Annotated in this window: 48 protein-coding genes and 1 tRNA gene; 36 read left to right on the top strand and 13 right to left on the bottom strand. The window is 71.2% G+C overall.

The window, feature by feature from the left end; all coding sequences use genetic code 11:
• Positions 1-638 precede the first annotated feature (638 nt).
• The 3 genes from QSK30_RS32055 to QSK30_RS32045 are packed head-to-tail and all read right to left on the bottom strand — an operon-like array spanning position 639 to position 3,998.
• Positions 639-1,358: an ABC transporter ATP-binding protein gene (locus QSK30_RS32055; protein ID WP_285508683.1), complete on the bottom strand. Its 720-nt coding sequence runs from the start codon at positions 1,356-1,358 to the stop codon at positions 639-641.
• Complete coding sequence (locus QSK30_RS32050) at positions 1,355-3,139, bottom strand: branched-chain amino acid ABC transporter ATP-binding protein/permease (RefSeq protein WP_285508681.1); 1,785 nt, start codon at positions 3,137-3,139, stop codon at positions 1,355-1,357. Before QSK30_RS32050 ends, QSK30_RS32055 begins: the two co-directional genes overlap by 4 nt.
• Before the next feature lies 1 nt (position 3,140).
• Positions 3,141-3,998: a branched-chain amino acid ABC transporter permease gene (locus QSK30_RS32045; protein WP_285508679.1), complete on the bottom strand. Its 858-nt coding sequence runs from the start codon at positions 3,996-3,998 to the stop codon at positions 3,141-3,143.
• Positions 3,999-4,194: 196 nt separating this feature from the next.
• Between QSK30_RS32045 and QSK30_RS32040 the strand changes: the two genes are divergently transcribed.
• The 8 genes from QSK30_RS32040 (at position 4,195) to QSK30_RS32005 (ending at position 11,233) form a co-directional block, all read left to right on the top strand.
• On the top strand, positions 4,195-5,124 hold the full coding sequence (locus QSK30_RS32040; protein ID WP_285508678.1) for an XRE family transcriptional regulator: 930 nt from the start codon (positions 4,195-4,197) through the stop codon (positions 5,122-5,124).
• A 259-nt stretch (positions 5,125-5,383) separates the two neighbouring features.
• A complete protein-coding gene (locus tag QSK30_RS32035) occupies positions 5,384-7,576 on the top strand; it encodes a hypothetical protein (protein ID WP_285508676.1) in 2,193 nt (730 codons plus the stop codon).
• 305 nt (positions 7,577-7,881) lie between these two features.
• Positions 7,882-8,904, top strand: coding sequence for a phosphotransferase family protein (locus QSK30_RS32030; protein WP_285508674.1), 1,023 nt, complete (start codon positions 7,882-7,884; stop codon positions 8,902-8,904).
• Positions 8,905-9,135: 231 nt separating this feature from the next.
• The gene (locus QSK30_RS32025; RefSeq protein ID WP_285508672.1) at positions 9,136-9,456 is read left to right on the top strand and encodes a hypothetical protein; all 321 of its coding nucleotides are present in this window, start codon (positions 9,136-9,138) and stop codon (positions 9,454-9,456) included.
• A 153-nt stretch (positions 9,457-9,609) separates the two neighbouring features.
• Positions 9,610-9,984 carry a hypothetical protein gene (locus tag QSK30_RS32020; protein WP_285508671.1) on the top strand — a complete coding sequence of 125 codons (375 nt, stop codon included), beginning with the start codon at positions 9,610-9,612 and terminating at the stop codon, positions 9,982-9,984.
• Positions 9,985-10,026: 42 nt separating this feature from the next.
• The gene (locus QSK30_RS32015; RefSeq protein WP_285508670.1) at positions 10,027-10,230 is read left to right on the top strand and encodes a hypothetical protein; all 204 of its coding nucleotides are present in this window, start codon (positions 10,027-10,029) and stop codon (positions 10,228-10,230) included.
• Between the two features lie 184 nt (positions 10,231-10,414).
• Positions 10,415-10,924, top strand: coding sequence for a hypothetical protein (locus tag QSK30_RS32010; RefSeq protein ID WP_285508669.1), 510 nt, complete (start codon positions 10,415-10,417; stop codon positions 10,922-10,924).
• A 27-nt stretch (positions 10,925-10,951) separates the two neighbouring features.
• Entirely contained in the window at positions 10,952-11,233 is a 282-nt protein-coding gene (locus tag QSK30_RS32005) for a hypothetical protein (RefSeq protein WP_285508668.1), read from the top strand.
• Between the two features lie 169 nt (positions 11,234-11,402).
• On the opposite strand, the gene QSK30_RS32000 is transcribed toward QSK30_RS32005, so the two are convergent.
• From QSK30_RS32000 to QSK30_RS31985, 4 genes are all read right to left on the bottom strand, one after another.
• A complete protein-coding gene (locus QSK30_RS32000; protein WP_502871919.1) occupies positions 11,403-12,467 on the bottom strand; it encodes an NsdA family TPR-like regulatory protein in 1,065 nt (354 codons plus the stop codon).
• A gap of 40 nt (positions 12,468-12,507) precedes the next feature.
• On the bottom strand, positions 12,508-13,932 hold the full coding sequence (locus QSK30_RS31995; protein WP_285508666.1) for a helix-turn-helix domain-containing protein: 1,425 nt from the start codon (positions 13,930-13,932) through the stop codon (positions 12,508-12,510).
• 79 nt (positions 13,933-14,011) lie between these two features.
• Positions 14,012-14,608: a hypothetical protein gene (locus QSK30_RS31990; RefSeq protein WP_285508665.1), complete on the bottom strand. Its 597-nt coding sequence runs from the start codon at positions 14,606-14,608 to the stop codon at positions 14,012-14,014.
• A 109-nt stretch (positions 14,609-14,717) separates the two neighbouring features.
• Positions 14,718-15,473: an enoyl-CoA hydratase/isomerase family protein gene (locus QSK30_RS31985; protein WP_285508664.1), complete on the bottom strand. Its 756-nt coding sequence runs from the start codon at positions 15,471-15,473 to the stop codon at positions 14,718-14,720.
• A 92-nt stretch (positions 15,474-15,565) separates the two neighbouring features.
• Here QSK30_RS31985 and QSK30_RS31980 point away from each other — a divergent pair, with 92 nt between their 5' ends.
• The 15 genes from QSK30_RS31980 (at position 15,566) to QSK30_RS31910 (ending at position 28,662) form a co-directional block, all read left to right on the top strand.
• On the top strand, positions 15,566-16,417 hold the full coding sequence (locus QSK30_RS31980; RefSeq protein ID WP_285508663.1) for a CoA transferase subunit A: 852 nt from the start codon (positions 15,566-15,568) through the stop codon (positions 16,415-16,417).
• On the top strand, positions 16,414-17,175 hold the full coding sequence (locus QSK30_RS31975; RefSeq protein ID WP_285508661.1) for a CoA-transferase subunit beta: 762 nt from the start codon (positions 16,414-16,416) through the stop codon (positions 17,173-17,175). The genes QSK30_RS31980 and QSK30_RS31975 overlap by 4 nt, the downstream gene beginning before the upstream one ends.
• 5 nt (positions 17,176-17,180) lie before the next feature.
• Positions 17,181-18,242: an NAD(P)H-dependent flavin oxidoreductase gene (locus QSK30_RS31970; protein ID WP_502871918.1), complete on the top strand. Its 1,062-nt coding sequence runs from the start codon at positions 17,181-17,183 to the stop codon at positions 18,240-18,242.
• Position 18,243: 1 nt separating this feature from the next.
• Positions 18,244-19,119 carry an SDR family oxidoreductase gene (locus QSK30_RS31965; protein WP_285508658.1) on the top strand — a complete coding sequence of 292 codons (876 nt, stop codon included), beginning with the start codon at positions 18,244-18,246 and terminating at the stop codon, positions 19,117-19,119.
• A complete protein-coding gene (locus QSK30_RS31960) occupies positions 19,112-19,891 on the top strand; it encodes an SDR family oxidoreductase (RefSeq protein WP_285508657.1) in 780 nt (259 codons plus the stop codon). The genes QSK30_RS31965 and QSK30_RS31960 overlap by 8 nt, the downstream gene beginning before the upstream one ends.
• 11 nt (positions 19,892-19,902) lie before the next feature.
• Positions 19,903-20,343: an FAS1-like dehydratase domain-containing protein gene (locus tag QSK30_RS31955; RefSeq protein ID WP_285508655.1), complete on the top strand. Its 441-nt coding sequence runs from the start codon at positions 19,903-19,905 to the stop codon at positions 20,341-20,343.
• The gene (locus QSK30_RS31950; RefSeq protein ID WP_285508653.1) at positions 20,340-20,744 is read left to right on the top strand and encodes a MaoC/PaaZ C-terminal domain-containing protein; all 405 of its coding nucleotides are present in this window, start codon (positions 20,340-20,342) and stop codon (positions 20,742-20,744) included. The genes QSK30_RS31955 and QSK30_RS31950 overlap by 4 nt, the downstream gene beginning before the upstream one ends.
• Entirely contained in the window at positions 20,734-21,507 is a 774-nt protein-coding gene (locus QSK30_RS31945; RefSeq protein WP_285508651.1) for an enoyl-CoA hydratase family protein, read from the top strand. Before QSK30_RS31950 ends, QSK30_RS31945 begins: the two co-directional genes overlap by 11 nt.
• Positions 21,504-22,451, top strand: coding sequence for an NADPH:quinone oxidoreductase family protein (locus QSK30_RS31940; protein ID WP_285508649.1), 948 nt, complete (start codon positions 21,504-21,506; stop codon positions 22,449-22,451). The genes QSK30_RS31945 and QSK30_RS31940 overlap by 4 nt, the downstream gene beginning before the upstream one ends.
• A 2-nt stretch (positions 22,452-22,453) precedes the next feature.
• Positions 22,454-23,653 (top strand): acyl-CoA dehydrogenase family protein, encoded by a 1,200-nt coding sequence (locus QSK30_RS31935; RefSeq protein ID WP_285508647.1) that lies wholly within the window; start codon positions 22,454-22,456, stop codon positions 23,651-23,653.
• A gap of 1 nt (position 23,654) precedes the next feature.
• Complete coding sequence (locus QSK30_RS31930) at positions 23,655-24,788, top strand: acyl-CoA dehydrogenase family protein (RefSeq protein WP_285508645.1); 1,134 nt, start codon at positions 23,655-23,657, stop codon at positions 24,786-24,788.
• A gap of 4 nt (positions 24,789-24,792) precedes the next feature.
• Positions 24,793-25,770, top strand: a complete 978-nt coding sequence (locus QSK30_RS31925) for an acyl-CoA dehydrogenase family protein (RefSeq protein ID WP_285508643.1) — start codon at positions 24,793-24,795, stop codon at positions 25,768-25,770.
• A 1-nt stretch (position 25,771) separates the two neighbouring features.
• Positions 25,772-26,611: an enoyl-CoA hydratase gene (locus QSK30_RS31920; RefSeq protein WP_285508641.1), complete on the top strand. Its 840-nt coding sequence runs from the start codon at positions 25,772-25,774 to the stop codon at positions 26,609-26,611.
• A 181-nt stretch (positions 26,612-26,792) separates the two neighbouring features.
• Positions 26,793-27,056, top strand: coding sequence for a hypothetical protein (locus tag QSK30_RS31915; protein ID WP_285508639.1), 264 nt, complete (start codon positions 26,793-26,795; stop codon positions 27,054-27,056).
• Positions 27,057-27,618: 562 nt separating this feature from the next.
• The gene (locus tag QSK30_RS31910) at positions 27,619-28,662 is read left to right on the top strand and encodes a fatty acid desaturase family protein (RefSeq protein WP_285508637.1); all 1,044 of its coding nucleotides are present in this window, start codon (positions 27,619-27,621) and stop codon (positions 28,660-28,662) included.
• A 469-nt stretch (positions 28,663-29,131) separates the two neighbouring features.
• Here the strand turns inward: QSK30_RS31910 and QSK30_RS31905 are convergent, their stop codons facing one another.
• Positions 29,132-30,463, bottom strand: coding sequence for a hypothetical protein (locus tag QSK30_RS31905; RefSeq protein ID WP_285508635.1), 1,332 nt, complete (start codon positions 30,461-30,463; stop codon positions 29,132-29,134).
• Positions 30,464-30,857: 394 nt separating this feature from the next.
• Between QSK30_RS31905 and QSK30_RS31900 the strand changes: the two genes are divergently transcribed.
• Both QSK30_RS31900 and QSK30_RS31895 read left to right on the top strand, forming a co-directional pair.
• Positions 30,858-31,514, top strand: coding sequence for a class I SAM-dependent methyltransferase (locus tag QSK30_RS31900; protein WP_285508633.1), 657 nt, complete (start codon positions 30,858-30,860; stop codon positions 31,512-31,514).
• 46 nt (positions 31,515-31,560) lie between these two features.
• Positions 31,561-32,442, top strand: a complete 882-nt coding sequence (locus QSK30_RS31895; protein ID WP_285508631.1) for an alpha/beta hydrolase — start codon at positions 31,561-31,563, stop codon at positions 32,440-32,442.
• 323 nt (positions 32,443-32,765) lie between these two features.
• Here QSK30_RS31895 and QSK30_RS31890 read toward each other — a convergent pair whose 3' ends face one another.
• Positions 32,766-33,347 (bottom strand): helix-turn-helix domain-containing protein, encoded by a 582-nt coding sequence (locus tag QSK30_RS31890; RefSeq protein ID WP_285508629.1) that lies wholly within the window; start codon positions 33,345-33,347, stop codon positions 32,766-32,768.
• A 77-nt stretch (positions 33,348-33,424) separates the two neighbouring features.
• On the opposite strand from QSK30_RS31890, the gene QSK30_RS31885 reads away from it, so the two are divergent.
• Positions 33,425-34,414 carry a class I SAM-dependent methyltransferase gene (locus QSK30_RS31885; protein WP_285508627.1) on the top strand — a complete coding sequence of 330 codons (990 nt, stop codon included), beginning with the start codon at positions 33,425-33,427 and terminating at the stop codon, positions 34,412-34,414.
• Between the two features lie 13 nt (positions 34,415-34,427).
• Positions 34,428-35,810, top strand: a complete 1,383-nt coding sequence (locus tag QSK30_RS31880; RefSeq protein WP_285508626.1) for an MFS transporter — start codon at positions 34,428-34,430, stop codon at positions 35,808-35,810.
• Between the two features lie 147 nt (positions 35,811-35,957).
• Here QSK30_RS31880 and QSK30_RS31875 read toward each other — a convergent pair whose 3' ends face one another.
• Complete coding sequence (locus QSK30_RS31875; RefSeq protein WP_285508624.1) at positions 35,958-36,287, bottom strand: hypothetical protein; 330 nt, start codon at positions 36,285-36,287, stop codon at positions 35,958-35,960.
• A gap of 257 nt (positions 36,288-36,544) precedes the next feature.
• Here QSK30_RS31875 and QSK30_RS31870 point away from each other — a divergent pair, with 257 nt between their 5' ends.
• Positions 36,545-38,560 carry an AfsR/SARP family transcriptional regulator gene (locus tag QSK30_RS31870; RefSeq protein WP_285508622.1) on the top strand — a complete coding sequence of 672 codons (2,016 nt, stop codon included), beginning with the start codon at positions 36,545-36,547 and terminating at the stop codon, positions 38,558-38,560.
• On the opposite strand, the gene QSK30_RS31865 is transcribed toward QSK30_RS31870, so the two are convergent.
• Both QSK30_RS31865 and selD read right to left on the bottom strand, forming a co-directional pair.
• Positions 38,461-39,852, bottom strand: a complete 1,392-nt coding sequence (locus QSK30_RS31865) for a hypothetical protein (RefSeq protein ID WP_285508620.1) — start codon at positions 39,850-39,852, stop codon at positions 38,461-38,463. The genes QSK30_RS31870 and QSK30_RS31865 overlap by 100 nt on opposite strands.
• Positions 39,853-39,986: 134 nt before the next feature.
• Positions 39,987-40,967 (bottom strand): selenide, water dikinase SelD, encoded by a 981-nt coding sequence (gene selD, locus QSK30_RS31860; RefSeq protein WP_285508618.1) that lies wholly within the window; start codon positions 40,965-40,967, stop codon positions 39,987-39,989.
• Between the two features lie 35 nt (positions 40,968-41,002).
• Between selD and QSK30_RS31855 the strand changes: the two genes are divergently transcribed.
• The 8 genes from QSK30_RS31855 to QSK30_RS31820 all read left to right on the top strand — a co-directional run bounded on the left by QSK30_RS31855 (position 41,003) and on the right by QSK30_RS31820 (position 46,529).
• A tRNA-Sec gene (locus QSK30_RS31855) sits at positions 41,003-41,097 on the top strand.
• Positions 41,098-41,112: 15 nt separating this feature from the next.
• Entirely contained in the window at positions 41,113-42,387 is a 1,275-nt protein-coding gene (gene selA, locus QSK30_RS31850) for an L-seryl-tRNA(Sec) selenium transferase (protein ID WP_285508615.1), read from the top strand.
• Positions 42,378-43,979, top strand: a complete 1,602-nt coding sequence (gene selB, locus QSK30_RS31845; RefSeq protein WP_285508613.1) for a selenocysteine-specific translation elongation factor — start codon at positions 42,378-42,380, stop codon at positions 43,977-43,979. The genes selA and selB overlap by 10 nt, the downstream gene beginning before the upstream one ends.
• A 121-nt stretch (positions 43,980-44,100) precedes the next feature.
• Positions 44,101-44,823, top strand: a complete 723-nt coding sequence (locus QSK30_RS31840) for a hypothetical protein (protein WP_285508611.1) — start codon at positions 44,101-44,103, stop codon at positions 44,821-44,823.
• Positions 44,824-44,828: 5 nt separating this feature from the next.
• Positions 44,829-45,290 (top strand): hypothetical protein, encoded by a 462-nt coding sequence (locus QSK30_RS31835; protein ID WP_285508609.1) that lies wholly within the window; start codon positions 44,829-44,831, stop codon positions 45,288-45,290.
• On the top strand, positions 45,262-45,837 hold the full coding sequence (locus tag QSK30_RS31830) for a hypothetical protein (RefSeq protein ID WP_285508607.1): 576 nt from the start codon (positions 45,262-45,264) through the stop codon (positions 45,835-45,837). The genes QSK30_RS31835 and QSK30_RS31830 overlap by 29 nt, the downstream gene beginning before the upstream one ends.
• Positions 45,834-45,959: a hypothetical protein gene (locus QSK30_RS31825; protein WP_285508604.1), complete on the top strand. Its 126-nt coding sequence runs from the start codon at positions 45,834-45,836 to the stop codon at positions 45,957-45,959. Before QSK30_RS31830 ends, QSK30_RS31825 begins: the two co-directional genes overlap by 4 nt.
• Before the next feature lie 18 nt (positions 45,960-45,977).
• A complete protein-coding gene (locus tag QSK30_RS31820; RefSeq protein WP_285508602.1) occupies positions 45,978-46,529 on the top strand; it encodes a hypothetical protein in 552 nt (183 codons plus the stop codon).
• A gap of 1 nt (position 46,530) precedes the next feature.
• Here QSK30_RS31820 and QSK30_RS31815 read toward each other — a convergent pair whose 3' ends face one another.
• Positions 46,531-49,701: a S8 family peptidase gene (locus QSK30_RS31815; RefSeq protein ID WP_285508600.1), complete on the bottom strand. Its 3,171-nt coding sequence runs from the start codon at positions 49,699-49,701 to the stop codon at positions 46,531-46,533.
• Positions 49,702-50,653: the final 952 nt, after the last annotated feature.

Below are 50,653 nucleotides of genomic sequence, written 5' to 3'. Positions count from 1 at the left end.
CACCGCGGTGGTGAAAAAAGGGCGGGTGAAGGGCATTCCCCACCACCGGCAAGTTTAGCGGTGCTCTCCCCCCACACGAAGCGAGTCCACTAGATCGAGCATCCGTAGCGGGGCCGGCGGAACCAGCCGGGTCGGCCTTCACTCACCTTCCAGCGGGGAGATGCAAAGAAGGGAATTGGTGCCCGGCTACCCGCCTCTGGGTAGCCTGGCGCTGCGGCTGCGGCTGCGGCTGCGGCTGCCGCCTGCCTGGCCTGCCCTGCATGGGTTTGCTGTGCATTCGAACCTCCAAAGTCCGCCCGCCCACTCGCCTGCTGGATTGGGTGAACTCGCTTTGTCTGGGGAGAAAAGAGGCGCTAGCCTGGCCCAGGCGGTGGGTATCCCTTTCCCACCCGCTTTACCCACGGCGCCTCTTTTCTTAGGGGCCCCAGACAAAGCGAGTTCACCCAATCCAGCCCCCCACCAAACCCGGCTCCCCCCAACGAACCTGCCGCAACCAGCAAGCCCGGCCCACGCCAAACCTGCCGCGACCAGCCCCGCCGCCGCCACCACCACCAAATCCCGCCGCGACCAGCACACCCGCCAGCGAGCCCGGCTCACCAGCAAAGCCCCCGGCCAGCAAAGCCCCGGCCAGCCCCCCGCTACCGAGTCCCGAAGTAGGCCGCCGTCAACGCCTCCGCCCCCTCCACCTCTGCCGCCGGCCGGTCCAGTACGACTCGTCCGACGTCCAGCACCACGACCCGGTCAGCCACCTCAAGCGCCGCCGCTGCCGCTTGTTCCACCAGCAGCACCCCGATGCCGGTGCTCTTCAGCGCTGCCACCTTCCCCATCACTTCCGCCACGATCGCGGGGGCCAGGCCGCCGGACGGCTCGTCGAGCATCAGCAGTGCCGGCTTGGCCATCAGCGCCTGTCCGATCGCCAACATCTGCTGCTGCCCGCCTGACAACTGTCCGGACACCACGTGCTTGCGGTCGGCCAGGATGGGGAACATCTCGTAGACCGGTTCCAGCTCGGCCGTCAGCTTGCGCTTGCCCAAGCCCCTGGAATAACCGCCCAGCAGCAGGTTCTCCTCGATGGTGCGCCGTCGGAAGATCCGCTTGCCCTCCTGGACGAACGCGATCCCCTCGGTCACCCTTCGCTGCGCGGGCATTCCGGTGATGTCCCTGTCCCGGTAGACCACTGTCCCGGAGTCCACTTTGTTCAGTCCGGCGATCGCGCGCAGTGTTGTCGTCTTGCCCGCGCCGTTTCGTCCCAACAGGACTGTGAGTTCGCCCTCGGCGACGCTCAGGGTGGCATCCCAGACCGCGCGGATGTCGCCGTAGCCGGTGGCCAGGCCCTCGACCCGCAGCAGCTCGCTCATGCCTTGGCCTCCTGGCTGACGCCCAGGTACTCGGCGAGCACCCGGGGGTGGGTCTGGATCTCGGCGGGGGTGCCGGTGGCGACGAGTTCGCCCTGAGCCAGCACGTAGATCGTGTCGGCTAGGGAGAGCACCAGGCCGAAGTTGTGCTCCACCAGGATCACCGCCGTGCCGGCGTCCCGGATGGCGCGCACCAGGTCGGCCAAGCGTTCGATCTCGTCGGTGTCCAGGCCGGAGGCCACCTCGTCGAGCAGCAGCACCTTCGGCCGGGACACCAGGGCGCGGGCCACCTCCAGCATCCGCCGGGTGCCCAGCGGCAGCGACGCCGCCTCGGTGTCGGCCAGGTGCGTCACGCCGACCAGTCGCAGCACGGCGTCGACGTCGGCGCGGTCGGCCGCCGCGGCGCGCCGGTAGTTCGGCAGTCGCAAGATGGACGACGGCATCCCGACGTAGTGCGGCATGTACACCCCCGCCGCGACGGCCTCGCGGACGGTGATGTGTTCGGGGAACAGCGGTGTCTGGAACGTCCGCGCCACACCGGTTCGCGCGACCTTGTGCGTGGCGGCGCCGGTGATGTCCTGCTCGCCGACCCGGATCGTGCCCGCGTCGGTGCGGTAGTAGCCGCAGATCATGTTGAGCAGCGTGGTCTTGCCCGATCCGTTCGGGCCGATCAGCGCGGTGATCCGCCCCGGTTCCGCGGTCAGGCTGACCCCGCCGAGCGCCCGCAGGCCGCCGAAGCTCTTCTGGACGTCGGAGACCTCCAGCCGCGCGCCGGTCAGCGGTGGCAGTTCGCCCGGGTCGGTGCTGCGCGGGATCTCCTCGGGCGGCGCGTAGCGGGCGCGGAGCCTGCGGATGGCCTGGTTGGCCAGCCCGGCGAGCCCGTTGGCCACCAGGGTGCCCGCGATGATCAGGAAGATGCCGTAGACGATCTGCGCGTACTGCTCGAAGTCGGTCGAGCGCAGCGGCCCGTACTGCATGACGGCCGCGCCGACCAGCGGGCCGTAGACGCTCTTCGCACCGCCCAGGATGCTCGCCGCCAACACTGTCACGGCCATCGTGAAGCCGAACGAGTGCGGCGAGAGGTACTTGTCCACGTAGGCGAACAGCCCGCCCGCGATCCCCGCCGGGATGGCGCCGACGGCGTAGGCGGTCAGCTTCATCCGGTACACCGAGATGCCCAGCGACGAGGCCAGCACCGGGCTCTCGCGCAGCACCTGGAAGGCCACCCCGTGCCGGGAGGTGATCAGGTTCCGGATCAGCGCGAACCAGGCCACGGTCAGCACCGCGACCACCACGTAGAAGCCCAGCGGGCCGAGCCGGGAGCCGAACAGCTCCGGCGCCGGGATGCCGACCAGGCCGACCGCGCCACCGGTGAACCGCTCCAGCAGGTCGAGGAACTGCGGCACCAGCAGCACCAGGAAGAACGAGGTCATCGCCAGTGACCAGCCGCCCAGCCGCAGGCCGGGCACGCCGGAGACCAGGCCGACCAGCAGCGCGGCCACCGCCGCGACCAGGATCAGCAGGGCCAGGTCGTTGACCCAGTTGATCGCCAGGTACCCGGTCAGGTAGGCGCCGGTGGCGTACATCGCGGTCTGGCCCAAGGCCAGCTCGCCGGTGTAGCCGAAGCTGAGGTTGAGCCCGCTGGCCACCAGGGCCAGCACGCAGGTCAGCAGCAGCAGCCGCCGGGTGCCCGCGCTGATGCCCAGCCACGGCGCGGCGATCAGCAGCGCCCCGAGCACCAGCGGCAGCAGCCAGGACGGGATCCGCAGGATGCGTGCGAGCACGTCAGACCACCCTCTCCCGGGTCGTGCCGAACAGGCCGGCGGGTTTGAGCAGCAGGATCAGCACCAGCACGGCGAACACCGCGATCGTCGGGAACTGGCTGCCCAGCCAGCGCCCGGTCAGCGACTCCACCAGCCCGACCACGAACCCGCCGATGAGCGCGCCGTGCAGGCTGCCGAAGCCGCCGATCGCCACCGCGACGAAACCCTTGAGCGCCAACGCCGCGCCGAGCGTGGCCACCGCGAACGTCTTGGGCCCCACCAGCGGGCCGGTGGCCCCGGCGAGCACACCCGCGAAGACGAACACCCCCAGGGCGAGCCGTTTCACATCGATCCCGCGCAGCAGCGCGGCGTCGCGGTCCTCGGCCATGGCGAGCATGGCCAGCCCGGTGAGCGACCGTCTGCTGTAGACGGTCAGGGCGGCGGTGACCGCGATGACGCACGCGATCAGCCCGACCTCGACCACGCTGACCCGACCGCCCAGGACGGTCCAGGTCGCGTCGGGCACCGCGGGCGGCACCTTGAGCACCTGGTCGCCCCAGATGAGCCGGGTGACCCCGTCGAGCAGGGTCGCCATGCCCAGCGTGGTGACCAGGTGGGCGTGGATGCCCTTGACCGGCCGGATCGCGATGAGCTCCTCGACCAGCGCGACCAGTCCGACCACCACGGCCGCGATGAGCAGCACCAGCAGGACCGGGAGCTCGGCGACCACCAGGCCCCAGTAGGTCACGAAGACGCCGAACATCATGAGCTGCGCGTGCGCGAAGTTGAAGGTCGTGTACGCGATGAAGACCAAGTTGTAGCCGATGCCGACCAGCGCGTACACCGCGCCGATCGCCAAACCGGACCAGATTGAGGTCACCTGCGCCCTACCTCCTCGCTGCGCGACGCCTGTGTCGTAGGACGCACTGTAACCGACCAACCAAGCGCTTGGTACATCTGTCGATCGGGATTTTTCGGACGAAGATCGACCTGCCCCGGACCCGTGGCGGGGGCTGGACAAACGTGAGCGCGGTGCAGATAGTGGTGCGCACGCCCGCCGTCCGGGAGGTTCGCGGATGTCATCGCCATCGGACGGCCGCCCAGCCGCACAGCCCGCTCGCGGTACCGCGCACTCGCGGGAGCTGACCAGGGCGCTGCGCTCGGGCACCTTCGCCGAGGCCCTCGACGCCGCCATCGCGTCGAGCGGCCTGACCCTCGACCGGGTGCGCCACCGGCTCGCTGAACAGGGCGTCGACGTCAGCCTGGCCACGCTGAGCTACTGGCGGCGCAACGTCCGGCGGCCGGAGCGGCCCGAGTCGCTGCGCGCCGTGCGCTCGCTCGAGCGGGTCCTCGGCCTGCCCGTCACCTCCCTGATCACCCTGCTCGGCCCGCCGCGCCCGCGTGGCCGCTGGCTCAACCGCCCGGCGCCGGCGACCAGCCCGGTGTTCTCCTCCCCGTTCGACGACCCCGACGACGGCACCTTCGTGCTGGCCAACGCGCACGACCTGTTCACCGTGGACGAGGACCGGGCGGGCCACGGCGTGCGCTCCCGGCTGGTGCTGCGCGGCGAGACCGGCACCGTGACCAAGTGCGTGCTCAAGTACCAGGGGCACGCGCCCGTGGTGCTGCCCGTGCTGACCGACGTCCGCTTCTGCCGGGTCGGCCGGACGGCCGCCGAGCCGGAGATCGGGCGCATCTCCATGGAACTGCTGCTGGACCGGCCGCTGCACGCCGGTGACCACGCGGTGATCGAGTACGAGGTCATGGAGACCCCCGGCCACCGGATCGACTACTGCTACCGGCAGTTCTTCCGCCGGGCCGCCGGGTACAGCCAGCAGGTGGAGTTCGCCGGGAAGCCGCCCGCGCGGTGCCACAGCTACCGGCAGGCCGACCTCAGCGCGCCCGAGACCATCGCGGGCTCGCTGCCGCTGGGCCCCTCGCGGACCACGCTGCAGTTCGGCCGCGACGTGCCGCCGGGCATCGTGGGCACGCGCTGGCACTGGTGAGCTACGCCACGTGCTCGCGGGCTTTTCACAGTTTCCACAGTCTGGGCGGTGTTCGGTGACCGGGCAGCGGCGTGCGTACCGCGTTGAATTGCCCCCCAAACGGCGGAACGGACATCCCTCGACGGTCGAGGATTTCACGGAATATGACGGACAGTAATTTCATCGGGCCGTGACATTGCCCTCAGCCACGAGCGGTGGTCATTCTTTCGGGCGTCCCCCTGTGGTGACGGCGGTCTCGCCGTCCGAAAGGTGCCCTGCGATGAAACCCATGATCCCCGCGCTGCTCTCCGCCGCGCTGGTCGCGGCGGGCGCGACCGCCCTGCTCGTGCAGAACACGGCCGCGGCCGCGAACACCGTCCAGTGCTCGCTCCAGCTCCCCTCCTCCAGCGACGCCGAGGCGCAGCCCAGCTGCGTCGCCGCCGACGTCGCCATCGACCGGCTCCCCGCGGTGGGCGAGTCGGCGACCGTCACCGTCACCATCCGCTCCCAGGTGGAGGTGAACCAGGCCAGGCTCGCCGTCCGGCTGCCCGACAACCTGCGGCTGGCCGCGGGCTCGTCCGGCCTCTCGGCCGCGCGCACCGTCGGCCTCTCCCAGGTCGCCGACCAGCGGTTCAAGCTCACCACCGGCGGCCGCACGGTCAAGTTCGGCGTCACCGCGCTCGCCGCGGGCCCGACCAACATCGAAGCCGACGTGACCAACCCCGACGCCCCCGCGCCGGACCGGTCCGCGCACGGCTCCGCCACCCTCACCATCGGTGACAAGCCGGGCACCTCGCACGCCGGCATCACCGAGACCGCGGCCACCGCGGTCGAGCGCCCCGGCGGCTCCGCACCCCTCGCGGGCCGCGCGGCGCTCGCGGGTCAGATCTGCGCCACCGGCAGCTTCACCTACACCAACGCCGCGGGCTCCTGGCTGCCCGGCCGCCGGGTGAAGGCCCAGGTCCTGGGCAAGACCACGTCCTCGGCCGCCACCGCCACCTACGCGACCGGTTACACCTCCACCTCCGACGGCAGCTACTCGCTCTGCTTCAACTCGACCGTCACCTCGATGTACCAGGTGTGGGTCCAGTTCAGCGCCGACTCGGGGCTGTGGCGGGTGACCAACAACGCGGGCAGCACGGTCTACACCGTCACCACCGCGGCCAAGACCAACGTCGCGGGCGGCACCACCGCCGCGTTCGGCGCCTCGTCGCCGACCAGCACCTACATGCGCGGCTGGCACGCCTTCGACACCGTCAACAAGCTGTGGGACGCGCACGGTCCGAGCACCTGCTGGAGCGCCCGCGACACCACCTGCCGCGTCATCACGCTGCACTGGCAGCCGGGCAGCACCGCGGGCCCGTTCTTCGACAACACCGTGGCCCTGGCGAACCGGTACGTGGCGCTGCGCGACACCGACCCGGACTCCGAGCACCTGGTGCTGCACGAGTCGGGCCACGCCCTGATGGACAACATGTACGGCGGCTGGTGGCCTGCCGACGACTGCCCGAGCCCGCACTACCTCAGCGGCAAGTCCGGCACGAACTGCGCCTGGACCGAGGGCTTCGCCGACGCGGTGGCCGGCTACCTCATGGGTGACGGCCGGTACTACTGGCCGGACGGTTCTTACATCGACATGATGACCACCACCTGGTTCAACGCCAACCAGCCCAGCTCGAACACCAACGTGGAGAACGGTGACCAGGTCGAGTGCCGCGTCGCCGGCGCCACGATCGACCTGTGGCGCAAGGTGGACGGCGGGCCGCTGAAGACCTTCCAGCAGATGGCCTCGACCACCTCCAGCAGCTACCGGGAGTGGTTCCTGATCGACCGGTCCGCGGCAGGCATGGACAGCTCCACCACGTCGAAGAACCTCGTGTACACCCACACGATCGACTACCGCACCGGCACGACCTCGCCGCCGACCAACCCGCCCACCACCACGACCCCGCCGACGACCACGACCACCCCGCCGACGACCACGACTCCGCCGACGACCACCACCCCGCCCACCACGGGCAACCTCGTGACCAACGGCGGGTTCGAGAGCGGTAACACCGGCTGGACCGTCACCGGCAACGCCATCGGCACCTGGGCGGACTACCCGGCCCAGTCCGGCACCTACTACACCTGGCTCGGCGGCACCGGCGCGGCCAACACCGACGCCATCAGCCAGTCGATCACCATCCCGTCGACCGCGAGCACCGCCACCCTGGCGTACTACCTGCGGATCGGCACGAAGGAGACCGGCACCGTCGCCTACGACACGATGAAGGTCCAGATCACCAGCGCGGGCACCACGACCACGCTGAAGACCTACAGCAACGTCGACGCGAACACCGCCTACACCCAGCGCACGCTCGATCTGAGCAGCTACCGGGGCAAGACCGTGACGCTGCGGTTCGTCGGGGTCGAGGACTCCAACCTGGCGTCCGACTTCTTGATCGACAACGTGGCCGTCACCACCTCCTGACCGATCGCGGGTGGCCGGGTTCGACAGACCCCGCCCGGCCACCCGCCCGGTTCGGCGGGCGGTAACCGTAGGCAGGCGGAGCCGCGCGGTGGAGGCCATCCAGGGAGGTGATACCCGGGATCACGGGCGCGACGGCGTACGCGATCCGTCGACGGACCAGCCAGGTGCGGGCAGGGAACCGGCCTTCGGGACGGCAGGCTGCACGGGCTGGTCCGTCGACTTTGGCGTTCTCGGGCTCGCCCCGGTACCAAAACAAGCAAGCGCTTGGTAGTGTCCGTCCGGGAAACCGCGGACGGAGGTCGTCGATGGACCCGCTCGGACTCACCCCGGCGGTGTCGGACTGGCTGGCTACCGCGCTGCCCGCCGCCCGTCCGCCGTTCACGTTCACCCGCATCACCGGCGGCCGCTCCAACCTGACCTACCTGGTCGCCGACGCTTCGGGTGTCCGTCGGGTGTTGCGCAGACCGCCCCTCGGCGAGCACCCCGCCAACGCCCACGACGTCCTCCGCGAGGCCCGCCTGCTCACCGCCCTGCGCGGCGCGGTCCCGGTACCCGAGGTGCTCGCGATCTGCTCCGACGTCGAGGTGACCGGCGCCCCCTTCGTGATGCTGGAGTACCTGGACGGCCTGGTTTTGCGCGATCCCTCGTCTGTCCAATCCGGACTATCCGTTGTGGACTGTGCGGTGGTGGGACCCGCGGTGGTCGACGCGCTCGCCGCGCTGCACTCGGTCGACCCGGCCCGCGCGGGCCTGGGCACCCTGGCCGACCGGCGCGACTACCTGCCGAGGCAACTGCGCCGGTGGCACGACAACTGGACCCGCACGGCGACCCGGCCACTGCCAGACCTCGCCCGCGCCCACGACCGCCTCGTGGAGCTGGCGCCGGAGCAACTGCGCACCGGCATCGTGCACGGCGACTTCCGCCTGGACAACTGCCTGCTCGACCGCACCGGGACCGTGCTCGGAGTGCTGGACTGGGAACTGACCACCGTCGGCGACCCACTGGCCGATCTCGGTCAATTCCTCGTCTACTGGGCCGAACCCGGCGATTCGTACACCGCATTGCACAATCCACCAACGGTGGTCCCCGGTTTCGCCACCCGCGCCGAACTGGCCGCCCGCTATTTCACCCAGCTGGACCTTGCGCCGGTTTCGGTCGACTACTACCTGGCCTTCAACTGGTGGAAAACGGCGTGCATCGTGGAAAACGTGTACACCCGGATGGCCGCGGGCGCGATGGGCACGACCGAACGCAGACCGGCTTCCTTCGCAGCCCAAGCCTCCGCACTGGCCACGCAAGCCTGGCGCAGCGCCGCTGACCTCGGCTGAGTAAACGGCAAGAAAAGGGCAGATCAAAAACCCGCCTGTTGTGTGCCGGCGCACATCGACTCCGTGGGCGATTTGGCGCGATTTCGTCGGTATCGAACGATCGACTACCGCGATTGGCTGCGGTGAGACGAGCGCAGGCAACACCGTGGACACCCTCGTCTACACTGATCCCTTGAACAGGGTCAGAGTCGTGGTGGACATCGCGACGAGGAATGTGGTCACGATAATCGGATGATGGACGAATCGGGCGACTCCAGGCGGCGTGCGGCACGGCAGTACGACCTGATGCGGGATCGGCTCGACGGCTTCCGGAAAGGTGTGGTCGGACTTGGTCGCCTCATCTCCGATCTTGAGGCATTGGCGGACCAGGTGGAGACCGCCGACAAGTCATGGAACGATGACTTCCGCGCTCGGGTCGGAGACCTGGAGATGATCTACGCGGTCACTTTCGGGGCACCGGGGCCTGCTCTGCCGCCTGTCCGCACTACCGACCTCGCCCGGCACGTGGGGGACCTGGAAAAGATGCTCATCGATCCGCCCACCAACCGGTGAGGTGGGCGAGCGGACCGGGCCCGGTCGCGGCCTGTTCATCCGCGACCAGGTCGACAGGGGGGTGCGTCAGTCACCCGAGTTCGTTCGCTATCGCGCTGCGCAGATCGCCGGTGCTCAGGAGTTCTGTCTGGAGCGGAAGTTGGCCTCTGGCTGGTGGTTCGACTGACCGGATTCGGTGTCACCCTGACCGGTCCCCTGATGCGGTGCTGCTTCTGTGGCAAGAACCCCGAGCTTCCTGACTATCTCGACATGGCACTGCGCGCCCGTGACGAGAGTCCGGCACGGCAGTATCTCGGTGCCCACCCGAGCTGCCTGCGGTCAGTCTTGGCGCCCGGCTTCGACGTCGCCGGGGACGAGCGATCACGTGGTTGCTGCATCCACAGCAGTCACCCGGTGCTGACCGACCGCATCGACATCGCCCTGCGCACGCGCGAGGAGAGTGCGGCGGCGCAGTACGTCGGGGCGCACGTCGGCTGTCTGCAGTCGGTGCTGGCGCGGGGCTTCACAGTGGAGATCCACGAGATGTGAGATGGTCCTTCAAGTGCAGGTTGCGGATGAGCGGGAGTGCGCATGACAGCGGTCGCGACGGGAACGTCCGGTACCGTGTTCCAGTGCTGTATCTGCGGTGCCAACCCCGAGCCGCCGGACTACATCGCGATCAGGCTGACGGTGCCGGAGTCCGATGTGTACTTCCAGGACCTGGGGGCGCACCCGGACTGCCTGCAATCGGTGGTCGCGGTAGGTGTCCCCATCGAGATCCACAAGGTGCTGTGACCACGGCTTCGGTTGCGTGATAAGGAGTTCGCGGAAACCACCGCGCGGGAGGCTGTGGTGGTCCACCCCGAAGCGGCGGACCTCATCCGCCAGGCCTCGGCCGTCTTCACGGCCCGCGAAGGATGTCTCCTGGTGGACCGCGCTCGGGCTGTGGTCACCCTGGTTGTCCGAGGGGGTGAACTGGATGCGGTGCACTGACGCGATGCGGGTCCTGCTCGGCACCGTCGACCTAGCGAGCGTCGGGCTGTCTGATGTCCCACCGGGCTGGATGGCGGACGCCGTGCGGCAGGGTTGGACCGTTGAACCGGACGGCGCGGTCGTCGCCACCGCACTGCGTGCCTCTTACGCCGGACATCGGTCGGCTTTTAGCGACCGCACCGACTACGAGGCCGCGGTCAACGGCCGGGGGATGGTCGACTACGACATCCCCCTCGACCACCAGGATCGGCGGACGATCGTGGTCCGCCGATCCTGGGCCTACCTCACCTCGATGCTGGCCCCGGCCCATGGCACCGCGCTGGTCACCGGCCAGGTCAGTATCGGGTTGTCCCGGACCGAGAATCCGTTCTGGGAAGCCCACGTCACCTTCTGGACCGACCGCGACGACGAACCGCCCTACTACAACCTGGACACTGTGCCCCAGGAAGACGCCGTGCTGCAGATGAGGGCCGACGATCCACTCGTCCGCGCTTGACACCTGCTGGCGCGATACTCTCCGCTGATGAGTCAAGGTGTTGATATCCCGGTCGCCGACCTGCGCCGAGTCTTGGACCTGCTGCTCGCGAACGCGCCTCAGTCGGTGCCCCTTGACCGTGACTACTTCTGGGAAGTCCCGCCCGACGCCCGCTACGACCCGACGCGAACGCCCGTGGAGTTGACCGTGGGGCAACTGAGCGAGTCCTGGGCACACCTGTCGGACATGCTGACCGACCCGGACCGGGTGGTCGGGTACGGGCTCGTCTGGGCGGCCGACGTCCTGCGCGCGATGGGTCACCGCGGCTGATGGAATACGACCGGCTTCGGTGTTGCATCTGTGGTGAGGACACTGCGGATGCCGCTGACTACGTCCAGATCGCAGTGCGGCGTTCGCCTGAGGGGCCTGAGGTCCAGTACTTCGGTGCGCACCCCGAGCACCTGCAATCCGTGCTGGCCAAGGGTTTCGACGTCTGGGACTAGCGGGCGATGAGCTTCTGGTGGCGCAGGCCGTTGGTCAGTTCGCGGATGGCGGGGGTGTCGGCCCAGGGCTGTAGGTGGTCGAGGATGTCCTGGAGTCGTTCGCCCATGCGGGGAGTGGGGAGCTGGGTGATGCGTGGGGTGGCGTCGGTGATGATGCGGACAGCTTCCTCGACTTCGCCCTCGATGGCGCGGGCTTTGCTGAGTTCCAGTTCGCTGATGAGGAGGTTGCGGGCGGTGCCGACCTGGGTCTTGTCGGTGCGTTCCAGCGTTTTGTACATGGCGAGCGAGTTGGTGATGATGGGAACGGCCTCGCTGGTGCGCCCGAGGCTGAGCAGCGCTTGACCGCGTCGGGCGGTGTGGATCGCGTGGCTGTAGTTGTAGTACGGCACCGGGGTCGCGTTGGGCAGGTCGTCAAGGTGTTTGCCGGTGGCGTCGAATTGCCGCAACGCGTCTGAGCCGTTGCCCGCCGCCGCGTGGGAGACCGCTGTCATGTCGGAGACGAATGCCTTCAACGTGGGGTTGCCGCCGCGGGCCACCCAGTAGTCGGCGGCGAGGCTGTGGTCGACCGCTGTTCGTGGTTGCTTCGCCCAGATTGCCAGGATGGCGTGGTCGGCGAGGGTGAACGCGGCGAGGTCTGGATCGCCGGCCTGGTGAGCCAGCCGGCGGGCTCGCTCGTAGTAGCTCGCCGCAGACGGTTTGTCGCCGGCGTTGAAGCTCAGCCAGCCGCAGATCCGCACCGCGTTGCCGAGGACCGAGAGCAGTCGCGGTCGCAGGGTTTGGGGGCACGAGTCGACCATGGCGTGCAACAGGTCGGACTGGGCGCGGACCGTCGCCAGCGCGATCTCGGGGCCGAACCGCGTGTCCGCGACGTAGGCGTCGAACACCAGGGCATCGATGTGGTCGATGACCTGCGCGTCTACTCGTTGGGGCGCCAGCACCGCACGGGCCAGCCGTTCGTGGTCGTCGGTGTTCGGGGAGTCGAGCCAGGGCGGGACCGCCGCGACGCCGAGGAGCTTCAACAGGTCGCGTCGGTCCATGCCGCTCACCCATTCTCGAAACATCGACTGCATCGACTCGGGGGTATCGCTCGGGTGCGTGGGACTAGTGGGTGATGAGCTTCTGGTGGCGCAAGCTGTCGGTCAGTTCGCGGATGGCGGGGGTGTTGGCCCAGGGCTGTAGGTGGTCGAGGATGTCCTGAAGTCTTTCACCCATGCGGGGAGTGGGGTTCTCAGTGATCCGGGGTATCGCGGCCGAGACGACTCGCACTGATTCGTCGACATCGCGGTTGATGGCGTGGGCTTTGCTGAGTTCCAGTTCGCTGGCGATGATGTTGCGCTTGATCCCGAGTTGGGTGGGGTCGGTGCGTTTGAGGGTCTCGTACAGGCCGAGTGATCGGGTGATGATGGGGATCGCCTCGCTGGTTCTGCCAAGTGTGAGCAAGGTTTGCCCACGGCGCGAGGTGTGGATGGCGTCGCTGTAGTAGTAGAAGTGCGACGGGGCGGCGTTGGGCAGGGCGTCGAGGTGTCGAGGAGTGGTGTCCAACTTGCGGAGCGAGTCCGCCGGGTTGTCTGCCGCGGCCAGGGACATCGCGGACATGTCCGCGATGAACGCCTTGAGTGGGGCGTTGTCGGTCCGGCTCGCCCAGTAGTCGGCGGCGAGGCTGTGGTCGACCGCGGTGCGCGGCCTCTTGGACCAGATGGCGAGCAGCGCGTGGTTGGCGAGGGTGAACGCGGCGAGGTCTGGGTCGCGGGCTTCGTGGGCGAACGTGCGCGCCTGTTCGTAGAAGCGTTCCGCGCCGTGGTTGTCGCCGGTGTTGAAGGTGAGCCACCCGCAAATCGCGAGTCCGTGGCCCAGGGTGGACAGGAGCCGGGGGCGCAGCGAGTCCGGGCACTGGTCGATCATCGCCCGCAGCAGGTGGGTCTGGGCCCGGGCGGTGTAGAGCGCGACCTCCGGGCCGAGTTGGGCGTCGGTGGCCTTGCTGCCGACCAGCAGCGACTCGATGTGCTCGAGCACGCGCTCATCGACTCGTCGTGGGGTGAGGGTGGCCTGGGCCAAGCGTTCGTGGTCGTCGGCGTTCAGCGGGCCGAGCCAGGACGGTGCCGCCGCGACGCCGAGGAGTCTCAGGAGGTCGCGGCGGTCCATGTTCGTCGCCGGTTCTCGGAACGTCGACTGCTCTGACTCCGGGTGCGGAGCTACGGGTGGGTTCGCGCGCCAGGTGTTGGCTTGGGTTCGGGCCTGGTCCAGGGCTACCCGGCGGGTCTCGGCCTCGCGGGCGGCTCGGGCGGATTCCAGCTGCTCGTACCGCGCCACCAGCACACCGCCAGCGTTGACCTGGGTGTCCGCTTTTGCCCACCACTGCGCGGTTGCGTTGCCGCGGCCGCGTTCGAGGTGGGCGATCATCGAGCGGTCCACGTACATCCGGTGGGCCAGGTTCGCCTGCGTAAGCCCCGCCGCCACCCGGAACACCGCGAGTCTGCCGCCGAGGTCGCGGCGGAGGTCGGTGATCGAGTCTGGTTCCCGCGCCATAGTCCGCCTGCTCCTCGCCGGCCGATCCGTGCCTGTGGTGCGTGTCTACCAATCTCCACCATAGCCGGCCTGTGACGGGTCATGTGAGCGCGGTAATCACAGTGCAGTCACCCAATCGGCGGGCGAGTTTGCTGGCCAGGGTCCACGCGATGACCGGGGACGAGAACGGGACGATCTCCCGATCCCGGGGCACCGGGCGCGGGAACGCGGGGGAGTACGGCAGGCCGTCGACGCCGTACAGGTCGTAGCTGCGGGCGCGGATGATGAAGTGGCCCTCCCGCAACGCCGGGCACAGCCGCAGGGCGTGGTCCAGGCAGGGCAAGCAGATCGGGGGCTCGCTGACCAGCGCCCGTTCCGGCCAGTCCGGCCAGTCGGTGGTGCGGTTCCACAGGACCCAGAGCACGCCGTCGTCGTCGCGGTCCGCAGGACTGGCGCAGACCTGGCAGAGCAAGCGGAGCATGGTCCGCCGTTGGCGGAGCGGGTGGATCCGGGCGAACTGGGGGCGCCCGCCGGGACGTCCGGTGGCCCGGTCCCACAGCACGCCGCGGGTGTCGCGGTCGAGGATCGACTCGTCGGCATAGCCGATACCGCGACCATCCGGGCGGGTGACGACGTGCGGGTAAGGGATGTCCTCCTCACTCCACGTGGCGATGTAGGGGACGGGTGTTGTGCGCATGTCCGGGCTCCGCGTCGTCGGGGGTGGTGCCCGGCGACGGTGGCGTGGTGACCGAATCCTGCGGAACGACGTGGTCACACTGGTCACGACGGACCTCACCCGGTGGGGATCAGGCTGGTGTCCACCTCGGCGCGCGCTTCTCTACAAAGGCCGCCGCCCCCTCCGCCGCATCTGGACCGGTGGCCAGTTCGGCCGTTGCCGTGAGGTTGGCCGCCCTGTTGGCTGCTTGGGCGTCGGCGCCGACCAGGGAGAGCCGCATCAGGCGTTTGGTCGCCGCGACCGCAATAGGGGAGTTGGCGGCGATTCGGCCTGCCAGGCCCAGGGCTGCGGTCAGGGCGTCCTCGGCCAAGGCGTTCACCAGCCCCAGGTCGAAGGCCCGGGCCGCGGTGATCGGGGCGCCGGTCAGACCCATCTCCAACGCCACTGGCAGCGGCACGCGCTGCGGTAGGTCGGTGCCGCCCTCGGTCGCCGCGATGCCGCGACTCACCTCCGGCAGCGCGAACACCGCGTGCGGGGCCGCCACCACCAGGTCGCAGGCCAGCACCAGCTCGAAGCCGCCCCCAACGGCCGCGCCGTTCACCGCGGCGATCACCGGCTTGGGGAACGAGCCCCGCAGCAGGTTCACCGGGCTGCGGGACGGGTCCGGTAGGCCGTCGACGGCCAGTGCCTTGAGGTCCAGGCCCGCGCTGAACGCCTTCGAGCCGGTCGCGGTGATCACCACGGCGCGGACGGACGGGTCGTCGGCGGCGGACTCCAGGGCCTCGTGCAGCGCGCGCAGAGCAGCGTTGTCCAGGGCGTTGCGCACCGCCGGGCGGTCGATCGTCAGCACTCTGACCTGGCCGAACAGCGCGATGTGCACGGTCATCGAGGTCCTCCGGAACGGCGAGCTTGACGGATGGGGTGTCCCTGGTACTGTACCCAACCAAGCGCTTGCTACATAGCGAGAGGGGGCTGTGGATGGCCGACAAGCGGATGACCGGCACTGACGTCGTGGGCAGGCTGCGGTCCGGGATGACCCTGGGCATCGGCGGCTGGGGCTCCCGGCGCAAGCCGATGGCCCTGGTGCGCGAGATCCTGCGCTCCGACCTGACCGACCTCACCGTGGTCAGCTACGGCGGCCCGGACGTGGGGCTGCTGTGCGCGGCCGGGAAGGTGCGCAAGGTCGTCTTCGGGTTCGTCTCGCTCGACTCGATCGCGCTCGACCCGCACTTCCGCGCCGCCCGGCAGGCGGGCGCGGTCGAGGTGGCCGAGTACGACGAGGGCATGCTCCAGTGGGGCCTCTACGCCGCCGCCGTGAAGTTGCCGTTCCTGCCGACGCGGGCGGGGCTCGGGTCCGATGTGGTCACCTACAACCCGCACCTGCGCACGGTTTCCGACCCGTACGACGGCGAGGAGCTGCTGGCCATGCCCGCCCTGCACCTCGACGCCGCGATCGTCCACATGAACCGGGCCGACCTGCACGGCAACGCGCAGTTCCTCGGGCCCGACCCGTACTTCGACGACCTGTACTGCCTGGCCGCCGAGCAGGCTTTCGTCTCCTGCGAGCGGATCGTGCCCACCGCCGAGCTGACCCGGACGGCGCACCCGGCCACCCTGAAGATCAATCGGATGATGGTCACCGGTGTGGTCGAGGCCCCCGGCGGCGCGCACTTCACCTCCTGCGTCCCCGACTACGAGCGCGACGAGGACTTCCAGCGCGCCTACGTCACCGCCGCCGCGGACCCGGGCACCTGGCAGGAGTTCGCCGACCGCTACCTCACCGGCCCGGACGCCCAGTGGCCCGCGGTCAGGCAGGAGATCCCCGCATGACCAGCACGGTGACCAAGACCGCGACCCGCGCCGAGGTGTGCGCGGTCGCCTGCGCGGACGCCTTCCGCGGCAACGGTGAGGTGCTGGCCAGCGCGTTCGGCACCATTCCGGCGATCGGGGTCCGACTGGCCCGGCACACCTTCGAGCCCGACCTGATGATCTCCGACGGTGAGGCGCAGCTCTTGCGCGGCACCTGGCCGGTTGGTGCGCCCGCGGTCGGCGAGGTCGAGGCGTGGGTGCCGTTCCGCACGATCTTCGACCTGGTGTGGCACGGCAAGCGGCACGTCATGATGATCCCATCCCAAGTGGATGGTTTCGGCAACGCCAACATCTCCGCCATCGGCGACTACCACCGGCCCAAGGTGCAGCTGCTCGGGGTGCGCGGCGCGCCGGGCAACTCGGTCAGCCACCCGACGAGCTACTGGGTGCCCAAGCACTCCGTCCGGGTCTTCGTGTCCAAGGTGGACATGGTGGCCGGGGTCGGCAACGACCGGGCCGTCGGTGCCGCCCGCCGCTACCACGACCTGCGCCGGGTGGTCACCAACCTGGCTGTCCTCGACTACGCCGACGACGGCTCGCTTAGGCTGGCCTCGGTGCACCCGGGCGTCACAGTCGACGAAGTCCTTGCCGCCACTGGGTTCCCGCTGACGGTCGAGGGCGATGTGCCGACCAGCAGGTTACCGACCGACGACGAACTGCAGCTCATCCGCGAGGTCTTGGACCCGGACAGCCTGCGGGACCGCGAGGTGCCGTCATGAGCCCGTTGCACACCAAGGCTTGTGACCTCTTCGGTGTCCGGTACCCGATCGTGCAGACCGGGATGGGCTACGTCTCCGACGCGGGCCTGACCACGGCGACCGCGCGGGCGGGCGGACTCGGCATCCTGTCCGCCGGGCTGCTCACCTACGACGAGCTCGTCACCGAGGTCGACCGGATCAAGAAGGGCACCGCCGCGCCGTTCGGCGTGAACATCCGCGCCGACCAGCTCGATGTCGAGCGCCGGATCGACCTGCTCGTCAGCGCCGGGGTCAAGGTCGTCTCGTTCGCCTTGGCGCCCAAGGAAGCGCTGATCGCCAGGTGCAAGGACGCCGGACTGGTCGTGGTGTGCTCGATCGGCGCGCGCAGGCACGCCGAGAAGGTCGCCGCCTGGGGCGTCGACGCGGTGATCGTGCAGGGGGGCGAGGGCGGCGGCCACACCGGTGGCGTGCCGACCAGCCTGCTGCTCCCGCAGGTCGTCGACGCTGTGGGCGGCACTGGCACGGTCGTCATCGGCGCAGGTGGGTTCTTCGACGGCCGCGGGCTGGTCGCCGCGCTGGCCTACGGTGCCGACGGGATCGCGATGGGGACCAGGTTCCTGCTCACCGCCGAGTCGCCGGTGGACCAGGAGGTCAAGGAGTTCTACCTGGCCAAGACGGTCGCCGACACCGTGCTGACGACCGAAGTGGACGGTGTGCCGCAGCGGGTCCTGCGCGCGGGCACCGTCGACCAGCTGGAGAAGTCCAACGCGGCGGGCAGGGTGCTGCGCGCCGCCCGCAACGCCGTGGCGTTCCGCAAGATCTCCGGCACCTCGTGGGGTGACCTGGTCCGCGAGGGCCTGGCCATGCGCAAGGGCCAAGACCTGAGCTGGAGCCAGGTCGTGATGGCCGCGAACGCGCCGATGCTCTACCGCTCCGCGCTGCTCGAGGGTCGCACCGACGTCGGCGTGATGGCGACCGGGCAGGTGGTCGGCCTGATCGAGGACCTGCCGACCTGTGCCGAGCTGCTCGACCGGGTCGTCAAGCAGGCCACCACGGTGCTCGACCAACTGTCTACTGTGGAGGAATGACGTGGACGCACTCGCCGACCGGGTAGTGGTCGTCACCGGAGCTGGTCGCGGCATCGGCCGTGAACACGCGTTGCTCGCCGCCGACGAGGGCGCCCGGGTGGTCGTCAACGACACCGGCGCCGCTCCCGACGGACGCGGCGTGGACCCGGCTGTCGCTCAGGCGGTGGCCGACGAGATCCTCGCCCGTGGCGGCAAAGCCGTGGTGAGCACTGCTGATGTGACCACTGTGCCCGGGGCGCAGGAGTTGCTGGACCTGACGCTCTCGGAGTTCGGTGCGGTGCACGGGTTGGTCAACAACGCGGGCATCCTGCGCGACCGGATGTTCGTCAACATGTCCGAAGAGGACTGGGACGCGGTGATCGCCGGCCAGCTGCGCGCCACCTTCGCCCCGACCCGGCTCTTCGCCGAGCACTGGCGCGGCGAGTCCAAGGCGGGCAGGCAGCCCAGCGCGTCGGTGGTCAACGTCTCGTCCACCTCGGGCCTGCTGGGCGCGATCGGCCAGACCAACTACGGCGCCGCCAAGGCCGGGATCGCCGCGCTGAGCGTGATCCTGGCCCAAGAGCTCGGCCGCTACGGTGTTCGGGTCAACGCGATCACCCCGGTCGCCCGCACCCGGATGACCGAGGACGTGCCCGGCGTCGCCGACTTGGTCGCCAAGCCCGCCGACCCGGACGCCTTCGACACCTACCACCCCGGCAACGTCTCCCCGATGGTCGCCTGGCTGCTCACCGCGGGCTGCCCCGCGACCGGCGCGGTGTTCTACGTCAAGGGCGGCGAGGTCCGCCAGTTCAGCGGCTGGTCCTACGGCTGGACCGTGGACAAGGGCACCCGCTGGACCGTCGCCGAACTCGACCAGGAGCTGCGTTCCCGTGTCTGAAAAGGACTGGGCTGGACCGGCCCACGGTTTGCTGGCGGGCCGATCGGTGCTGGTCACCGCCGCCGCGGGCACCGGAATCGGCTACGCCACCGCGCGCCGCTGCGCCGAGGAGGGCGCCCGGGTCGCGATCAGCGACCGGCACGAGCGCAGGCTCGGCGAGGCGGCCGACAAGATCGCCGAACTGACCGGGACCCGCCCGCTGGCGGTCCCCTGCGACGTCACCGACCAGTCCCAGGTGGACAGTCTGATGGACGCGGTGGCCGAGGCGCACGGCGGCATCGACGTGCTGGTCAACAACGCGGGCCTGGGCGGCACGGCGAGCGTGGCCGAGATGACCGACGAGCAGTGGGACACCGTGCTCGCGGTCACTCTCACCGCCACCTTCAAGGCCACCCGTTCGGTACTGCGGCACATGATCCCGGCCGGGCGCGGCGTGATCGTCAACAACGCCTCGGTGATCGGCTGGCGCGCGCAGGCGGGCCAAGCGCACTACGCGGCGGCCAAGGCTGGTGTGATGGCGTTGACCCGCTGCTCGGCGATGGACGTCGCCGAGCACGGCATCCGGGTCAACGCGGTCTCGCCCAGCATCGCGATGCACGCGCACCTGGCCAAGGTCACCAGCGACGACCTGCTCGCCGAGCTGTCCGCGCGCGAGGCCTTCGGCCGCGCCGCCCAGCCCTGGGAGGTGGCCAACGTGATCGTGTTCCTGGCCAGTGACTACTCGTCCTACATGACCGGCGAGGTCGTGTCCGTCAGCAGCCAGCACCCCTAGCGGAGGAGCCGATGGCAAACCCCGACGCGGTCGGCACCGCGGGTGAACCGTTCCGAATGGACGTCGAGCGCGGGAAGATCCGCGAGTTCGCGATCGCCACCGGCGCGGAGCCGCCCGCGGACGAGCACCCGTTCGCCCAGCCGACCTTCTTGACCACCGCGTTCTTCTGGCAGACCGACGAGTCGAACCCCTGGCCCGCCGTGGAACTGGACCAGCAGCGGGGGTTGCACGCCGAGCAGGAGTACACGTTCTTCGGCCCGCCGCCGCGCGCGGGCACCCGGCTGACCGGGCAGTCCCGCATCGGTGAGGTTTACACCAAGCAGGGCAGGCGTGGCGGTGAGCTGACCTTCGCGGTGATGTACACCGACTTCCACGACGAGACCGGTCGTCTGGTCGCCCGCGCGAAGCTGACCGGCGTGGAGACCGCCCGGCCCCCGGCGGAGGACTCATGACCACCGCCCCCGAACCGTGGACCGTCGGCCCGGTCACCCGCACGGACTTCGTGCGCTACCAAGGTGCCTCTGGCGACATGAACCCGATCCACCACGACGAGGAGTTTGCCCGGGCCGCCGGGTTCCCCACGCCGTTCGCGGTCGGCATGTGGCAGGCGAGCCTCCTCGGCACCTATGCCACCCGGTGGCTCGGCGCCGAGAACGTCCGATCGTTCCGCATCCGCTTCCTAGAGCAGGTGTGGCCCGGTGACACGTTGACCTGTCAGGGCAAAGTCGTCAAAGAGTACACAGAGGACGGTGAGGCCCGGGTGGACGTCGAGCTGACCTGTCTGCGCCAGACCGGCGGCACCGCCGTCACCGTCTGGTCCACGTTCGTCCTGGAGGGCGACCATGTCGAATGAGCAGTTCCCGCCCGCCGAGTCCGAGCTGGTCACCCTCTCTGTGCACGACAACGGCGTGGCCGAGGTCGTCATGGACAATCCGCCGGTCAACGCGTTGCCGGTGGCGGGATGGTTTGCCCTCGCCGACGCGCTGAACTCCGCGGGGGCCGACGCGGACGTGCGGGTGGTGGTGCTGCGGGCGACCGGCCGGGGTTTCAACGCGGGCGTGGACATCAAGGAGATGCAGCGCACCGAGGGTTTCACCGCCCTGCTCGGCGCCAACCGGGGTTGCTACGCGGCCTTCAAAGCCGTCTACGAGTGCCCGGTCCCGGTGATCGCCGCGGTGAACGGGTTCTGCCTCGGTGGCGGCATCGGACTGGTCGGCAACGCCGACGTGATCATCGCGGCCGAGGACGCCACCTTCGGGTTGCCCGAGGTCGACCGGGGCGCGCTCGGCGCAGCGACCCACCTGTCCCGTCTCGTTCCGCAGCACCGGATGCGCGCCATGGTCTACACCTCGGCGACCGCCACCGCCGCCGAGCTGCACGGCTACGGCTCGGTCCACGCCGTGGTGCCGCCCGCCGAACTCCGGTCCGCGGCGTTCGCGCTGGCCCACGAGATCGCCGCCAAGGACCCGGCGGTGATCCGGGCGGCCAAGGCCTCGCTCAACGGCATCGACCTGTGGGACGTCAACCGCAGCTACCGGTTCGAGCAGGGCTTCACCTTCGAGCTCAACCTCTCCGGTGTGGCCGACCGCGTCCGCGACGAGTTCGGCCGCTCATGAGGGCGATGCAGTGCCGTGCACTGGGCGGCCCGGAGACCCTGGTCCGCACCGAGCTGCCCGACCTGGTGGCCGGTCCCGGTGAGGTGCTGATCGACGTGCGTGCGGCCGGGGTGAACTTCCCGGACGGGCTCATGGTCGCCGGGCGCTACCAGACCAAACCGGAACTGCCGTTCGTACCGGGGTGCGAAGCCGCGGGCGTCGTCAAGGCGGTTGGTGCTGGTGTTGACCTCCAACCGGGTGCGCGGGTGGCGGTGTTCTGCGGCATCGGTGGGTACGCCGAGCAAGTCGTGGTGCCTGCCGCGCGGGTGTACCCGATCCCGGACACGATGGATTTCGCCGACGCCGCAGTGCTTCCGGTCGTCTACGGCACCTCGTACCACGGTCTCGTCGACCGTGCCCGGCTCGAGCCAGGAGAGTCCTTGCTGGTGCTCGGAGCCGCAGGCGGGGTCGGCCTGACGGCTGTGCAGATCGGTGCGGCGCTGGGCGCGAAGGTGACCGCGGCCGCGTCGAGTCCGGAGAAGCTGCGGCTCTGCGCCGACCACGGCGCGCACGAGCTGATCGACTACGACCGGATCCGCGAGGGTGTCTACGACGTCGTGTACGACCCGGTGGGCGGGGAAGCCGCCGAGGTCGCCGTGCGGGCCCTGGCCTGGGGCGGGCGCTACCTGACCGTCGGCTACGCGTCCGGGACGATCCCCAAGATCGGCCTGAACCGCCTGTTGCTCAAGGAAGCCGCCCTGCTCGGCGTCCTGTGGGGCGAGTGGGCGAAGCGCAATCCGGAGGCCGACCGGGCGAACATGGCTCAGGTCGTGGCGTGGTGCGGCGCGGGCGTGCTCAAGCCGCACATCGGGGCGAGCTATCCGTTGGCGGACGCCGCGACCGCGCTGGACCTGGTCCTGAACCGGGGCGCGTTGGGCAAGACCGTGCTGAGGACGGGGGAGTGACCATGGACCTGGGACCGGGCCCGCGCGCCCGAGAGCTGCTGGAGGTGCTCGGTACCTTCATGGCCGAGCACGTCTACCCGGCCGAGCCGGTGTACGCCGCCCAACTGCCGCCCGGCAGCCACGTGCTCCCGCCGGTCGTCGAGGAGTTGAAGGCCAAGGCCCGGGCGCTCGGTCTGTGGAACCTTTTCTTGCCAGACATCTCCGGTCTGTCCAACTTGGACTACGCTTACCTCGCCGAACTCACCGGCCGGTCGCCCTACATCGCCCCCGAGGCGCTGAACTGCTCCGCGCCCGACACCGGCAACATGGAGCTGCTCCACCTCTTCGGCACCGACGAGCAGCGCACCCGGTGGCTGGAACCGCTGCTGGACGGGCGAATCCGGTCCGGGTTCGCGATGACCGAGCCCGGTGTAGCGTCGTCCGACGCCCGCAACATCACCACCTCGATCGTCCGCGAGGGCGACTCCTACGTCGTCGACGGCCACAAGTGGTGGACCACTGGTGCCGCCGACCCACGCTGCGAGCTGCTCATCGTCATGGGCCGCACCGACCCGGACGCCGAGCCGCACCGGCAGCAGTCGATGGTCTTGGTCCCGGTCGACACCCCGGGCGTGGAGATCATCCGATCGCTTCCGCTGTTCGGCTACCACGACCAGCACGGACACGGCGAGATCCGGTTCACCGGCGTCCGCGTGCCCGCCGCCAACCTGCTGGGCGGACCGGGGGAGGGCTTCGCGATCGCCCAGGCCCGACTCGGCCCCGGCCGCGTGCACCACGCGATGCGCACCCTGGGCATGGCCGAACGGGGTCTCGAGCTGATGGTCCGACGGGTGGCCGCGCGCGAGGCGTTCGGCGGCCCGCTCTCGGACCAGGGCGTCATCCGCACCTGGATCGCCGAGTCCCGGATGGAGATCGAGCAGGCCCGGTTGCTGGTGCTCAAGACCGCGTGGCTGATCGACCAGGTCGGTGCCAAGGGCGCGGCCACCGAGATCGCCGCCATCAAGGTGATCGCGCCCCGGGTGGCCCGGTCGGTGCTCGACCGCGCCATCCAGGCGCACGGCGGCGGTGGGGTCACCGACGACTTCCCGATCGCGCGGATGTGGGCTAGCGCGCGGATCCTGGGTATCGCCGACGGTCCGGACGAGGTGCACATCCGAACCGTTGCGCGGCAAGAGCTCCGCCGACACCTGAAGGCGGGTTGAGGTGGACCTGACCTGGAGCGACACCGAGCAGGACTTCCGCGCCGAGGCCCGGGCCTGGCTGACCGAACACGTGCCCGCAGAGCCGTTGCCCTCCGGCGACACCCGCGCCGGGTTCGCCGCCCACCTGGGCTGGGAGCGCGAGCTGTTCGCGGCGGGCTGGTCGGTGGTGTCCTGGCCGGTCACCTACGGCGGCCGCGGTGCCTCGCTGTGGGAGTGGCTGATCTTCGAGGAGGAGTACTACCGGGCGGGCGCGCCGCAGCGGGTCACCCAGAACGGGATCTTCCTGCTGGCACCGACGCTGTTCGACTTCGGCACCGACGAACAGCGTGACACGCTGCTGCCCAGGATGGCGGCGGCCGAGGACCTCTGGTGCCAGGGCTGGTCGGAACCCGGTGCGGGCAGCGACCTCGCGGGCATCCGCAGCCGGGCGGTGCGTGACGACGCGGCAGGCGGTTGGCGGTTGACCGGCCAGAAGACGTGGACCACCCGGGGCGCGTTCTGCACCCACCTCTTCGGACTCTTCCGCACCGACCCGGACGCCGAGCGCCACCACGGGTTGACCTACTTCCTCGTCCCGCTGGACACCGAGGGCGTGACGGTGCGCGGCTTCGAGCGGCTCGACGGCGACGAGGGCTTCGCCGAGGTGTTCTTCGAAAACGCTTTCGTGCCAGACAACGCTGTCCTCGGCGGCGTGCACGAGGGCTGGAAGGTGGCCATGGCCACCACCGGATCCGAGCGCGGCCTGACCCTGCGCTCGCCCGGTCGGTTCCTGCAAGCCGCCGATCGGTTGGTCGAGCTGGCCCGCCGCAAGGGCGCCACCGGCGGGTTGGCCGACCGAGTCGCGGACGTGTGGATGCGGGCCCAGGCGTACCAGTTGTTCACCCTGGCGCAGGTCACCGACATCGTCGACGGCCGGTCGGTGGGCGCGCGGTCGAGCCTGAACAAGGTGTACTGGTCCGAATTGGACATCGACCTGCACGAGACCGCGCTGGAACTGCTGGGTCCTGCGGGCCAGGAGGATGGACCGTGGAGCCGCGGCTTCCTGTTCTCCCTGGCAGGCCCGATCTACGCGGGTACCAACGAGATCCAGCGCAACATCATCGCCGAGCGTGTGCTCGGCCTGCCGAGGAGGTGACCGCGTGCGCTTCGCCCCCACCGCCGAGCAGTCCGACCTGCGCGCCGTCGTGCGCGACCTGGTGCGGGAGCTGTGCCCGCCCGCTGTCGTGCGGGCGGCCCCCGACTCGGCTGAGGTCGCCACGCTGCGGGCGGGCCTGATCGAACTGGGTGCACCGGGCCTGCTGGTCCCGGAGGCGGCGGGCGGTCTGGGCTTGGACGAGAACTACCTGGTCGGCATGATGATCGAGACCGGCTGGGCCGCCGTGCCGCTGCCGGTCGTCGACACCTTCGCGTTCGCCCCCGGTGTGCTGGCGGTGGCTGACCTGACCGGGGACCGGTTCTGCGGTGCCGACCCGGACGCGCGTGGCACTGTCCACTATGGCCACAACGTCGACCTGGTGCTCACCGGCGGTTTCGCCGGTACCGGTACGATCCAGGTGACCGCCGCGAGCGGTGGGGCCTCGGTGGCTGCGGTGGACCCGGCCGCCGACCTGCTGCGCGTCACCGCTGGACCGGTACTGGCCACAGTGGACGATCCCGAGGTCGTGGCCACGGCGTGGCTGCGCGGTGTTCTCGGCGCGGCTGCCCAACTGATCGGTCTGTGCCGGCGCATGCTCGACCTCACCGTGGCGTACGTCGCCGCCCGCAAGCAGTTCGGGGTGCCGATCGGGAGTTTCCAAGCCGTGAAGCACCACCTGGCCACGGCCCTGCTGGCGCTGGAGTTCGCCGAGCCCGCGGTCGCCCGGGCGGGCTACGCCCTCGCGGCGGGCGAACCCGACCGGGCCAGGGCGGTGTCGACGGCCAAGGCGTTGGCCTCGGACGCCGCGGCCACGGTGGCCCGCGCCGCCATCCAGTGCCACGGCGCGATCGCTTACACCACGGAGTACGACCTGCACCTCTACGCCAAGCGCGCCTGGGCGTTGGCCGCCGAGTGGGGTTCGGCGGGGTGGCACCGCGCCGCGGTGGCCCGGGAGTTGCTCTCGACGGAAAGGGAGTCCTGACGTGAGCGTCGTCGACTACGAGCAGGCGGGCGGGATCGCCGTCGTGCGGATGAACCGGCCGCGGTACCGCAACGCCCAGAACTCCGCCATGACCTACGCCCTCGACGACGCCTTCTACCGGGCGGCCGCCGACGACGAGGTCAAGGTCATCGTGCTGGCGGGCGCGGGGGAGCACTTCTCGGCCGGGCACGACATCGGCACGCCCGAGCGCGACGTCGACACCTCGTTCGACCGCCGGGCGGGCCTGTGGTGGGACCACGTCGGAAAGCCCGGTGCGGAGGGCCGGTTCGCGCGCGAGTCCGAAGTGTACTTGGGGATGTGCAGGCGCTGGCGGGAACTGCCGAAGCCGACGATCGCGATGGTCCAGGGCGCGTGCGTCGCCGGTGGGCTGATGCTGGCCTGGTGCTGCGACCTGGTCGTCGCCGCCGACGACGCGTTCTTCGCCGATCCCGTGGTGCGCATGGGAATCCCCGGTGTCGAGTACTTCGCCCACCCGTGGGTGATGGGTCCCCGCTTCGCCAAGGAGTTCCTGTTCACCGGCGACCGCGTGGACGCCCAGCGCGCCGCCGCCCTCGGGATGGTCAACCGCGTCGTGCCGCGGGCCGACCTGGAGACCGAGACCCTGGCGCTGGCGGGCAAGATCGCGGCGATGCCGAGGCTCGGCCTGGCGCTGACCAAGCGAGCGGTCAACCAGGCCGAGGACCTGATGGGCCTGCGAGCGGGGATGGACTCGGTCTTCGGGCTGCACCACACCGCGCACGCGCACAACGCCGAGGTCGGCGCCGACGCCCTCGCGGGCCAGACCGCCAAGTCCATGAAGGCCGCCGCCGACCCGGACTGAGCGCCACCGCGCGTGGCCCGGGTGGGGCCGCTTGCCGGTCCGGTGACACTGTGCACTCGGCCAGTTGGCCGGACCGCCCAGGGCCATCGGCGAACCCGCTGGTACATCGGGGTGATCCTGATGGCGGGCTGAGCATTCCTCATGTGATCGTTCTCGGCAGTTCGATCACGGGAGGGACACCATGAGAAGATCTAGCGCCGCCTTATCGGCCCTGCTGCTCGCCTTCGGTCTGATCGCCACCCCGAGCACGGCGAACGCCGACCCGTGGTGGGCGCACTACTTCCTCGGCCCGTACCCCGACCAGGTCAGCTGCGACGCGGACTCCACCGCGTTCCGCAGCCCGCCGGAGTTCCAGACCTGGCCGTGCGGCTACTTCACCTCGGAGCCGCGCGGCGGCAGCCGGGGCCCCGGCTGGTACTTCTACGTGCTCGCCGACATCCGATAGCCGACGCCCGTCCCCGGGCCGGTCGAGCCGCCGAGCCCACCTGAGCAAACCTGACTCGATGCGACTCAACCCGATTCCGTGCCGGCAGACCGGGCCGGGTCGTCGGCCCCCGGTCGGCGGCCCGGCCCGAGCGCCGCTCTGACTCTCCTTTGTGGACGCGTGGCGGCGGACAACCAAGCGCTCGGCCGAGTCGCACTCGCACACCGTGCCAGCCGGGTGTGACGCTGGGTGCGCGATTGGGTACGGTGACGCTCACCGCCAAGCACATCACGGTGCGTGAGCGGTGCCCCGGATGTGTAGGCCGTTCACCTCGCTGCCCGTATCGTTCGGGGCCTGGCGGCTGGGTGCGGCTCCACGGAGTCGCGGCCAGCGGCCGGCTCGTCGTCGTGCGAGGCTACTGGTCAGACAGACATTCCGGCGTCGTCGCACCGCCACGCCGCCGAGGGCTGCTGTCTGACCGCCGCCTCTACCGTCAACTCGGCTCTCCCGGCCGCCACGAACTGGCGCCCGTTGTTCATCCCGCGGGCGCAGGTGCGCCACGTCGCTCTGGAAGCAGGAACTGATGACGTCAGTGGACACCTTCGAACCACCCTCGGCCGATGTGCGGCGCGGGAGCGACTTCGGGAGGCTGACCAAGGAGCTGAAGGACGCGGGCCTGTTGGGCAGGCGCTACGGCTACTACGCGCTGCGCAACGCGGGCAACGTGCTGGCGCTGCTGGCGGGCGGGGCGGCCTTCGCGTACCTGGGCGAGTCGTGGTGGCAGATGTTCGTCGCGGCGTTCCTGGCGCTGGTGTTCACGCAGTTCGCCTTCATGGGCCACGACGCGGGCCACCGGCAGATCTTCCGCTCGCACACCCGCAACGACGTCGTCGGCTACCTCAACGGCGCGGTCACCGGGATCAGCTACCAGTGGTGGGTCGGCAAGCACAACCGGCACCACGCCAACCCCAACACCGAGGACCACGACCCGGACATCGAGATCCCCGCGCTGGCGTTCAGCCGTGAGCAGGCGGTCGACAAGACGGGCGTGAACCGCTGGATTACCAAGCGCCAGGCCTACCTGTTCTTCCCGCTGCTCACCCTCGAAGCGGTCCTGCTGCGCATCTCCGGCTTCCAGTCGGCGTGGAAGCGCGAGATCAAGCGCCCGGTGCTCGAGGCCGTGCTGCTGACCGTGCCCACCGCCGCCATGGTGACCGCGCTGTTCCTCGTGCTCTCCCCGCTGCAGGCGGTCGCGTTCATGGTCGTGCACCAGGCCATCATGGGGGTCTACCTCGGCTGCTCGTTCGCCCCGAACCACAAGGGCATGCCGATCCTGACGGCCGAGGACCGCCTCGACCACCTGCGCAAGCAGGTCCTGACCTCGCGCGACATCGTCGGCGGGCGCTGGGTCGACGGCCTCTTCGGTGGCCTGAACTACCAGATCGAGCACCACCTCTACCCGCACATGCCGCGGGCTAACCTGCGCCGCGCGCAGCCGATCGTCGAGGACTTCTGCGCGCGTCACGACATCCGCTACGTCAAGTGCAACATCCGCACCTCTTACGCCCAGGTGCTCAGCCACCTGCACGACGCCGGTGCCGAACTGCGCGCGGCGGACGCCCGCTAGAGGTCTCGTCAGAGGGGAGCGCGGCCACGCCGCGCGATACCCCGAACGCCCTGGTCAGCGTGGTGCCGGACGCGGTCCGTGAGCCCGCCACCAGGTCGAACGCCACGGGGCAGCCGCAGTCGGGCGGGCGTCTTCGGGCGCCGGTGTGCCCCCTTCCGAGTCCAGGTGCAGTACTCGACCCTGGTCCGGGAGGGACTCGGCGAACCGCGTCGCGCTACCCGGCGGCTGCCGGCCGCCGGGTACCGCTGGTACCCGGCGAGCCCTTGACCGGACACCGCCGTCGCGACTCGAGGTGGCGCCCGTGCCACATCGACGACGTCGGAGCCGCATCGGTTGCGGCGCAAGTGGTTGTTCGGTTTCTACCGAACGAGCTCGGGTGGGCGTACCTCGTGGCAGGGAATCCGTCCGGAATTCGTCGTGTGCGGACAGCGGTGGCCGTCCGCACACGACGTGCGCTACCTACCAGGGGTCAGCAGCCGCAGGTGAGCACGTTGCCGCCCGCGATGCCGATCACGCCGTTGCCGCCTGAGACGCCGTTGGTGGTGGCGATGGTGTCCGTTCCGCCACCGCCGACCACGGTGCCCGAACTGCCGACGCCGCCTGCGCCGAGGGTGCCACCCGCGCCACCCGCACCGCCCGCGCCCGGCTGGCAGCCGGTGCCGCCGGTACCGCCCGTGCCGCCGTACCCGCCCTTTCCGCCGGTCACGGTGACGCTGTCGTCGCCGAGGCCGCCGCTGACGCTCCCGCTGTTGCCGACGCCGCCCGCACCGCCCGCGCCACCGCCGCCACCCGCGCCGCCGATCTGGCCCGGGTCCATGCCGTTGCCGCCCTTGCCCGCGGCGCCGCCGAGGCCACCGAGGCCGCCGACGACCTTGACGATGTCGTTGCCCGCGTCACCGTTGACCGTTCCCGAACTGCCGATCCCGCCCGCGCCGCCGACACCGCCGAAGCCGCCCGCGCCGCCACCGTGCCCGCAGCCGCCGAGGCCACCCGCGCGGCCGGGGGCGCCGACACCGCCGGTGACGGTGATGGTGTCGATCGCGTCGCCACCGCTGACGGTGCCCGAGCTGCCGACCGCGATCCCGCCGACACCACCGGCGCCGCCGACACCGCCTACGCCACCGGTGCCCGCGCTGGGACCGCTCGCGCCGCCGGCACTACCGAGGCCGCTGGTGCCGCCCGCCCCGCCGGTGACGGTGAGCGTGTCCATACCGAGACCGCCCTGGACACTGCCGAAGCTGCCGAGGCCGCCCGCGCCGCCCGCACCACCGACCCCGCCCGCGCCCCCGGCGCCACCGAGGATGCCCGTACCGCCTGTGCCCCCGGATCCGCCTGCCCCGCCGGCCCCACCCGTGACGGTGACGACGTCGGTGCCGTCACCGGCGTTGATCACGCCGGTGCTCGCGACGGCGAGACCGCCGACCCCGCCCGCGCTTCCCGCCGCGCCCGCGAAACCGGCGGGGTGGGTGCTCGTGCCCACTCCACCCGGTCCGCCCACCGCGCCGGTGGTGCCTGCCGTGCCGGTGACCTGGATCCTGTCGTTCCCGCCCGCGGTGTCGACGGTGCCCGCGAGGACGCCGCCGGTGACGGTGACGATGTCGCCGCCCGCGGTGCCGGTGAGGACCTGACCGGCGGGGATGCCCGCGGTGCAGGTGATGGTGTCGCCGGACCCGTTGGGGGTCCGGGCGCAGCCGAGCGGATCGGCCAGGGCCACGGCGGGCGCGGCGAGCGCGAACCCCGCCGCGACGCCCAGTCCGATCAGTGCGCGGACAGCCGTGGTCGTGCGTGCTGTCGATCTCATGTGTGTGCCCTCAAGCAGTGCGTGAGCCGGGCTGGCGCCGCGGACCTCGAGTGCGGCAGGTGACCGGGGTCCGGTGCCACTCACCGGTGGCCCGAACGTGGGACCACCGGATTCGCTCAACTCGCCGGGCCAACACTTTGCCTTTCGGCCCCGGTTGGCAAGGAAATTGACGATCACTCACTCCGCTGCGCGCGGACTCGCACCCGATGCGCATTTCCGGAATTCCCGGTCCGGTGCCCTGCCGTGCGTCCGATCGTCGCAACCCCTTGTGTTGTAGGGGAACCGCGCTAGGCCGGTCGAGTGCAAGACGCGTTTTCCGGTAATCGAACACCGGCCCGCGTCGATTTAGGGGTCGATCCGCCCCGTGAGCGGGGCGGCACTGAAGGGGGCTGATGTGACGACACTGCGGCACAAGGTGCGCCGGGTGCTCAACGACCCGACGGCACCGGGATCGCTGTCCAGCCGGGCGCGGGCGAAGCGCTGGTCGGAGCTGATGAGCCGGTTCCCGGACCTGGCCGCGCTCCGGGTGCTCGACCTCGGCGGCCTGCCGTCGTTCTGGCGCGCCGCGCAGACCCGACCGGCCGAGCTGACCACGGTCAACCTGGTCGAGGCCGAGGCCCCGGAACCGTGGATCCGCCACCTGGTCGACGACGCGTGCGCACCGGGCCAGATCGAGGGGGAGCGGTTCGACCTGGTGGTGTCGAACAGCCTGCTCGAGCACGTCGGCGGCTACGCCCCGCGCCGCGACCTCGCCGAGGTCATCCGCGGCGCCGCGCCGCGGCACTGGGTGCAAACCCCGTACCGGTACTTCCCGATCGAGCCGCACTGGATGTTCCCCGGCCTGCAGTTCCTGCCGACGGCCGCGCGCGCGGCCGCCATCCGGCACTGGCCGCTCGGGTACTCCCGGCTCTCCGGCGACGACGCCACCGACGCGGTCCTGGCCACCGAGCTGGTCTCCATCACCGAGCTGCGCCTGCTGTTCCCCGACTCCGACATCTGGCACGAGCGGGCCGCGGGCCTGACGAAGTCCATTGTGGCCGTTCGGACCTGACCCCCCCACGCCGATCCGGGGCGGCGGTCGGCTCCGAACACCCACCATGCGACTCGACGACCGGGTGCGCGCGGCGCTGATCCACGCGACCGCGCGCTGGACGGTGCGCTACGGGGACAACCTGCGGTTCGCGGGCACGGAGCTGCCGAAGCCGCGGGTCCAGCCCGTGCCCACCCGGCACGGCACGGTTCCGGCACACGTCTACCGCCCACCCGGCACCGACGACCGCACTGATGACGGCACTGATGACCGAACCCCGGTCCACGTCCACTTCCACGGGGGCGCCTGGCTGATGCGCCACCCGAAGATGGACGACTGGTGGTGTCGCTACCTCACGGCCACGGCAGGCGTCGTGGTCGTGAACGTCGACTTCAGCGCGGGCCCGTACGCGGCCTACCCGGTCGCCCAGGAACAGTGCCACGACGTGGCCGCGTGGGCGGCCGGGTGGGCGAACGACCGGATCACCGTCGGCGGCTTCTCCTCCGGCGGCGGCCTGGCGGCCTCGGTCTGCCTCCAGGCCAGGGACACCGGCTCGTTCCGCCCGGCCCTGCAGGTACTGGGCGTCCCGGCCCTGGACATGGCGAGCGCCCTCACCCCCACCCCCGAGGGCATGATCGCCGCAAGCCTCCGCCAACTAGTCCGACGTGTCTACTTCCCGGACACGGCCAGCCGATCCGAGCCCTACGCCTCCCCAGTCCTGGCACCGGACCTCACCGGCCTACCACCCGCGATCATCCTGACCGCCGCCCACGACACCCTCCGCCACGACGGCGAACGCTACGCGAACCGCCTACGCGAAGCCGGAATCCCAGTCCGACACGACGAAACCCCCAACGTCGACCACTACTTCCTCACCCAGGACCCCACCCGCGCCCGCACCACCATGGCCATGGTGGCAAAGGAGATCAGGGCCGCCACCACCCCTTGACCCCACCCCACCACGACCCGACTTCGCCACCCGCAACCCAACTTTCCCTCCCGCGCCCCAGCTTCACCACTCACATCAACTTCGCCTCCCGCACCCCTCCTGCGCCACCGCCAACCCAACCCCGCCAGCAACACCCCTCTCCGATCACCGTCCTAAAAGACCCTCCACCCCATCGAGCGCACCCACCAAAGCAAGCCCCGACGCGCACACTCCCCAAGCAAGCCCCGACGGCCGACCCGAAGCAAGCAGCAAGCAAGCCCCGACGCGCACACCCACCAGAGCAAGCGCCGACGGCCACCAGCACGCCAAGCAACCACACGACATCACCGAGGCTTGGTGCGGACATGCATCCGCTCCCCCTGTTTCCCGAACAGGCTCAAGATCTCCACCGGCCGCCCATCCGCGCTGCCGAACCAGTGCGGCACCCGGGTGTCGAACTCGGCGGCCTCGCCCGGCCCGAGGACCACGTCGTGGTCGGCGAGGACTAGGCGGAGGCGGCCGTCGAGGACGTAGAGCCACTCGTAGCCCTCATGGGTGCGGTGCTCCGGGACGGTGCCCCGGTCAGTGATGACCATCTTGTACGCCTGGAGCGGGCCCGGGCCCCTGGTCAGCGGGATGAACGTGCCGCCACGTGGCAGCGGGCGGGGGATCAGGCGGATGCGGGGGTCGCCCACCTCCGGGGCGCCGACCAAGTCGTCGAGCGGCACCTGGTAGGCCGTGGCCAGCGGCAGGAGCAGTTCCAGACTGGGGCGGCGCTGCCCGGACTCCAGCCGGGACAGGGTGCTCTTGGAGATGCCGGTCACCTCGGACAGGGCGGCCAGGGTAAGGCCGTGCTGGTCGCGCAGCCGCCGCAGCCTGGGGGCCACCTCGTCGAGGACCGCCTGGTACTGGGGTGTTTCGTCCATGGGGACAGCACACCCCCATTTCCCGGAATCGGCAACAGAAGTTGCCGGCCGTCCGCCGCCGGGTGCACGCTCCCGGCATGAGCCGACACCACGGGCACCGCACCGACACCGAGCCCACCGCCGACACCGAGCCCACCACTGACACCGAGTCCAGCGCCGACAACCAGCACGGGCGCGACAACGGGCATGGCAACCACAGCGAGCACGGCCACGGCAGCGGGCACCACCACACCGACCTGGACTGGGAGGTCATGGCCGCCTGGCTGGAGGACAGCGGCGACCTGCACCTCCCGGTCCTGCGCCAGGTGGCGGCCCGCCTCCGGCGCCCGGGCGTGCGGCGCGTCCTGGACATCGGCAGCGGCCCCGGTGTGATGACCGGCGTGCTCGCCGAGACCTTCCCCGACGCCGAGGTGGTCGCCGTGGACGGGGCGGCGGGCCTGCTGGACCGCGCCCTCGCCCGTGCCGAGCGGCTCGGGCTCGGCGGCCGGGTCAGCGTCCAGCACGCCGAGCTGCCCGAGGGGCTCGCCGGGCTCGGCTCCGCCGACCTGATCTGGAGCAGCAAGGCCGTGCACCACCTCGGCGACCAGCAGGCCACCCTGACCGCCCTCGCCGGCGCGCTCAACCCCGGTGGCGTGCTCGCCGTGGCCGAGGGTGGACTGCCGACGCGCTTCCTCCCGCGTGACATCGGCGTCGGCAGGCCGGGGTTGCAAGCCCGGCTCGACGCCGCCCAAGAGGAGTGGTTCGAGGCGATGCGGACCGGCCTGCCGGGCAGCGTCGCCGTGGTCGAGGACTGGCCCGCGATGCTCACCCGCGCCGGGCTCACCGACGCGGGCAGCTTCACGTCCCTGCTCGACCTGCCCGCACCCCTGGGCGAACCGGGCCGCGCCTTCCTGCACACCCACCTGTCCCGCCTGCGGGGGAACGTGAGCGAGGCCTTCGCCCCGGAAGACCTCGACACCCTGGACGTCCTGCTCGACCCGACGTCCGCCGAGGGCATCCTGCGCAGGCCCGATGCCTTCCTGCTGTCCGCCACCACAGTCTTCACGGGGGTGCGCCCTGCGCACTAGAACGGAGTCCACAGTGGAGATCGCGCACCGGTCACCGGTCCGTTGGGCGCTCGCCGGGCTCTCCTTGTCGGTGTTGTTGTCCGCGCTCGGCACCAGCAGCGCCAACGTCGCCCTGCCCACGCTCGCGCGGGCGTTCAGCGCGTCCTTCCAGCAGGTCCAGTGGGTCGTCCTGGCCTACCTGCTCGCCATCACCACCCTGATCGTGAGCGTCGGACGGCTCGGTGACCTGATCGGCCGCCGCCGGTTGCTGTTGGCGGGCATCACCCTGTTCACCGCCGAGTCTGTCCTTTGTGGAGTCGCACCGGCGCTGTGGGTGCTGGTCGTGGCCCGGGCCGGGCAGGGGCTCGGCGCGGCCGTCATGCTGGCCCTCACCATGGCCTTCGTCGGCGAGACGGTGCCGAAGGAGCGGACCGGCTCGGCGATGGGCCTGCTCGGGACGATGTCCGCGGTCGGCACCGCGCTCGGGCCGTCGCTGGGTGGTCTGCTCATCGCCGGACCCGGCTGGCAGGCGATCTTCCTCGTCAACGTGCCGCTCGGTGTCCTGGCTCTGTTGCTCTCCTATCGTTATCTCCCAGCGGATCGGGAGGTTCCCAAGAGGACTGGCTTCGACCACGTGGGCACAACGCTGCTGGCCCTGACACTCGGGGCCTACGCACTCGCCGTGACGATCGGACGCGGTAGCTTCGGTGTGCTCAACGTGGTCCTGTTGGTGGTCGCGGCTCTCGGGGTCGGCCTGTTCGTCCGCGCCGAGTCGAGGGTGGCGGCGCCGTTGATCCGGTTGTCGATGTTCCGCGACCGGGCGCTGAGCGCGAGTCTCGCCATGAGCGCGCTGGTCTCGACGGTGATGATGGCGACCCTCGTGGTCGGGCCGTTCTACCTCGCCCGCACCCTCGGGCTCGGCGAGGCCCTCGTCGGACTCGTCCTGTCGGTCGGCCCAGTCGTCACCGCGCTCACCGGTGTGCCCGCCGGTCGCGTCGCGGATCGCCTTGGCGCGCAACGGATGACCGTCGTCGGGCTTGCCGCCATGGTCGTCGGTTGCGTAGTCCTGTCGGTGATCCCGACCTCGCTGGCCGGCTACATCGCGCCCATCGTCTTGGTCACCGCGGGGTACGCGGTATTCCAGACGGCCAACAACACCGCCGTGATGACCGATGTCCCGGCGGACCGGCGGGGCGTCGTCTCCGGGATGCTCAACCTCTCGCGCAACCTCGGGCTCGTCACCGGCGCGTCGGTGATGGGCGCGGTGTTCGCCCTCGCGGCCTCGGCCGACGACGTCACGACGGCCAGTCCCGGGGCGGTGGCGGCGGGCATGCGGACCACCTTCGCGATCGCGGCCGGGCTGATCGCCGTCGCGATCGCGGTCGGGACTCGGGCCCGGCGGGCCCCGCGCACCTGACCACGCGGCGGTGGCCGCCGATCACTCCGTTATGGACAGTGTGGCGACACCGGACCGCCGGTGCCGCCACACCATCACCTCGCCATCACCTCGCGATCACCGTGCCATTACCCAGCAGGCGCCGCACCGTCACCGCACCCGGGCGCCTCAGGCGTACCAGTCGACGCACCGCCAGGCGACGTAGCCACCGCCGCGGGCGTCGACGTGGATCCACACGGTGCTGGAGCCGCCGCACGCGGTGTAGGAGCCACCGCTGGTGGACGTGCACGAGGCCGATGAGCTCTCCCCGGTGTTGAGCTGCCCCTTCGCCGTGCTGCCCGTGCTCGCCGAGGCGCGGACGAGCACCGTCTGCTTGGCGACCACCGTGCAGGCGGGCGCGTCGACCGGACCGGCGGTCGCGGTCGCGGTCGCCGGCGCCAGGGCGCCCAGTGCCAGCGCGGCCCCGGCGATCGTTGTCAATGTTTTGCCCTTGTGCACTTTTCCTCCCATGGAGATCGGAAATCCCTGCGGCGCAACGGTCTCAGCCCACGCGCACAGATCGCGCACAGATCGCACACCGACGAGGCGGCGCCCTACCCGTCCGGGGGATATGCCCCTCGCGACGGGCTGGGCCACGATTGCCTCGTCTCGGTTCGGCGCGTTCGCGACGGCCAAACTGGGGCATCGGGTAGCTGGAGCCATTGGGGCTGCTGGGAACGCGGTACGGGGCCTTACTTCCTCGTCAGGGGGCTGGGGTGGAGTTCCTGCTCTTGGGTCCGCTTGAGGCGAGACACGCGGGCGCCACGATCGACCTGGGTGGGCAGCGCAGGCGCGCGGTGCTGGCCGCGCTGCTGGTGCGCGCCAACTCGGTGGCGGGCATCGGTTACCTCGCCGCGGCCGCGTGGGAGCGGCTCCCGGCGGCACCGGAGTCCAACGTCCGCACCCACGTGGCCGGCCTGCGCCGCAGCCTGCGCGCGGCAGGCGACGGCGACGCGCGGTTGGTCACCAGCCCGGGCGGCTACCGGCTGGCGGCGGCCCCCGGCGAGCTGGACCTGACCCGCTTCCACGAGTTCGCCGCCCGGGGCGACCGGGCACTGCGCGCGGGCGACCTGGCCGCGGCGATGGCCGAGCTGGGCCGCGCGCTGGCGCTGTGGCGCGGCGAACCGCTGACCGGCCTCGGTTGCCCGGGTGAGGCGCTCGCGGCCGAGGCGGCCCGGCTGGTCGACCTGCGGCTCACCGTCGTCGAGCGGCACGCGGTGGCCGCGATCGGCCTCGGCCGGGCCGACCTGGTCGTCGACGACCTGGCCCCGCTGCTGGTCGAGCACCCGCTGCGCGAGCCGCTGTGGGCGCGGTTCGTCCAGGCGCTGCACCAGTGCGGGCGCAAGGCCGAGGCGCTGGCGGCGTTCGCCCGGGCCCGCGACCGGCTGGCCGACGAGCTCGGTGTCGAGCCGGGTCCGCTGCTGCGCGGCACGCACCAACGGGTCCTGGCCGACGCGGTCGACCCGGTGCCCGGTGGGTTCAGCACCCGCAGGCAGCTGCCGGTGGACCTGACCGAGTTCACCGGCCGGGCGGACCAGCTGCGCAGGCTGAGGGAGCTGGCGGTCGGCGGTCGGTCCGCCGCGGCGGTCGTCTGCTCGATCGAGGGCATGGCCGGGGTCGGCAAGACCCGACTCGCGGTGCACGCCGCCCACCAGCTCGCCGACGCGTTCCCCGGCGTGCGGCTGTGGGTCGACCTGCGCGGCTTCGACCAGCACCACGACCCGGTCGACCCAGCGGTCGTGCTGGCCGGTTTCCTTGCGGCGCTTGGGGTTCCCGACCACGGCGTCCCGGCCGAGCCGCGGTCGCGGGCGGCGCTCTACCGGCACCTGTTGGCGGGCGAGCGCGCGCTGGTGCTGCTGGACAACGCGGCCACCGAGGACCAGGTCCGCCCGCTGCTGCCCGCCACCCCCGGTTCGCTGGTGCTGATCACCGGCAGGCGCAGCCTCGCCGGTCTGGACGGCGCCCACGCGCTCCCGCTCGACGTCCTGCCGCCTGCCGAGGCGGTCGACCTGATCGCCACCGTCGCGGGCCGGGGGCGGGTCGCCGCCGACCCGGTCGCCGCGGCCCGGCTGGCCGAGCTCTGCGGGTACCTGCCGGTCGCGGTCGCGCTGGCCGCCCGGCGGCTGCTGGTCAGACCACAGTGGACAGTCTGGGACCTGGCCGACCGGTTGGCCGACGCCGACCGGCGGCTGGCCCGGCTCTCGACCGGCACCCGCGACCTGCACACCCTGTTCGACCTGTCCTACCGCGCGCTGAGCCCCGCGCACCGCAGGCTGTTCCGGTTGCTCGGACTGCACCCGGACCCCGATTTCGGCGCCGACTCCGCCGCCGCGCTCGGCGAGCTCACCCCGGACACCGCCGAGGCGCAGCTGGAGTCACTGGTCGACGAACACCTGCTACGCCAGGCGGTCCCGGGCCGCTACCACTTCAACAGCCTGGTCCGCGCCTACGCCCGGCACCGCGCGCGCACCGACGAGACCGCGCCGGGCCGCCGCGACTCGGTCGCGCGACTGCTCACCTGGTACGTCGACGCCGCGGCCGCGACCCGGGTGGCGTTCGGGCAGACGCAGCGGCTGTCACCGGCGTTGTCTACCCGCGGCCACCCCGCGCGCCCCGGGGACGACGCGGGCGGTCACGACCAGAGCCGGTCGACCAGGTCGGCGGCGCGGGTGGTGAGATCGGTGCCGCCGTGCCTGCCGACCCGGGTCCACGCGCCCAGGCTGACCTCGTAGATCGGCCGGTCCCAGGCGTCGGGGTCGGTCAGGTAGCCCAGGTAGTCGTTGGCGTAGCCGACCGGCAGCACCAGGCGCGCGTCGTCGGACAGGGCTTTGAGGGTGAGCCCGAGCTCCACGAACGGCTCACCCGGCAGGCCCGCGAGCGCGACATCGCCCAGCCGCAGCACCTGCACCTCGGCCGAGATCGGGTCGGTGCCGCGGTCGATGGCGACGAGCTGCTCCTCGACCTCCTGAACCCGCTCGGTGAGGCTGAGCACCTCGGCGTTCGGGGCCCCGGCCGCGACGGCGTCGTCGAGGGCTTGGCGCCGCGCCGCCCACTCCGCGTCGAACGGCTCGCGATCGGGCAGGTCGCGGGAGTCGACCAGGAGCCGTTCCGACTCGGCCGCGACCGGACCGGACACCGCGGTGTCGGCGCCCCGGACGAGGTCGACCACCCGCAGGCCGAGCACCAGACCCATGCCCTGGGCGTAGGAGAACAGGTTGCGGACGTTGTCGAGCACCAGCTCGTGCTCCGCGTCGTAGGGCGACCGCCAGGTCGCGCCGTCGTGGGTGAGCGGATCGCGCGGCGGGTTCAGGTTCCCGGACGCGCCCTGCAGGAACAGCGCCGCCCGGCAGCCCGGCACGTTGCGCTCGACGAAGTCCGAGGTGACCCCGGGGTAGTCGGCCGAGGCGAACGGCTGCACCTGCACGTTCACCGGGTGCGAGGCGAAGTTGTAGAGCACCGCCGACCAGCCCGGTGCCTCCAGCACGAGCACCGACACCTCGGGATCCTCCGGCGCGGCCCCGGGATCGGGATAGGACCACGCGTTGCGGTTCACCGCCAGGGCCCCGGGCACCACCCCACCGCGACCGCGACGGGCGGTGACCGGTCGCCGGCCGGCGAACGCCTGGACTGCCGCGGCGGTGATCTGATCGGCGTACGAGGCGAGCCACTCCCGCGCGCCGGGGGTGTCGAGCAGCGGCCGGAAGTCGGCGGTCTCCGGGCTGGCGTGGGTGTGCGAACTGGCGATCATCACGTGCGTCGGCGGCACCCCGGTGGCCCGCTCGACCGCGGCCCGCACCTCGGCGGTGAAGTCCCGGTCGGCGCCGAGGATCCGGTTGTTGATCCCCAGCGCGTCGACCGCGATGACGATCACCGTCTCGCCACCCACCTCCCCGAACGCCACGGCCCGCGCGTAGAGGGCGTCATGCACCCCGGAGTACGGCGAATGCCGGGGGAGACCACCGAGGTAGGGGATCGTCAACGGCGGCGTCAGGTCCACTTTCGCCGCGCCAGCGGTGTACGACATCGCGTCCCTCCAGCCACTCGGGCACCCAGGATGCTCGCCGGCCTCCGAACCGGAGGCGATACCGAACCGCGTCACCCGATCAGCGGAGCCCGTGGGTTTGCGTTCCCCGCACCGCCGGCCCACGACGACACCGCTCAGTGGGCGATGACGGTGTGCTCACGGCGGGGGACCAGTTCGCCGATCACCCGGGCGCCGGGGATCTCGCCCGCCAGCAGGAGTCCGCCGGAGGTCTGGGCGTCGGCCAGCAGGAGGGCGTCGGCGGTGGTGACGTCGGTGTGCGGGGCCACCCACTCCAGGTTGCGGCGGGAGCCACCGCTCACGTAGCCGTCGCGCAGGGCCTCGCGGGCGCCGTCGAGGTAGGGGACGGCGGCCGGGTCCAGGACGGCGGTGACGCCGCTCGCGCGGGCGAGTTTGTGCAGGTGGCCGAGGAGACCGAAGCCGGTAACGTCGGTGCCGCAGGTGATCCCGGCGGCGACGGCGGCCTCGGCGGCGGCGCGGTTGAGCGTGGTCATCACCTCGACGGCCTCGGTGAAGACCTCGCCGGTGGCCTTGTGCCGGTTGTTGAGCACGCCCAGGCCCAGCGGTTTGGTCAGCGACAGCGGGACGCCCGCGGTGCCGGTCGAGTTGCGGATCAGCCTGCGCGGGTCGACCACGCCGGTCACGGCCAGGCCGTACTTGGGCTCCGGGTCGTCCACGCTGTGCCCGCCCGCCAGGTGGCAGCCCGCCTCCGCCGCCACGTCCTGGCCGCCGCGCAGCACCTCGGCGGCCAGGTCCATCGGGAGCAGGTCGCGCGGCCAGCCGAGCAGGTTGAGCGCGACCACCGGTCGGCCGCCCATGGCGTAGACGTCGGAGAGCGCGTTGGCGGCGGCGATCCGGCCCCAGTCGTAGGCGTCGTCCACCACCGGGGTGAAGAAGTCGGTGGTGGCGACCAGCGCCAGGTCGCGGCCGATGTCGACCACGGCGGCGTCGTCGCCGGTCTCGGTGCCCACCAGCAGCGTCCCGTACGGGTCGCGCGGTGTCCGGCGCAGACCCGCCACCACCTGCTCCAGCTCACCCGGGGGGAGCTTGCAGGCGCAGCCGCCGCCGTGCGCGTACTGGGTCAGCCGGACGCTCATGGCCGACAGCATGGCATGATCACCCGGTGTCGCGAGGAGGCGTCTCCGGCCTGGTGGCCGGCTCGGTCTTCAACACCGCTGGACGGCGGGTCCTGTCGTCGGCGGGTTCGATTCCCGTCCGCCTCCGCCACCGCGGGTGGTCCCGGTGACCGATCCCCGCAGGGTGGTCCCGCGCACCGACGCGGTCCTCGCTGAGCTCGCCGACGAGGTCCAGCAGTACGGCCGCTCGGCGGTCAAGGCTGAGGTAGTCGTTGCGCTGCAACGGGTTCGCGACGGCAAGATCGCTGCGGAACGGGTCGTCGACGAGGTGCGGGCCGCGTTGGACACCGGGCCGAGGGCGGTGCTCAACGCCACCGGTGTGGTGGTCCACACCAACCTCGGTCGGGCTCCGTTGTCCGATGCGGCCAAGGACGCGGTGCTGGCCGCGGCGGGCACCACCGATGTGGAGTTCGACCTGGCGACCGGTGCCCGGCGGCGGCGCGGCGAGAACGCGTTGGCGGCGCTGCGGAGCGCGGTCCCCGACGCGGGCGACGTGCACGTGGTGAACAACAACGCCGCCGCGCTCCTGTTGTGCGCGTTGGCGATGGCGGCGGATCGGGAGATCGTGATCAGCCGGGGCGAGCTGGTCGAGATCGGCGACGGCTTCCGCATCCCCGACCTGCTGTGCGCCAGCGGTGCCCGGCTGCGGGAGGTGGGCACGACGAACCGGACGAGCGTGCGCGACTACGCCGACGCGGTCGGTCCGGACACCGGGTTCATCCTCCGCGTGCACCCGAGCAACTACCGCGTCACTGGGTTTGGTGGCACACCCCGGGTCGACGAGCTGATCGGGCTTGGTGTCCCCGTGGTCGTCGACATCGGCTCCGGTCTCCTCACCCCGCACCCGCTCCTGCCCGACGAACCGGACGCCACCACCGTCCTGCGCGCGGGCGCCACGCTGGTTACCGCCAGCGCGGACAAGCTCCTCGGTGGCCCACAGGCGGGTCTCCTGTTCGGCGAGGCCGCGTTAGTCGAACGGCTGCGCCGACACCCCGCGGCGCGGGCACTTCGCGTGGACAAGCTGACCCTCGCCGCGTTGGCCGCCACCGTGCGTGGCCCGCGCCCGCCGGTTCGCACAGCCCTGGAAGCAGGGCAGCACGAGTTGCTCGAACGGGCGCAGATCATGGCGAAAACGCTTGCAGCCCAAGGTGTTGACGCACAGGCTGTGTCATCCACCGCGGTCGTCGGCGGAGGTGGCGCGCCCGGTGTCGAGTTGCCCAGCGCCGCGGTCAGCCTGCCTGAGCGCTACGCGGTGGCGCTGCGCACGGGCCGCGTGCCAGTGGTCGGCCGGGTGGAGCGCGGCAGGTGCCTGCTCGACCTGCGCACCGTCGCCGCGGCGGACGACGCCGTGCTGCTGGAGGCAGTCCTGCGGTGCACGTGATCGCCACCGCGGGCCACGTCGACCACGGCAAGTCCACTCTGGTCCGGTTGCTGACCGGGATGGAACCCGACCGCCTGGCCGAGGAGCGCCGCCGCGGCCTGACCATCGAGGTCGGCTTCGCCTGGACGACCCTGCCCCGGGTCGGCGAGGTCGCCTTCGTCGACGTGCCGGGCCACGAGCGGTTCGTGCCGAACATGCTGGCCGGGGTGGGGTCGGTGCCCGCGGTGCTGTTCGTGGTGGCCGCCGACGCGCCCTGGATGCCGCAGGCCGAGGAACACCTCGCCGTGCTGGACGCGCTCGGCGTGCGGCACGGGCTGCTCGTGATCACCCGCGCCGACCTCGCCGACCCGGAGCCCGCGCGGCGGACGGCCCGCGCCCGGATCGCCACGACATCGTTGGGGGACTTGCCATCCGTGGTCGCCAACGACAACCTGCCTGGACTGCGGACGGCCATCGCGGACCTGCTGCTCGGGCTCCCGGAGCCGGACATGAGGGCTGATGTCCGGCTCTGGGTCGACCGGTCGTTCACCGTGGCGGGAGCGGGGACCGTCGTGACCGGCACCCTCCAGGCCGGCACGCTCCGCGTCGGCGACGAGTTGGTGCTGCGCGGTCGTTCGGTGCGCGTTCGGGCGTTGCAGGCGCTCGGCACGCCGCGCACCGAGGTGCGCGCCGTGGCCCGGGTGGCCGTCAACCTGCGTGGCGTCGAGCGGGACTCGGTCGGCCGAGGAGACGCCCTGACGACCCCGGACGCCTTCTGGCCCGCTCGAGTCGTCGACATCGCGGCGACCGGGCTGCCCAGGCAAGCCGTGCTGCACATCGGTTCCGCGGCGGCGCCGGTCCGTGTCCATCCACTTCGGACAGACGTGAGCAGGCTGGTCCTGGCCACCGAGCTGCCGCTGCGCGTCGGCGACCGGGTGCTGGTCCGCAACCCGGGCAGCCACGAGGTCGTCGGGGCCGCCGTCGTCGACCTGGACCGACTCGCCCGAGAACCGTTCTACCGCACCGCGCACCGCAAGGCACTGGGCCGCGCCGACGAGCCCGTGATCGCCGACTGGCACACCGACCCGGCCACCTGGCGGTCCCTGGTGACCCGCACCGCCGAGGAGTTGACGGCCTGGCGCGAGGAGAACCCGCTGGAGACAGCGATTCCCACCCGAACCCTCGCGCGCGAGTTGCGCCTTCCGGACCCGGCACTGGTCGCGCCGTTGGTCGCCGCCGCGGATGGCCCTGCCGAACGCGGTCTGCCCGCGCCGCTGGAAGAGGCGTTGGCCGCGCTCGCAGTGGACCTGCGCGTGAATCCGTTTCGCGCCCCGGATGCCGCTCGACTGCGTGCCCTTGGCCTCGACGGTCGAGGGATCGCCGCCGCGGCCCGGGCCGCTCGCGTCCTCAAGCTCGGCGACAACGTCGTCCTGCTGCCGTCGGCGGTGGCCGAGGCCGCGGCGGTGCTGTCCCGGATCAACCAGCCGTTCACCACGGGCCAGGCCCGGCAGGCCCTGGACACCAGCAGGCGGGTCGCGCTCCCGCTGCTGGACCTGATGGACCGCTCCGGTCTCACCGAGCGGCTCCCGGACGACCGCCGTCGGCTTCGGTAGCGGCGGCACACCGTCGAACGCGAAGGTGTTTTGCCAACCCCGATAGTCCGAAGTGCCGTGCGAGAACGGCATTCGGCCGAATTTGTTGATCACCGCACCCGGTGTGCTCTAGCGTCGGCGCGTGGCACATCCCGCGTCCCCGACGCACCGGCTGGACCTGGTGGCCCCCAGCGGTTCCCAGGTCACCGTCGTCCTGCCCGCCGAGCGGTCCGCGCCCAGCGTCGCGGCCGCGGTGCGGTTCGCGGGCGGCTCCTACGGCACCGGCTTCCAGATCGGGCCGCGCGGCTACCACGACTTCGCCTGCTCCCAGGTCGCCCCCGCGACGACCCGGGAGCGCTTCCTGGTGCACGGCCGGGAGGTCGTCGTCGCCGAGGCGGACGACGGCGAGTCCTCGGTCGCCACCCTGATCGGCGCCTACCACGAGCTGATGACCGTCTACGCGGGCCCGGCGCCGCGCCGCGACCGGGTGTTCTCGCTGTTCGACTCCCTGCGGATCGAGGACCGCGTCGAGGGGATGGTCGTCACCCCGCGCGCGGCCACCCTGCTCGACACCATGAGCGAGCACGTCGTCGTGGCCGTCCGCGACCTCGGCACCGTCTCGGTGCCCGGTCCGGCGCAGGCCCGCAACCACGTCCCGACCCACGCGGGCGCGCGGACGCGGCACGGCGAGGTCTGGAAGGTCGCCCTTCCCGGGCCCGCGCTCGCCGGGGTGTCCGGTCACGCCTTCGTGCTGGGCTGCGCGGCAGGCGTCGCCGAGGTGCACTTCGCCGACACGCCCGCCCGCACCGACCAGGAACGACTCGACTGGCTCGACGGCATCGACGTCGCCTGGCGTCCCCGGTGAGCCCGATGACGGCGTTCCTGGTGATCACCTGGGTGGCGATCATCCTGCTGTTCCTCGGCTTGGCCGCCGTGCTGCGCGAGGTCCGGCTGTTGCGCGCGGTGGTCGCCCGCGACCCCAGCGGGTTCACCGCCGCCCCGCCGGACCTGGTGCTGGGAGCGCGGTTCGCCGGTCGGGTCGTGCTGGCCGCCGACTCGGGTTGCCCGCTCTGCGTCGCGGTGTCGCGACGCGTGACCGGGGTGATCCTGCTGACGCACGAGTCGCCATCGGTGTGGGACACCGGGCTCGAGGTGGTCAGCGACCGCGAGGCGTGGCGGGTGGTCTCGCACCTGGCGCCGCCGGTGTTGATGCTCGTCGACGCCGCCGGCCGGGTCGCCAAGCTTGTGCTGCCGGTCCGCGAGGAGCAGGCGGACGAGGTACTCGACGAGTGGGGGGTGCGCGGTGGCGCTCACGTTCGATCAGATTCCTGACCACGAGGTCCAGGACCGCGAGCTCCAGAACCGCGGCGCCGCTCCCGGGCGCGCCACGGCCCTGCGCGACCTGGGGTCGACCGGCCGTCGCCGGACCGTCCTCAAGGCGATCACCCTGGGCGCGTTGACCATCGGGTCGTCCGCGCTGCTGCTGGGCCGCCGCGCCCGCGCGGAGACCGGCCCGAACGCGCTGCGCGGCTGGGACCGCAACGACTGCCGCGACGCCTACCCGGCGGGCGGCTACCCCGAGGACGCCGACACCAGCGGCCAGTACGTCAACACCTACGCCGCCTGCTACGGCGGTTCGTGGCGCGGCAGCGACTTCTGCGCGGGCGGCTGGCACAAGTACGGCACCACCACCGAGGGCGACCTCCAGGTCGACCACATGCCGGTCTCCACTGCCTGCGGCACTACGACGACCAAGAACGCCTGGCGCTGGACCACCCCGGACGGCAAGGTCTTCCGCTGCTCGGACGGCTTCAGCACCTACTGGGGCGCGGGCCAGTCCGGCAACACCTACCTCACGATCTGCCGGGCCCCGGTGTGAGGCGCTGGCACCCCCTGGTCGTCGCGGGTGTCCTCGTGGCGGCCGCGGTCGGTGGGGCGGCACTCGTGCCGTGGCTCTTCCTCGGCGCGACCGCGGGTCTGGCCACCTCCGGCTCCACTTGAAGCCGGAACTCGGCCTCCGTGCTGAGCTCGCCGGTCTGGCGAGGTTCTCCCGCACTGGCGTTCCGCGCCGGTCTGCTCATCGGCGGCGCCCTCAGCGCCGTGGTCCTGGTCGTGGTGGGGTCGCTGCTGCGCGTCCCGCTGCCCTGGACGGCGCGGTGGGCGCTGGTCGCCGCCGCGCTGGTCTTGGTGCTGCTCAGGGACATCGGCGTGCTGCGGTTCACCCTGCCGGAGAACCGCAGGCTCGTGCCGGAGAGCGTCTTCCGCCTCGGCAGGCTGCTGGGGCCGTTGCAGTTCGGCGTCGAGATGGGCACCGGGGCGCGCACCTACCTGCCCAGCGGGCTGCCTTACGTGGCCGGGGTGGCGGTGCTGCTCGCGGCCCCGCTGTCCGGCGCGCTGTGGGTGGGCGTCGGCTTCGGTGTCGGCCGCGCGCTGATGACCACCGCGAACCTGCGCTACCCGGGCGATTGGGACGCCCAGTGGGCGCGGTACTCGGGCAGGCTGGCGGCGATGCTGGGCGCGGCGTTCGTGGTGTCCCTGCTGGGGGCCGTCTGGCTGACGGCCCCCAGCTGACTCAGGCCACCTGGTAAGCCCGGACCACCGTCTGCGTCACCGAGTTGCCCTCGGCGTCACGGGCGGTGACCCGCAGCGAGACGAAGCCCGGACCGGGCGGGTTGCCGACCACGGCGACGCCGGTGCCGTCTCCACTGTGGACGGTCGGCGCGGGGCGCCAGGTCGCGCCGTCGTCGGTGGAGGTCTCCACCCGCAGCGCCATCACCCTGGGCGTCGCCGCACCCGGCTGCCGCTGGGTGACCAGCCGCAGCGGGATCCACCGACCGGCCGGTGCGCGACCCTGCTCGTCCACCTCCGCGGCGACCCGCACGACCGGCAGGGCCGGGGGCACCGGGTTGGCCGTGCCGCCCTCCTGGAAGGTCCACGATATGTCCGCGCTGGTCCCGATCACCGACCACGGCACCTCGCGCCGCACGGTGGTCCGCAGCGTGTAGCGGCCGGGGGAGTCGGGGATGGCGAACACCCCCGAGCCCGGCAGGTCGCTCGCGCCGAGAACGACACCGTCGCGGCTCAGCTCCGTCGTGCCGGTCGCGCCCGCGGCGAGCACGGTGAACTGCTCCGGATCACCACCGGAGAGCGGCGCGAGCTGCACCGACAGGGTCCCGTCCACGCGCTGCACACCGAAGCCCAGCGCCGGATCACCGAGCGCCGGACCGAGCGGGGCCCGATTCCAGTGCGTGGCGTAGGAACCCGGTTGGTAGGTCCGGTAGGAGACCGTCGTCTCGACATCGGAGATGTCCGGCGGGAACATCGCCGAGAGGTGCCGCCACCGGGTGGCCGGGTTGGCGGTGTAGTACTCGGTGCGCTTGCTCGGGATCGGGCGCGGGTAGGCCTGGTAGATGCCGCTGTTCACCCCTGGCGCGTCGATCGTCGCGTAGTCCGCGCGCAGTCCCTCGGCGGGTGCGCCCTGCGCGTAGTAGCGGGCGTCGACCTTGGCGAGCTCGCGTTGGCGGGCGGTGAACCGGCCGTTCGGGATGGCGTTCCGTTCGAGGAAGACCAGGTGGTAGATCGACTCCGGCCCGGTGAGCGTGGCTCGGTAGGCCAGCAGGAAGGTGTGGTCGACCACCTTGTCCTTCGTCGGCACCAGGTAGACCCGCTGGCCCTCGGCGGACAGCCAGCCCAGCGCGGAAGTCCGCTCCCCACTGGGATTTCCGGACACCAGGCTCAATTCGCCCGCCAGCAGAGCGGTCTGCGCGTGCTCGACCGTCGTGATCACCGGCTTTCCGGCCGTGGCGTCGAGGGTGAGGGCCCGGTCCTTGTCGACTGTGACGCCGGTCTGCGCGAGCAGGGTGACGTCATCGTGGTCGGAGACCTCGAGCGCCTGGAAGTCGTAGCGCCCCTTGGGAAGCCGAGCCACGCCCGCGCCATTGGTCAGCCGGGCGCCCAGTGCGGCACCGGTCTCGGTGTTCACCGCCTTGACGACCGTCGAGGCGGAGATGCCGGTGCGTCCCTTCAGCGTGACGCTCACGTTGTAGCTCTCGGCTTCCAACACCGCGGTGAGCGCCGTGCGCACGACGATGTTGCCCGCAGTCGCGGTCAACCGGCCACTGTGCCTGCCTTCCGCCTGGCCTGCGGGGTTGGCGCGCACAGTGACTTGGGCGCTGCCGTGCGCGGGGACGGTGATCTGGTTGGGAGAAGGCGTGAACAGGGGAGCGTCGGTGGTGAGCGTGAGGGTCACCGGCGCGTCGCCGTCATTGCGGTACCCGACCTGCTTGCTCAGCGGCGTGCTGTGCGGCCAGGCCACGAACCCGAAACCGACACCACCGCCAACGGCACTGACCTGCTGGGCGACCGCGCGGGAGGCGTCGACCCGGCCCGCCCCCTGCTCGAACACGTCCGCGGTCGGCTTGGCCGAGCTGACCAGGTCCGACTTGAGCTGGTCGCCACCCCAACCGGGTCTGCGCTGGGCCAGCAGCGCCGCCGTCCCCGCCACATGCGGCGCAGCCATCGACGTCCCAGACAACGCGGCATAGTGCTCGTCCACCGGTGCCGTGTCACCCGCCGGGGTGCCCACCACCCGGGCCGAGACGATGTCACTACCCGGTGCGGCGATGTCCGGTTTGACCGCAAGGTCACCGATTCGCGGCTGCCGTGGTGAGAACGGGCTGGTGGTGTCCTCTTTGGTCACACTGCCCACCGCGAGCGCCCGGTCGGCGGCGGCGGGCGCGGTGACCGAGGCGCGCGGGTCCGGCAGGTCGAGCGACCGGTCGTTGCCCGCCGCGACGACGAAGAGGGTGCCGTACCGCGTGCTCAGGTCGTCGAGCGACCGGGAGACCGGGTCCTTGCCGTCGCTGTAGATCCCGCCCAGGCTCATGTTCACCACCCGCGCCTGGGGCGCGATCCACTCCATGCCCGCGATCACCGCCGACTCGGGGCAACCGAAGGTGGTGCAGACCTTTCCGCTGATCAACCGCGCGTCCGGGGCGACACCCCGGTAGCGACCGCCCGAGGCGGCCCCAGTGCCCGCGATGATCCCGGCGACATGGGTGCCGTGCCCGACCTGATCGGCCGTGCCGGTGCCGGTGAAGTCCGACTGCGCCACGACTTTGTCCCGAAGGTCCGGATGTCCGCCGTCGACACCGGTGTCCAGCACACCAACGGTGACCCCGGCACCGGTGTACCCGCTCTGCCACACCGCGGGGGCACCGATCTGCGGGACACTCCGATCCAGCGTCGGTTCAGCGATCCCGTCCAACCACACCGAGGCACGGGAGGACGTGAACCAGTTCCAGAAACCATCGGTGGGCCGCATCGCCACACCGTGGACGCTGGGCAGTGAACGCGCGTCCGTGCCAGGTGGTGCACTCAGCGCCATGCCCGCGTCGGTGACGATCACCGGCGCCACACCGTCGCGGGGCAGCTGGCGCAGGTCGAACAACCGCGGGTCCAACCTGCCCGCGTCGAGCAGGGCCTGGGCGTCGGAAGGCACGACCCGGTCGCCGTCGCGCAGGAACCCCACGTGCGCCCGCCCGGGCACCGGCAGCACCTCGACAGCCACCTCACCGCGCGGGCCGGGCAACAGCCGCAACCGGTCCCCAGTCACCAGGGTGATCGTTTCCGCTGGTCGCGCCGGTGCCGAGCGCTCGGGCACCGCCCCGGCGACACCACTGGTCGAGGCCGCCAACAACACCGCCACAACCCCCACCGCGGTTACCTGGTTCAGACCACCCATGCCGATCCTCTCTCGTCGCAGTCCCCGACGAGCCCAGCAATATCAGTGGTAGCCCCGGACCGACACCCCTTAACATCAGCCACCGCACCGCAGTGCGGCGCTGTCCACCGCGCACACCCCGCTCCCCACGACACTGGTGCCGGCCGGCTCGACCGGCACCAGCGACCGAATCCGCCCGGGACTCGATACCGTGGTCATGCCAAGAGGTGCGCCCGATCAGTCATCGCCCGAGATGGTCCAAGATCGCCAAGACCACCTGGACCAGCCCCAACGCGACGCCGGTCACGCCGACTACGTCCCACTGCCGAGATTTTCGATGACGAATCTGACGATCCCCGCCGTTGTCACCCTTGTTGCGATGACCGTCGGGGCCGTGGTGGTCGCTGTCATGGGATTCCCCTCTGTCCGGAACGTCCTGTGATCGTCCTGCCTGCATGGCTGCTCCAGTTGATTCCTGCGGATCAGTGAAGTGGTGGTTCGCACGGGCACTCCTCGGAAAGGTCGGATCCACGGTCCGCACCCTGCGAAGGCAGAGCGCAGACAACCAGCGAAGCAGGCACACCGATCCCGGTCAAGGCCACCCACGCGCAAGCGGTTTCCCGCCACCACAACGCAACCCCACGAACCACTCCGCAGAACGCAAGTTAACGAACCAACCCCCCGGTACGAAATCCTCCCCGGCCACCCACCCACCGACCTGCCACCCACCAGTCACACACCCATCGCCCGCCACCCACTCAACCCAGCGGAAAGACGCCCTCGCTGGTACCTCAGCGGATAGGCCGTCCCCGCTGGTACTCAGCGGATAGGCCGTCCCCGCTAGTTCCGCAGCGGATAGGCCGACCCCGCTGGTACCGCCGGCCCCGCTACGGATGCTCGATCTAGTGGACTCGCTTCGTGTGGGGGGAGAGCACCGCTAAACTTGCCGGTGGTGGGGAATGCCCTTCACCCG

Origin of the sequence: Actinokineospora sp. NBRC 105648, assembly GCF_030269645.1 — a bacterium.
Lineage (GTDB): Bacteria > Actinomycetota > Actinomycetes > Mycobacteriales > Pseudonocardiaceae > Actinokineospora.
The sequence above is the reverse complement of the archived record's forward strand: the minus strand, read 5'-3'. Positions and strand labels throughout refer to the sequence as shown.

What these genes read in the sequence shown, in the direction of transcription:
- QSK30_RS31950 (WP_285508653.1), top strand. Translation starts at nt 20,340, where the DNA reads ATGACCACCGCCCCCGAACCGTGGACCGTCGGCCCGGTCACCCGCACG.
- QSK30_RS31935 (WP_285508647.1), top strand. Translation starts at nt 22,454, where the DNA reads ATGGACCTGGGACCGGGCCCGCGCGCCCGAGAGCTGCTGGAGGTGCTC.
- QSK30_RS31865 (WP_285508620.1), bottom strand. Translation starts at nt 39,852, where the DNA reads ATGTCGTACACCGCTGGCGCGGCGAAAGTGGACCTGACGCCGCCGTTG.
- QSK30_RS31885 (WP_285508627.1), top strand. Translation starts at nt 33,425, where the DNA reads ATGAGCCGACACCACGGGCACCGCACCGACACCGAGCCCACCGCCGAC.
- QSK30_RS31895 (WP_285508631.1), top strand. Translation starts at nt 31,561, where the DNA reads ATGCGACTCGACGACCGGGTGCGCGCGGCGCTGATCCACGCGACCGCG.
- QSK30_RS31945 (WP_285508651.1), top strand. Translation starts at nt 20,734, where the DNA reads ATGTCGAATGAGCAGTTCCCGCCCGCCGAGTCCGAGCTGGTCACCCTC.
- QSK30_RS31975 (WP_285508661.1), top strand. Translation starts at nt 16,414, where the DNA reads ATGACCAGCACGGTGACCAAGACCGCGACCCGCGCCGAGGTGTGCGCG.
- QSK30_RS31905 (WP_285508635.1), bottom strand. Translation starts at nt 30,463, where the DNA reads ATGAGATCGACAGCACGCACGACCACGGCTGTCCGCGCACTGATCGGA.
- QSK30_RS31915 (WP_285508639.1), top strand. Translation starts at nt 26,793, where the DNA reads ATGAGAAGATCTAGCGCCGCCTTATCGGCCCTGCTGCTCGCCTTCGGT.
- QSK30_RS32010 (WP_285508669.1), top strand. Translation starts at nt 10,415, where the DNA reads ATGCGGTGCACTGACGCGATGCGGGTCCTGCTCGGCACCGTCGACCTA.
- QSK30_RS32000 (WP_502871919.1), bottom strand. Translation starts at nt 12,467, where the DNA reads ATGTTTCGAGAATGGGTGAGCGGCATGGACCGACGCGACCTGTTGAAG.
- QSK30_RS31980 (WP_285508663.1), top strand. Translation starts at nt 15,566, where the DNA reads ATGGCCGACAAGCGGATGACCGGCACTGACGTCGTGGGCAGGCTGCGG.
- QSK30_RS32055 (WP_285508683.1), bottom strand. Translation starts at nt 1,358, where the DNA reads ATGAGCGAGCTGCTGCGGGTCGAGGGCCTGGCCACCGGCTACGGCGAC.
- QSK30_RS31835 (WP_285508609.1), top strand. Translation starts at nt 44,829, where the DNA reads ATGACGGCGTTCCTGGTGATCACCTGGGTGGCGATCATCCTGCTGTTC.
- QSK30_RS32005 (WP_285508668.1), top strand. Translation starts at nt 10,952, where the DNA reads ATGAGTCAAGGTGTTGATATCCCGGTCGCCGACCTGCGCCGAGTCTTG.
- selD (WP_285508618.1), bottom strand. Translation starts at nt 40,967, where the DNA reads ATGAGCGTCCGGCTGACCCAGTACGCGCACGGCGGCGGCTGCGCCTGC.
- QSK30_RS32030 (WP_285508674.1), top strand. Translation starts at nt 7,882, where the DNA reads ATGGACCCGCTCGGACTCACCCCGGCGGTGTCGGACTGGCTGGCTACC.
- QSK30_RS31940 (WP_285508649.1), top strand. Translation starts at nt 21,504, where the DNA reads ATGAGGGCGATGCAGTGCCGTGCACTGGGCGGCCCGGAGACCCTGGTC.
- QSK30_RS31990 (WP_285508665.1), bottom strand. Translation starts at nt 14,608, where the DNA reads ATGCGCACAACACCCGTCCCCTACATCGCCACGTGGAGTGAGGAGGAC.
- QSK30_RS32015 (WP_285508670.1), top strand. Translation starts at nt 10,027, where the DNA reads ATGACAGCGGTCGCGACGGGAACGTCCGGTACCGTGTTCCAGTGCTGT.
- QSK30_RS31955 (WP_285508655.1), top strand. Translation starts at nt 19,903, where the DNA reads ATGGCAAACCCCGACGCGGTCGGCACCGCGGGTGAACCGTTCCGAATG.
- QSK30_RS31890 (WP_285508629.1), bottom strand. Translation starts at nt 33,347, where the DNA reads ATGGACGAAACACCCCAGTACCAGGCGGTCCTCGACGAGGTGGCCCCC.
- QSK30_RS31995 (WP_285508666.1), bottom strand. Translation starts at nt 13,932, where the DNA reads ATGGCGCGGGAACCAGACTCGATCACCGACCTCCGCCGCGACCTCGGC.
- QSK30_RS31985 (WP_285508664.1), bottom strand. Translation starts at nt 15,473, where the DNA reads ATGACCGTGCACATCGCGCTGTTCGGCCAGGTCAGAGTGCTGACGATC.
- QSK30_RS32025 (WP_285508672.1), top strand. Translation starts at nt 9,136, where the DNA reads ATGATGGACGAATCGGGCGACTCCAGGCGGCGTGCGGCACGGCAGTAC.
- QSK30_RS31815 (WP_285508600.1), bottom strand. Translation starts at nt 49,701, where the DNA reads ATGGGTGGTCTGAACCAGGTAACCGCGGTGGGGGTTGTGGCGGTGTTG.
- QSK30_RS32035 (WP_285508676.1), top strand. Translation starts at nt 5,384, where the DNA reads ATGAAACCCATGATCCCCGCGCTGCTCTCCGCCGCGCTGGTCGCGGCG.
- QSK30_RS31910 (WP_285508637.1), top strand. Translation starts at nt 27,619, where the DNA reads ATGACGTCAGTGGACACCTTCGAACCACCCTCGGCCGATGTGCGGCGC.
- QSK30_RS32040 (WP_285508678.1), top strand. Translation starts at nt 4,195, where the DNA reads ATGTCATCGCCATCGGACGGCCGCCCAGCCGCACAGCCCGCTCGCGGT.